50 protein-coding genes, 2 tRNA genes and 1 pseudogene (1 of these 53 running past the window's edge) are annotated in these 56,123 nt (G+C 59.8%); 31 read left to right on the top strand and 22 right to left on the bottom strand.

Features of this window, described 5'->3' with window-relative positions:
- Window positions 1-1,086, bottom strand: partial view of a C4-dicarboxylic acid transporter DauA gene (gene dauA, locus Q8R10_RS20580; protein ID WP_305655966.1) — the 5' portion only. Its footprint begins 639 nt before the window's first position; the window shows 1,086 of its 1,725 coding nt (coding positions 1-1,086); its start codon is at window positions 1,084-1,086; its stop codon lies beyond the left edge, outside the window.
- 241 nt (window positions 1,087-1,327) lie between these two features.
- Between dauA and Q8R10_RS20575 the strand changes: the two genes are divergently transcribed.
- From Q8R10_RS20575 to Q8R10_RS20560, 4 genes are all read left to right on the top strand, one after another.
- Complete coding sequence (locus Q8R10_RS20575; protein ID WP_305655965.1) at window positions 1,328-1,615, top strand: PA4642 family protein; 288 nt, start codon at window positions 1,328-1,330, stop codon at window positions 1,613-1,615.
- 7 nt (window positions 1,616-1,622) lie between these two features.
- Window positions 1,623-2,222 (top strand): hypothetical protein, encoded by a 600-nt coding sequence (locus tag Q8R10_RS20570; protein WP_371133379.1) that lies wholly within the window; start codon window positions 1,623-1,625, stop codon window positions 2,220-2,222.
- Between the two features lie 422 nt (window positions 2,223-2,644).
- The gene (gene mqo, locus Q8R10_RS20565; RefSeq protein ID WP_305655961.1) at window positions 2,645-4,147 is read left to right on the top strand and encodes a malate dehydrogenase (quinone); all 1,503 of its coding nucleotides are present in this window, start codon (window positions 2,645-2,647) and stop codon (window positions 4,145-4,147) included.
- A 304-nt stretch (window positions 4,148-4,451) separates the two neighbouring features.
- Complete coding sequence (locus Q8R10_RS20560; RefSeq protein ID WP_305655960.1) at window positions 4,452-5,036, top strand: YajG family lipoprotein; 585 nt, start codon at window positions 4,452-4,454, stop codon at window positions 5,034-5,036.
- Between the two features lie 306 nt (window positions 5,037-5,342).
- On the opposite strand, the gene Q8R10_RS20555 is transcribed toward Q8R10_RS20560, so the two are convergent.
- Window positions 5,343-6,227, bottom strand: a complete 885-nt coding sequence (locus tag Q8R10_RS20555) for a LysR substrate-binding domain-containing protein (protein WP_305655958.1) — start codon at window positions 6,225-6,227, stop codon at window positions 5,343-5,345.
- Window positions 6,228-6,391: 164 nt separating this feature from the next.
- On the opposite strand from Q8R10_RS20555, the pseudogene Q8R10_RS20550 reads away from it, so the two are divergent.
- From Q8R10_RS20550 to Q8R10_RS20535, 4 genes and pseudogenes are all read left to right on the top strand, one after another.
- A pseudogene (locus Q8R10_RS20550) lies at window positions 6,392-6,517 on the top strand (N-carbamoylputrescine amidase); the annotation flags it as partial.
- A 2-nt stretch (window positions 6,518-6,519) separates the two neighbouring features.
- Window positions 6,520-7,626: an extracellular solute-binding protein gene (locus tag Q8R10_RS20545; RefSeq protein WP_305655956.1), complete on the top strand. Its 1,107-nt coding sequence runs from the start codon at window positions 6,520-6,522 to the stop codon at window positions 7,624-7,626.
- A 162-nt stretch (window positions 7,627-7,788) separates the two neighbouring features.
- Window positions 7,789-8,913, top strand: a complete 1,125-nt coding sequence (locus Q8R10_RS20540) for an agmatine/peptidylarginine deiminase (protein ID WP_305655954.1) — start codon at window positions 7,789-7,791, stop codon at window positions 8,911-8,913.
- 59 nt (window positions 8,914-8,972) lie between these two features.
- Window positions 8,973-10,637 carry an amidohydrolase gene (locus tag Q8R10_RS20535; RefSeq protein WP_305655952.1) on the top strand — a complete coding sequence of 555 codons (1,665 nt, stop codon included), beginning with the start codon at window positions 8,973-8,975 and terminating at the stop codon, window positions 10,635-10,637.
- Between the two features lie 54 nt (window positions 10,638-10,691).
- On the opposite strand, the gene Q8R10_RS20530 is transcribed toward Q8R10_RS20535, so the two are convergent.
- Window positions 10,692-12,731 (bottom strand): diguanylate cyclase domain-containing protein, encoded by a 2,040-nt coding sequence (locus Q8R10_RS20530; RefSeq protein ID WP_305655950.1) that lies wholly within the window; start codon window positions 12,729-12,731, stop codon window positions 10,692-10,694.
- Between the two features lie 446 nt (window positions 12,732-13,177).
- Here Q8R10_RS20530 and Q8R10_RS20525 point away from each other — a divergent pair, with 446 nt between their 5' ends.
- The 3 genes from Q8R10_RS20525 to Q8R10_RS20515 all read left to right on the top strand — a co-directional run bounded on the left by Q8R10_RS20525 (window position 13,178) and on the right by Q8R10_RS20515 (window position 17,940).
- Window positions 13,178-15,424, top strand: a complete 2,247-nt coding sequence (locus tag Q8R10_RS20525) for a molybdopterin oxidoreductase family protein (RefSeq protein WP_305655949.1) — start codon at window positions 13,178-13,180, stop codon at window positions 15,422-15,424.
- An 18-nt stretch (window positions 15,425-15,442) separates the two neighbouring features.
- The gene (locus Q8R10_RS20520) at window positions 15,443-17,443 is read left to right on the top strand and encodes a DmsC/YnfH family molybdoenzyme membrane anchor subunit (RefSeq protein WP_305655947.1); all 2,001 of its coding nucleotides are present in this window, start codon (window positions 15,443-15,445) and stop codon (window positions 17,441-17,443) included.
- A 116-nt stretch (window positions 17,444-17,559) separates the two neighbouring features.
- Complete coding sequence (locus Q8R10_RS20515; RefSeq protein WP_305655946.1) at window positions 17,560-17,940, top strand: hypothetical protein; 381 nt, start codon at window positions 17,560-17,562, stop codon at window positions 17,938-17,940.
- A 129-nt stretch (window positions 17,941-18,069) separates the two neighbouring features.
- Here the strand turns inward: Q8R10_RS20515 and Q8R10_RS20510 are convergent, their stop codons facing one another.
- Window positions 18,070-21,543, bottom strand: a complete 3,474-nt coding sequence (locus tag Q8R10_RS20510; RefSeq protein ID WP_305655945.1) for a PAS domain-containing hybrid sensor histidine kinase/response regulator — start codon at window positions 21,541-21,543, stop codon at window positions 18,070-18,072.
- 210 nt (window positions 21,544-21,753) lie between these two features.
- On the opposite strand from Q8R10_RS20510, the gene Q8R10_RS20505 reads away from it, so the two are divergent.
- The 4 genes from Q8R10_RS20505 to Q8R10_RS20490 all read left to right on the top strand — a co-directional run bounded on the left by Q8R10_RS20505 (window position 21,754) and on the right by Q8R10_RS20490 (window position 25,394).
- Window positions 21,754-22,323 carry a GNAT family N-acetyltransferase gene (locus Q8R10_RS20505; RefSeq protein ID WP_305655944.1) on the top strand — a complete coding sequence of 190 codons (570 nt, stop codon included), beginning with the start codon at window positions 21,754-21,756 and terminating at the stop codon, window positions 22,321-22,323.
- 40 nt (window positions 22,324-22,363) lie between these two features.
- Window positions 22,364-23,071 (top strand): AzlC family ABC transporter permease, encoded by a 708-nt coding sequence (locus Q8R10_RS20500; protein ID WP_305655943.1) that lies wholly within the window; start codon window positions 22,364-22,366, stop codon window positions 23,069-23,071.
- Window positions 23,071-23,400 (top strand): AzlD domain-containing protein, encoded by a 330-nt coding sequence (locus tag Q8R10_RS20495; RefSeq protein WP_305655942.1) that lies wholly within the window; start codon window positions 23,071-23,073, stop codon window positions 23,398-23,400. Before Q8R10_RS20500 ends, Q8R10_RS20495 begins: the two co-directional genes overlap by 1 nt.
- A 119-nt stretch (window positions 23,401-23,519) precedes the next feature.
- Window positions 23,520-25,394: an MFS transporter gene (locus Q8R10_RS20490; protein WP_305655941.1), complete on the top strand. Its 1,875-nt coding sequence runs from the start codon at window positions 23,520-23,522 to the stop codon at window positions 25,392-25,394.
- 52 nt (window positions 25,395-25,446) lie between these two features.
- Here Q8R10_RS20490 and sugE read toward each other — a convergent pair whose 3' ends face one another.
- The gene (sugE, locus tag Q8R10_RS20485; protein WP_305655940.1) at window positions 25,447-25,761 is read right to left on the bottom strand and encodes a quaternary ammonium compound efflux SMR transporter SugE; all 315 of its coding nucleotides are present in this window, start codon (window positions 25,759-25,761) and stop codon (window positions 25,447-25,449) included.
- Between the two features lie 212 nt (window positions 25,762-25,973).
- Window positions 25,974-26,894: a recombination-associated protein RdgC gene (gene rdgC, locus Q8R10_RS20480; protein ID WP_305655939.1), complete on the bottom strand. Its 921-nt coding sequence runs from the start codon at window positions 26,892-26,894 to the stop codon at window positions 25,974-25,976.
- 160 nt (window positions 26,895-27,054) lie between these two features.
- On the opposite strand from rdgC, the gene Q8R10_RS20475 reads away from it, so the two are divergent.
- The 6 genes from Q8R10_RS20475 to Q8R10_RS20450 all read left to right on the top strand — a co-directional run bounded on the left by Q8R10_RS20475 (window position 27,055) and on the right by Q8R10_RS20450 (window position 29,852).
- A tRNA-Val gene (locus tag Q8R10_RS20475) sits at window positions 27,055-27,130 on the top strand.
- Window positions 27,131-27,148: 18 nt separating this feature from the next.
- Window positions 27,149-27,225: transfer RNA gene (locus Q8R10_RS20470), tRNA-Asp, on the top strand.
- A 221-nt stretch (window positions 27,226-27,446) separates the two neighbouring features.
- Window positions 27,447-28,148, top strand: coding sequence for an FKBP-type peptidyl-prolyl cis-trans isomerase (locus Q8R10_RS20465; RefSeq protein WP_305655938.1), 702 nt, complete (start codon window positions 27,447-27,449; stop codon window positions 28,146-28,148).
- Window positions 28,149-28,689: 541 nt separating this feature from the next.
- A complete protein-coding gene (locus Q8R10_RS20460; protein ID WP_305655937.1) occupies window positions 28,690-29,022 on the top strand; it encodes a helix-turn-helix domain-containing protein in 333 nt (110 codons plus the stop codon).
- A complete protein-coding gene (locus Q8R10_RS20455; RefSeq protein WP_305655936.1) occupies window positions 29,019-29,384 on the top strand; it encodes a hypothetical protein in 366 nt (121 codons plus the stop codon). Before Q8R10_RS20460 ends, Q8R10_RS20455 begins: the two co-directional genes overlap by 4 nt.
- Window positions 29,385-29,852 carry a sel1 repeat family protein gene (locus Q8R10_RS20450; protein ID WP_305655935.1) on the top strand — a complete coding sequence of 156 codons (468 nt, stop codon included), beginning with the start codon at window positions 29,385-29,387 and terminating at the stop codon, window positions 29,850-29,852.
- Here the strand turns inward: Q8R10_RS20450 and Q8R10_RS20445 are convergent.
- Together Q8R10_RS20445 and Q8R10_RS20440 are read right to left on the bottom strand one after the other, a co-directional pair.
- Complete coding sequence (locus Q8R10_RS20445) at window positions 29,819-31,609, bottom strand: bifunctional diguanylate cyclase/phosphodiesterase (protein WP_305655934.1); 1,791 nt, start codon at window positions 31,607-31,609, stop codon at window positions 29,819-29,821. The two genes, Q8R10_RS20450 and Q8R10_RS20445, sit on opposite strands and share 34 nt — an antisense overlap.
- Before the next feature lie 88 nt (window positions 31,610-31,697).
- Window positions 31,698-33,779, bottom strand: a complete 2,082-nt coding sequence (locus tag Q8R10_RS20440) for a carboxy terminal-processing peptidase (RefSeq protein ID WP_305655933.1) — start codon at window positions 33,777-33,779, stop codon at window positions 31,698-31,700.
- A 139-nt stretch (window positions 33,780-33,918) separates the two neighbouring features.
- Between Q8R10_RS20440 and Q8R10_RS20435 the strand changes: the two genes are divergently transcribed.
- The 3 genes from Q8R10_RS20435 (at window position 33,919) to ahpF (ending at window position 37,243) form a co-directional block, all read left to right on the top strand.
- Window positions 33,919-34,881, top strand: coding sequence for an NAD(P)H-quinone oxidoreductase (locus tag Q8R10_RS20435; protein ID WP_305655932.1), 963 nt, complete (start codon window positions 33,919-33,921; stop codon window positions 34,879-34,881).
- A gap of 122 nt (window positions 34,882-35,003) precedes the next feature.
- Entirely contained in the window at window positions 35,004-35,567 is a 564-nt protein-coding gene (ahpC, locus tag Q8R10_RS20430; RefSeq protein WP_305655931.1) for an alkyl hydroperoxide reductase subunit C, read from the top strand.
- Between the two features lie 122 nt (window positions 35,568-35,689).
- On the top strand, window positions 35,690-37,243 hold the full coding sequence (gene ahpF / locus Q8R10_RS20425) for an alkyl hydroperoxide reductase subunit F (RefSeq protein ID WP_305655930.1): 1,554 nt from the start codon (window positions 35,690-35,692) through the stop codon (window positions 37,241-37,243).
- A gap of 162 nt (window positions 37,244-37,405) precedes the next feature.
- Here ahpF and Q8R10_RS20420 read toward each other — a convergent pair whose 3' ends face one another.
- The 7 genes from Q8R10_RS20420 to Q8R10_RS20390 form a co-directional block, all read right to left on the bottom strand.
- Entirely contained in the window at window positions 37,406-38,167 is a 762-nt protein-coding gene (locus tag Q8R10_RS20420) for an ABC transporter permease (RefSeq protein ID WP_305655929.1), read from the bottom strand.
- Complete coding sequence (locus Q8R10_RS20415; RefSeq protein WP_305655928.1) at window positions 38,164-38,286, bottom strand: hypothetical protein; 123 nt, start codon at window positions 38,284-38,286, stop codon at window positions 38,164-38,166. Before Q8R10_RS20415 ends, Q8R10_RS20420 begins: the two co-directional genes overlap by 4 nt.
- Window positions 38,283-39,209, bottom strand: coding sequence for an ABC transporter ATP-binding protein (locus Q8R10_RS20410; protein WP_305655927.1), 927 nt, complete (start codon window positions 39,207-39,209; stop codon window positions 38,283-38,285). The genes Q8R10_RS20415 and Q8R10_RS20410 overlap by 4 nt, the downstream gene beginning before the upstream one ends.
- A 143-nt stretch (window positions 39,210-39,352) precedes the next feature.
- A complete protein-coding gene (locus Q8R10_RS20405) occupies window positions 39,353-39,973 on the bottom strand; it encodes a hypothetical protein (RefSeq protein ID WP_305655926.1) in 621 nt (206 codons plus the stop codon).
- A 258-nt stretch (window positions 39,974-40,231) separates the two neighbouring features.
- Window positions 40,232-40,795: a magnesium transporter gene (locus Q8R10_RS20400; RefSeq protein ID WP_305655925.1), complete on the bottom strand. Its 564-nt coding sequence runs from the start codon at window positions 40,793-40,795 to the stop codon at window positions 40,232-40,234.
- A gap of 217 nt (window positions 40,796-41,012) precedes the next feature.
- The gene (locus Q8R10_RS20395; protein WP_305655924.1) at window positions 41,013-41,369 is read right to left on the bottom strand and encodes an MmcQ/YjbR family DNA-binding protein; all 357 of its coding nucleotides are present in this window, start codon (window positions 41,367-41,369) and stop codon (window positions 41,013-41,015) included.
- Window positions 41,370-41,395: 26 nt separating this feature from the next.
- Complete coding sequence (locus tag Q8R10_RS20390) at window positions 41,396-41,857, bottom strand: VOC family protein (protein WP_305655923.1); 462 nt, start codon at window positions 41,855-41,857, stop codon at window positions 41,396-41,398.
- Between the two features lie 279 nt (window positions 41,858-42,136).
- Between Q8R10_RS20390 and Q8R10_RS20385 the strand changes: the two genes are divergently transcribed.
- A complete protein-coding gene (locus tag Q8R10_RS20385; RefSeq protein ID WP_305655922.1) occupies window positions 42,137-42,553 on the top strand; it encodes an HPF/RaiA family ribosome-associated protein in 417 nt (138 codons plus the stop codon).
- Between the two features lie 116 nt (window positions 42,554-42,669).
- Here the strand turns inward: Q8R10_RS20385 and Q8R10_RS20380 are convergent, their stop codons facing one another.
- The 3 genes from Q8R10_RS20380 to Q8R10_RS20370 all read right to left on the bottom strand — a co-directional run bounded on the left by Q8R10_RS20380 (window position 42,670) and on the right by Q8R10_RS20370 (window position 45,154).
- Window positions 42,670-42,951, bottom strand: coding sequence for a peptidylprolyl isomerase (locus tag Q8R10_RS20380; protein ID WP_305655921.1), 282 nt, complete (start codon window positions 42,949-42,951; stop codon window positions 42,670-42,672).
- A 163-nt stretch (window positions 42,952-43,114) separates the two neighbouring features.
- Window positions 43,115-44,824, bottom strand: coding sequence for an amidase (locus Q8R10_RS20375; protein WP_305655920.1), 1,710 nt, complete (start codon window positions 44,822-44,824; stop codon window positions 43,115-43,117).
- 144 nt (window positions 44,825-44,968) lie between these two features.
- Window positions 44,969-45,154, bottom strand: a complete 186-nt coding sequence (locus Q8R10_RS20370) for a hypothetical protein (protein ID WP_305655919.1) — start codon at window positions 45,152-45,154, stop codon at window positions 44,969-44,971.
- A gap of 167 nt (window positions 45,155-45,321) precedes the next feature.
- Here Q8R10_RS20370 and Q8R10_RS20365 point away from each other — a divergent pair, with 167 nt between their 5' ends.
- The gene (locus tag Q8R10_RS20365) at window positions 45,322-45,669 is read left to right on the top strand and encodes a hypothetical protein (RefSeq protein ID WP_305655918.1); all 348 of its coding nucleotides are present in this window, start codon (window positions 45,322-45,324) and stop codon (window positions 45,667-45,669) included.
- Between the two features lie 267 nt (window positions 45,670-45,936).
- Here Q8R10_RS20365 and Q8R10_RS20360 read toward each other — a convergent pair whose 3' ends face one another.
- Window positions 45,937-47,763 carry a long-chain-acyl-CoA synthetase gene (locus Q8R10_RS20360; protein WP_305655917.1) on the bottom strand — a complete coding sequence of 609 codons (1,827 nt, stop codon included), beginning with the start codon at window positions 47,761-47,763 and terminating at the stop codon, window positions 45,937-45,939.
- A 481-nt stretch (window positions 47,764-48,244) separates the two neighbouring features.
- On the opposite strand from Q8R10_RS20360, the gene Q8R10_RS20355 reads away from it, so the two are divergent.
- Window positions 48,245-48,961, top strand: coding sequence for an amidotransferase (locus tag Q8R10_RS20355; RefSeq protein ID WP_305655916.1), 717 nt, complete (start codon window positions 48,245-48,247; stop codon window positions 48,959-48,961).
- A gap of 221 nt (window positions 48,962-49,182) precedes the next feature.
- Here Q8R10_RS20355 and Q8R10_RS20350 read toward each other — a convergent pair whose 3' ends face one another.
- Window positions 49,183-50,154 carry a magnesium and cobalt transport protein CorA gene (locus Q8R10_RS20350; protein ID WP_305655914.1) on the bottom strand — a complete coding sequence of 324 codons (972 nt, stop codon included), beginning with the start codon at window positions 50,152-50,154 and terminating at the stop codon, window positions 49,183-49,185.
- 141 nt (window positions 50,155-50,295) lie between these two features.
- Between Q8R10_RS20350 and Q8R10_RS20345 the strand changes: the two genes are divergently transcribed.
- On the top strand, window positions 50,296-51,036 hold the full coding sequence (locus Q8R10_RS20345; RefSeq protein WP_305655912.1) for a ZIP family metal transporter: 741 nt from the start codon (window positions 50,296-50,298) through the stop codon (window positions 51,034-51,036).
- A gap of 76 nt (window positions 51,037-51,112) precedes the next feature.
- On the top strand, window positions 51,113-51,808 hold the full coding sequence (pyrF, locus tag Q8R10_RS20340) for an orotidine-5'-phosphate decarboxylase (RefSeq protein ID WP_305655911.1): 696 nt from the start codon (window positions 51,113-51,115) through the stop codon (window positions 51,806-51,808).
- Window positions 51,809-51,879: 71 nt separating this feature from the next.
- Here the strand turns inward: pyrF and Q8R10_RS20335 are convergent, their stop codons facing one another.
- Together Q8R10_RS20335 and Q8R10_RS20330 are read right to left on the bottom strand one after the other, a co-directional pair.
- Window positions 51,880-52,887 carry an NADP-dependent oxidoreductase gene (locus Q8R10_RS20335; RefSeq protein ID WP_305655910.1) on the bottom strand — a complete coding sequence of 336 codons (1,008 nt, stop codon included), beginning with the start codon at window positions 52,885-52,887 and terminating at the stop codon, window positions 51,880-51,882.
- 140 nt (window positions 52,888-53,027) lie between these two features.
- Window positions 53,028-53,930: a hypothetical protein gene (locus tag Q8R10_RS20330; protein WP_305655908.1), complete on the bottom strand. Its 903-nt coding sequence runs from the start codon at window positions 53,928-53,930 to the stop codon at window positions 53,028-53,030.
- A gap of 227 nt (window positions 53,931-54,157) precedes the next feature.
- On the opposite strand from Q8R10_RS20330, the gene Q8R10_RS20325 reads away from it, so the two are divergent.
- Window positions 54,158-54,919: an SDR family oxidoreductase gene (locus Q8R10_RS20325; RefSeq protein WP_305655907.1), complete on the top strand. Its 762-nt coding sequence runs from the start codon at window positions 54,158-54,160 to the stop codon at window positions 54,917-54,919.
- Between the two features lie 151 nt (window positions 54,920-55,070).
- Complete coding sequence (locus tag Q8R10_RS20320; RefSeq protein ID WP_305655905.1) at window positions 55,071-55,958, top strand: bile acid:sodium symporter family protein; 888 nt, start codon at window positions 55,071-55,073, stop codon at window positions 55,956-55,958.
- Window positions 55,959-56,123: the final 165 nt, after the last annotated feature.

Here is a 56,123-nt window from a genome sequence, read left to right as displayed (position 1 = left end):
CAGCAGTATCGCCACCAGCACCACGCCGGCATGGATGATCGCCGCCAGTGGCGAGAAGGCGCCGGCACGCACATTGGCGGCGCTGCGGGCGATGGCGGCGGTGGCGGTAATGCCGCCAAACAGTGGGGCGACCAAGTTGCCCAGGCCTTGGCCGATCAGCTCGGCATTCGGGTCATGTTTGCTGCCGGTCATGCCGTCGGCGACCACCGCGCAGAGCAGCGATTCAATCGCCCCGAGCATGGCGATGGCAAAGGCTGGTGCCAGCAGCTGGCGGATCAGCTCAAACGACAGTTGCAGCGGCTGACCATTGGCTGCCGGCAATTCCCAGGGCCAGGCAAAGCTCGGCAGAAACGGCGGGATGCCGGCATGCACAATGCCGTCGAGGCTGTAGCTGAAGCGCTCGCCGAGGGTCGCCAGCGGTATGCCGAAGTGCTCCAGGGTCAGTCCGGCAAAAGTGCCGACGGCCAATGCAGCCAAGTGGCCAGGCACCTTGGGTACCCAGCGCGGCCAGATCAGCAGCACCGCCAGGCTGATGGCGCCGACCAGGGCATCGCCTAAATGGGCGCTGGGTATGGCGCTCAGTAACACTTCGAGTTGCTGTAAATAATGCAGCGGCTGACTGCTTAACGTCAGGCCGAAAAGATCTTTAAATTGCAGGGTGGCAATCACCACACCGATGCCAGCGGTAAAACCGAGTGTCACCGGGTAGGGCACAAATTCGATCAGTCGCCCGGCCCGCGCCAGTCCCAGGGCGATCATAATCAGCCCGGCGAGCATGCTGCACAGCAGTAAGCCAGCCACCCCGTATTGCTGGGTGATCGGCAGCAAGATCACCACAAAGGCGGCGGTCGGCCCGGACACATTAAAGCGTGAGCCGCCAGTCAGGGCGATCAGCGGCGCCGCCACCAGCACGGTGTAGAGGCCGTATTGCGGCGCCACACCGACGGCAATTGCCAGGGCCATGGCCAGTGGAATGGCGATGATGCCGACCGTTAAGCCGGCGGCCAGATCACCGCGCAAGGCTTTCAATGAGTAACCGGCCTGCAGCGTTTGACGCCAGGCGGCGAACAGCGGAGGTAAGTGCATTGGGCGGCTCGGGTGCGCGGCTAATGACTGCAGTATAAGTCTGTGCAACTGGCTTGACCGTGGTTGTCGGGGGTTTTAGCGCACCGCAGCTGGTCATTTTGGCGGTATGGGTGCGCGTTATTGGGGCTTGGTACTCGCCCGCGCTTAATGTCGCGGTGCAGACCCGTGCGTGCGCGTTGAGCCTGGGCCGGCCCGTGGGTAAACTGTCGGCCTGGTAAAATTCGATGTAGTGGAGCGACTGATGCGTAAAGACAAGAAACAGGTAATTGGCGAAGAAATTGCTGATGAGCCGATTAAGCTGTTCCTGGCCGTTGAGCCGGCAGATGCCACACCGCCATCTTTGCACAAGCTGATCAAGGCTTACCGCGGCCTGCGGGTTGATGACTTCGAGCGCTTTGTCGGCTTCTTTGTCGCCGCTGGTTTTGACCTGAATGCCAGCGACGAGCAAGGCCGTGATTTTGTTGCCTTGATTGCCGATCAGCGTTTGGCCCAGCCATACATCGAGATCATCCAGGCCGCCCGTGCTTGAGTCTCAGCTGGTTCGCGGCGCGGCATGGTTGGCGCTGCTGAGCGCCAGCTTGCTCGGTGGTTGCAGCAGCCAGCCGCCCAAACAGCAAGAAGACCTGTGCCTGATCTTTGCAGAAAAACCCGAGTGGCATACGGTCGCCGAAGACGTCAGCAAGCGCTGGGGCACGCCGGCCTTTGTGCCTATGGCGATGATGTATCAAGAGTCGAGCTTTCGCGCCGATGCCCGTCCGCCGATGCGCTACTTCCTCGGCATCATTCCCTATGGCCGACCCAGCACCGCCTATGGCTATGCACAGGTAAAGGATGAGACCTGGGCCGATTATCAACGCGAGACCGGCAATAACTGGTCGAACCGCGATAATTTTGACGATGCCCTGGACTTCATGGGCTGGTACACCAGCAAAACCCAGAAGGTTAATGGCATCTCCAAATGGGATGCCTATAACCAGTATCTCAACTATCACGAGGGCTGGGGCGGCTTCAGCCGTGGCAGTCATCTGCAAAAAGCCTGGTTGCTGCCGGTGGCGCGCAAAGTTGATGAGCGCTCCAGGCGCTATTCGATGCAATACAAAGGTTGTAAAGACAGCCTCTCATCCGGCTGGTTTTAATAGCGAAAAACCCCAGGTTATGCGGCGAAAAGTCGCGGTTTAAGCGACCGTAAGGGGCTAGGCCGGCAAGAAAAAGATCAGCGGAAGCGGCTTGCGCAATTTTTGCGTTAAGCAATGCGTCATTAATGGTATCGTTCGCGCCGCAAAAATAACGCCCTTATAGGGGCCTGTTCTGTGCAGAAATGGCAGCGTTGGGAGATATCCTGATGAGTGTCAATGAGCTGTTGAGCTGAACCCAGTCGCTTGTTTGTCTCCGGTTGTGGGGCTGGTTGAGGTGCATGCAGGGGGCCATTAGTTATCTGGAAGTTACCTCTTCCTGGCTCTGAATACGTCTGGCGGGCAGTAATGATCAGTTGGTGCGGGCTCAACCAAGCGAGCCGCCCCGGCGGGATGCAGCAGATTTCGATTGTGGAGATGCGGTAATGGCGCAAAACGATAACCAGGCAGTAGATGTGGTGTTGGTTGGGGCCGGCATCATGAGCGCAACGCTCGCCGTGCTGCTCAAAGAGCTTGATCCGACGATCAAGCTGGAAGTTGTTGAGTTGATGGATGCGGGTGCTATCGAGAGTTCCAACCCATGGAACAACGCGGGCACCGGCCATGCTGGCTTGTGTGAGCTTAATTACACGCCGCAGGCTGCAGACGGTTCGGTCGAGATCAAAAAGGCCGTCAGCATCAATGCCATGTTCGAGGAGTCCAAGCAGTTTTGGGCCTACTTGATCGAAAAAGGCACCTTCGGCTCCGCGCAAAGTTTCATTAACCCAGTACCCCATCTCAGTTTCGTGCGTGGCCAGGAAGACATCGGTTTTCTCAAGTCGCGCTTTGCCCAGATGAGCAAGCACCATTGCTTCCATGGCATGGAATACACCGAAGACCGCGACACCCTGGCGCAGTGGATGCCACTGATGATGCCGGGCCGCGCCGCCGATGAACCGGTCGCGGCGACTCGCGCTCTGGGCGGCAGCGACGTCAACTTCGGCTCGCTGACCAACCAGTTGCTGCACTTTTTGTCTGAGCAAGATCACACCGACGTTAAGTACAGCAATAAAGTCGTGGGCCTGGAGCGTAACGACGCCGGTTGGCTGGTCAGCATCAAGGATCTGGTCGCTGGCAGCACCCGTAAAGTGCAGTCGCGCTTCGTCTTCCTCGGCGCTGGCGGCGCGGCCTTGCCGTTGCTGCAGATGTCCGGTATCCCGGAAGGCAAGGGCTTTGGCGGTTTCCCGGTGAGTGGCCAGTGGCTGCGTTGCGACAACCCCGAAGTGGTCAGCCAGCATCAGGCCAAGGTTTACAGCCAGGCCGATGTCGGCGCGCCGCCGATGTCGGTGCCGCACTTGGATACCCGCATGGTCGAGGGTAAAAAGTCCCTGCTGTTCGGGCCTTACGCCGGTTTTACCACCAAGTTCTTGAAGCATGGCTCGTTCCTCGATCTGCCGCTGTCGATCCGTCCGAGCAATATCTTGCCGATGCTGGCCGTGGCGCGCGACAACTTTGACCTGACCAAATATCTGATGGGCGAAGTGCTGCAGTCCCAAGACCAGCGCCTGGACGCTTTGCGCAAGTTCTACCCGAATGCCAAGGCCGAAGACTGGCGCTTGGAGACGGCCGGCCAGCGCGTGCAGATCATCAAGAAAGATGAAAAGAACGGCGGCATTCTGCAGTTCGGCACCGAGTTGGTGGCCTCCGCTGATGGCAGCCTGGCGGCCTTGCTGGGCGCCTCCCCAGGTGCTTCGGTGACGGTTTCGATCATGCTCGATCTGCTTGAGCGCTGCTTTCCTGAGCAGCTGCGCAGCGAGCAGTGGCAGTCGCGTTTGCGAGGTATCTTCAAGGCTACCGCGAAGACCCTGGAAACCGATGCCGAGCTATACCGCAGCGTGCAGGCGCAATCGGATCAGGTGTTGGGTCTGGGCCCGACCGCAGCAGCCTGAGCTTGATGCGTTGACTAAACCGCCCTTCGGGGCGGTTTTTGTTTTTGTGCTCGTTAGGTGTTGATGCCCATTAACCGTTGGGAAACCGGGCGTAGGATGTGGTGGAGCGCAGCGATACCCATCACGGGCTTGATCGCCGTCGATACTCGATGGGTATCGCAAGCTCAATCCATCCGACAAAGAGCTACTGCAGCTTGAGGGAACCTGGCGCCTAGGCGTCGGTCAAAAACTGCCGCTGCTGTAAGCGGCGCGGCGGCGTGGTTATACTGCCGCTTATTTGCCGCCCACCCTTGGAGAGATGAACATGCTGCATCGCCTGTTGTTCGGTTTGTTGGCTGTTAGCAGCCTGACCCTCGTTGGTTGCGTCCACAGTCCGCAACAACTTAGCCCGATCCCTGTGTTGAATACCCCGCTAACGGCGGTTGGTCATGGTCAGCCGGTGCAAGTGCGTTTGGTCGATGGGCGTAAGTCGCCTGTGTTGGGCACTCGTGGTGGCATGTACCCGGAAACCAGCACCATCAGCGTGGCCGGTCAGCAACTGATGCCCAAGCTGCAGGCGCAAGCCGAAGCGGCGGTGCGTTTGCTTGGCTTTACCCCGAGCAGCAATGCCTACAACGCGCCACAGCTGACCCTGACCCTGACCGATTTGAAGTATCAGTCGCCCAAGGAAGGTCTGTATGTGACTGAAGCAACTATCAACGCCAACTTCCGGGTTGACGCGCAAAACGCCACGCGTCGCTACAGCGGCCAATATGGCGCCTCGCTGAATCAACACTTTGGCATGGCACCGAACGAGCAAACCAACAACAAGCTGGTCAGCGAAGTGCTCAGCGATGCCCTGAGCCGCGCCTTTAAAGACCCGAGTATTGGCCAGTTATTGGCGCAGTAACGACCGACAGGTAAGCGCGCGTGTTTGGCTGAATAGCTGCTGCGCCACTCAGACAAAAACGCCCCGACTGGTTCGGGGCGTTTTTGTTTGGGCTTTTTGTGAGGGGCGTAGTCTTTTGTGAGAGGGTGTTGGCCTTGATGTTTGTGCTGTCGGCACTGGCCAATCGCGGATAAATCCGCTCCTACAAGGGGCGGCTAGCCGATGAAATTGCTGCAGGTGCCGGGCTTGCGTAGGAGCGGATTTATCCGCGATGAGTTTTGCGCCGTAGGGAAAAAACTGAATCAGCGTGCAGTTTGGAAACCGCGCCTATAAAGCGCTAGAACCCGGCGGATGCACATCCGCCAGTTGACTCTCCAGCCAGGCGCAAAAGTTGCGGGTCAGCGGGTTGTTTTCGCTGTCGTGATGCACCAACCAGGCCCAGCTCGGGCCGTCGATGCGTTGCTCGGTCAAGGGCTGCAAGAGGCCGTTGGCTTGCGCGGATTGGCTGAGCAATTGGCTGACCAGGGCGATGCCCAACCCACCGCAAGCGGCATCCAGCAACAGGCCGGGGTCGGAGAAGTTCAGGCCGTTGCTCTGTTGGCCGACATCGACGCCGGCCGCCACCGTCCAATGGCTCCAATCCATTTGCCGTTCGCCATGCAGGGTGCAGCGTTGCGCGGGCGGCTGTGTCAGCACGCTGGGGTGGCAGGCCGGAAACAGCTGGTCGCGATACAGCGGTTTAAAGCTGCAGTCGGCTTGCGCCGTGAGGTCGTCGCGCACCGCCAGGTCGATGGTCTGGCTGGCCATGTCGGGGGCTTCGTCACTGGTAAACAGCCACAGATCAACCTCGGGATGCAGCTGGCGAAAATCGCCCAGACGCGGCAGTAGCCAATGGCGGGCGAAGGCCGGGGTGGTGTTGAGGATCAGTTGATTGGGCTTGTGGTACTGATCCAGCCGGCGGATGCCCATGGCCAGTTGTTGCAGCAGTGCCTGGGTGGTGCTCAGCAGGTCATGGCCGGCATCGGTGAGGCTGACGCTGCGACCGTTACGCGCAAACAACGGCTGCTCCAGGTAGGCCTCGAGGCTGCGAATCTGCTGGCTGATGGCCGACTGGGTGAGGTGCAACTCATCGGCGGCCTTGTGGAAGCTGCCCAGGCGCGCGGCCGCTTCGAAGCCGCGCAGGGTGTTCAGCGGTGGCCAATGTTTGAGCATGTCTGATAAGCCTCGCTAATCATTTGTCGGCTAAATCTATCGTTTGTTGCGCCATTTTTACAGGCTTAGCATGGATGTCGTAGCCGCTCTGGCGGTTTTCAGTGAACACAATGACTTAACTGAAAGGCATTTGTCATGCAGCAGCAACTGGCGCGGCACGCACGGCGGCCATGCGCGACGAGCGCCTGAGCTGGGGCATCTACCGCGACCGTCGGCCGCAGATGTGCGGCCCATTGCTAACGCTGGACGGTAAAACCATTAACGCCCGCTGGAACACCCAAGGAATCTGACCATGCACGCTACCCACACGTTGTTGCTCTGTTCGTTGAGCCTGGCCATCAGCGCGGCCATGCCGGCGGCGCAGGCCGCTGAGGCAGAGAAAACCCTGCATCTGTACAACTGGGCCGATTATTTTGCCGAAGACACCATCGCCAAGTTCAGCGCCGAAACTGGCATCAAGGTGACCTACGACGTGATGGACAGCAGCGAGACCCTGGAGGCCAAGTTGCTGTCGGGTCACAGCGGTTACGACCTGATCTTCCCCGGCGACACCGTCAGTGAGCGTTTGATGCGTGCCGGCGCCTTGCAAACGCTGGATAAAACCAAGCTGCCGCTGTTGGTCGATATCGAGCCAGGCTTGCAGAAACTGCACGGCAACTACGTCAACGCCAGCAAGGCCACGGTGCCGTATACCTGGGGCACCATCGGCCTGACCTACAACGTCGAGATGATCAACCAGCGCATGGCCGATGCGCCGGTGCACAGCCTGGACATGCTGTTCAAGCCCGAGCTGGCCGCCAAGTTTAAAGATTGCGGTATTTCGCTGATCGACTCGCCGGATGAAGTCCTGGCCGTGGTGCTCAATTACCTCGGTCGGCCACCGCGCAGTGGCGAGCCCGAGGACTTGAAGGCCGCCGAAGAAACCCTGATGAAGTTGCGGCCCTTTGTGCGCAAGTTTCAGTCGCAACCGACCACCGAATTGGTCAATGGCGACCTGTGCCTCTCGCTCGGTTACAGCGGCGACATGACCCAGTCGCAACGCGCCGCCGAGTCTGCCGGGAAGAAAGTCAACTTCGGCTACCGCATCCCCAAAGAAGGCAGCACCGTGTGGATGGACACCATGGCGATTCCGCTGGACGCCAAGCACCCCGAGTACGCCTACGCCTTTATCAACTTCGTGATGCGTCCAGAGAACATGGCCGCCATCAGTAACTTCACCGGTTACCCGACTTCCAACGCCAAGGCCCGCGCCAGCGTCGACCCGTTGATGACTGGCAACCCGGATATCTACGTGGCCGACGCGACCTACGAGCGGCTGATTCCTGGGGTCGACATCCCACAAAAAACCATGCGCGCACGCATGCGTACCTGGACCAAGTTCAAGACCGCCGCCCAGTGATGACAAATCGGCCGCAGTCATGGCGGCCGACTCGCGGTGCGGATTTAGCCCAGCAATTGCTGCGCTAACAGAAGGAGCAGTACGCCAGTGACGGCGGGGCGGGGCGCCGAAGGTTCGGCGCTCTAAGGCAATGCAACTATAAAAAACAAGTGAGATAAACGCATGTCTACACGTCGTGGCTTTATTAAACAGCTGTCCGCCGTCGCCGGTCTTGGTGCCGTGGCCTCCATGGGCCTGGGTCTGAATGCCCCCAAGTTGCAGGCGGCCATCGCCGGCAGCTGGTACATGCCGGATGAGAACGAACTGCAGGAGCGGATCTTCCTGTCCTTTGGCGCCTCGTCATCGGTCTGGGCGGACTGGGCCACGCCGGTGAATAACTGCGTAGCGCTGCTGGCCAAAACCATCGCCAAGTACCAGCCGGTCACGGTGCTGTGCCGCGCCAACCAGCTATCGCTGGCCAAGAGCAAGTGTGGCACCAGCAATATCAAGTTCATCACAGTGGCGCTGGACGATATCTGGGCACGTGACTACGGCGGCTGCTTCGTGGTCGATGATCAGGGCGGCCGTGGCCTGGTGGACTTCAACTTCAGCGGTTGGGGCAATAAACAGGCCCACGCCAATGACACTAAAGTGGCCGATGAGCTGAGCTACCAGACCAATGCCACCTATATCAGCAGTCAGCTGACGGGTGAGGGCGGTGGCATCGAGATCGATGGTTTCGGCACGGCGATCATGACCGAGAGCTGCTGGGTCAACGACAACCGCAATCCGGGCATGAGCCGTGACCAGATAGAGGCCGAACTAAAGGCCAATCTGGGGCTGCGCAAGATCATCTGGTTACCGGGTATCAAGGGCAAGGACATCACCGACGCCCACGTCGACTTTTACGCGCGCTTCGCCTCTAAAGGTGTGGTGATCGCCAACCTCGACAACGACCCCAAGTCCTATGACTACGCGGTAACCCGCAAGCATCTGGAAATTCTCAAGGCCGCCACCGATGCCGATGGCAACAAGCTGCAGGTGTTCACCCTGCCGCCACCGCTGAAAGTGCGCAGCAACGTCTACACCAAGAACAACCCGGACTTTGCTCTTGGTTACATCAACTACCTGCCGATCAATGGCGCGGTATTAGTGCCGCAGTTTGGCGACGCCGCCGCCGACAAGTTTGCCAAGGATCTGCTGACCAAGCTGTATCCGGGCCGCGTGGTGGTACAGGTGAATATCGACCCGATCGCCGCCGGCGGTGGCGGTATCCACTGCGTGACCAAGAACATGCCGGCGGTTTGATGCTTAACTGGAAAAGGCCTGGCCATGCGGCCCGGCCTGCATTTTTTAGGAGAATGTTTATGCGCCTGCGCTTGTCGATTAGCGCTCTATTGCTGTTGGCCAGCGCCGCTGTATTGGCCGCCGAGCCAGGTACTAGGCTGCTGCATAACGGCAAAATCTACACGGTGAATGCCGCGCAGCCGTGGGCCAGCGCCATGGTTATCGACGAGGACGGCAGCATTGTCGCCATCGGTGATGACGAGGACGTGGCCGAGTACGTTGATGATGAAACCGAGAAGGTCGACCTCGAAGGCCGCCTGGCATTACCCGGTTTTCAGGATACCCACGCCCACGTGCTGGACGCCTCATCCGAGGCCCAGGGCGATTGCAAAGTCGAGGCGGCCGATGACGTGCCGCAGTGGCTGCAAGAGATCAAGGCCTGCAATGACAAAGATGATGGCGACTGGCTGCAGGGCTGGGGTTTCTCCCTGCATAGCCTGCTGGGCGAGAAGCAAACCCCGCGTGAACTGCTCGACAGCGTCATCAGCGACCGTCCGGTGGCGATCATGGAGGAGACTTCGCACTCCTATTGGCTCAACTCCAAAGCCCTGACGCTGGCTGGCATCGATGCCGATACCCCCGATCCGGTCGGTGGTGTGATCCTGCGCGACAAGGCGGGCGAGGCCACCGGCCTGCTGCTGGACAACGCCGGTGACCTGGCGTTGGATAAAGCCTTGCCGCCGTCCAAGGCGCTCGACGAGGTGTATTACCAGGCCGTATTGGCTGGCCAGGACGAGCTGGCGCAAAACGGCATCACCTCGGTGGCCGATGCCCGGGTGTTCTGGCGTCGCGGGCATATGCAGGCCTGGCAGAAAGCCGCGAAAAACGACGAGCTGAAGGCGCGTACCGCGTTGGGCCTGTGGGCCTACCCGACCCTGGATGACGACGAGCAGTTGGTCGATCTCAAGGCCATGTACGACGAAGGCAATAATGACAGCCTGCTGCGCGTCACCCAGATCAAGTTCTATGTCGACGGCATCATCCACAACACCACCGCACGGCTGCAAAAGCCTTATGCGCAAAGTCTGCCAGGGGTTGAGCCGAAAGGCCTGTACTACTTCAGCCCCGAGCGTCTCGAGCGCTACAGCCGCGAACTGGCCAAGGCCGGTTTTGATATGCATATCCATGCCATCGGCGACCAGGCCGTTAGCGATGCCCTGGACGCCATCGACGCCACCGACGGCCAGGGCCGTCACCGCATCACCCACGTTGAATTGGTGGATGACGTCGATATCCCGCGCTTTAAGCAGCTGAATGTGATCGCCGATTTCCAGCCGAGCCCGTACTTCACGGCGGCGGCGCTCAAGGAGGTCGAACCGGCAATCGGTGCTCGCGCTCACGGGATGCTGCCCATGCGTGAGCTGTATGACTCCGGCGCCCGCGTGACCTTGAGTTCCGACTGGGACGTAAACCCGCTGTCGCCCCTGGGCATCATGCAAAACGCCCTGAGCCTGGGCGAGCGCAGCCTGCCGAACCTGGCCGCCGCAGTTAAGGCCTACACCCTGGATGCCGCCTACACCCTGCGCCAAGAGCAGAGCACCGGCTCGCTGGAAGTCGGTAAACAGGCCGATCTGGTGGTGCTGGATCAGAACATCTTCGATTTGCCGACCCAACAAATCGGCAAAGCCAAGGTGCTCTGGACTCTGCTGGGTGGCGAAGAGGTGTATCGCGACAAGGCGTTCTAACAGGCCGTTGAAAAACTACTGCGCTCGGCCATGCTGCGTTGCTAGCAGCCGGACTTAGGCGCTACCGCTTTGCGCTTGCGTCCAGTTGCCGCGGCCGTGTTGCTTGGCCTTGTACATGGCCAGGTCGGCGGCTTTGACCAGTTCGGCGACGCTACTGCCATGCTCCGGTGCCCAGGCCAGACCAATGCTGGCGCCGGTGCGTAAGGGCGTCTCCTGGTACAGAAAAGGGTGGCTCAGCGCCTGCAGAATCTTCTCGGCAATCCGCTCGGCATCGGCGCCGCTGTGCAGGTTGCTGAGGATTATGGTGAACTCGTCACCGCCCAGGCGTGCCACCAGATCATCGGCGCGCACCTGGGCCCGCAGCCGCTCGGCCACCTGGCACAGCAGCCAGTCGCCGGCGGCGTGGCCGTGGGTGTCGTTGACTGCCTTGAAGTGATCCAGGTCGATAAACAGCAAGCCGACCATGCCGGCGTCGCCACGCACTTGAGCGAGGTGTTGCATCAGGGCGATTTCAAACATCGAGCGATTGGCCAGGCCGGTTAAACCGTCGATTTCCGCCCGTTGCCGCAGATCCTGCTCGCGCAGGTTCTGAAAGTGGGTGCACAGCGCGCGTTCGATCAAGCGGGTCGCGGCCAGCAGAAAATCGCGCTCGTCCGGTTCGCACAGGGCTTGCGGGTCATGGGCTTCGACGCACAGGGCGGCCAGGTGTGAATCGACGTGAAAGGGCAGGATCAGACCATGGTGCTGCGGGCTGGCAAATTGGCATTGCAGCAGGTTCGGCAGGCCGCTTTCGCGTTGTGTCAGGGCGTTACTGAGCTGCTCGCTGGTCATGCCAATGGCGGCGTCGGCTGAGGCGCGCAAGCAATCGAAGCTCTGCCCGTCGTGGGCCGCAAGCCACAGGCTCCAGGCATCCAATGAGGCGCCGGTGGTCAGGGAGCCGGCCATGATGGCGAATAGCGCTGTGGTATCACCATGCAACACCGAGTCGTCGGTGGCGATGCGTACCAGCAGGGCATTGAGTTCGCGCTGGCGTTCACTGGCGCTACGACGCTGCTCGAAGGCCAGATCCAGGTCGTCGAGCATGACGTTGACCGCGCGGGCGACCTGGCTGATTTCGTCATTACCCTGGGTCTCCAGACGTTTATGGCTGGCGCTATTGTTGCCGATGGTGGCCAGGCCCCGGCTCAGACGCGTCAGACGTTTGAGGGCGGTGCGGTGAATGGCCAGGAAGGTGGCGCTGACGAATGCCAGCAAGGCCACAAAGGTAAAGCTCAGCAACTGTCTGGCAGTGGCTAGGCCTTCGTGATAGATGTCGCGCGGCATGCTCACTTGTATCAGCAGGGCTGGCGTGCCGATCAGGTCGTTAAACAGGGAGTAGGACGAGGCCGTGTCGGGATCGTCGCTTTGCAGCCACAGCGGTTGCCGGGCCAGGGCCGCCAGTACCTCGGGGGCGATGGTCGCGCTGCCGGGGCCTTGCAGGAGACTAAAGTGCAGGTTCAGTTTGGTCCGCTTGGCCAAGTTGTCGATGACGCCTCGGTCGAGGTACCTGAACATCACCAGTGTGCCTAAAGGTGGAAGTTCGCCGTTGCTATCGGTGATGGGGCTGCTGACTAACGCTAGCGCACGGCCCTGAACCGTGAGAATGCCTTGCTGGCGAGCATCTGCCGGCAGGCTGGCGAGGTTGGCGGCGATGCGCTGCAGCAATTCGCTGGACGGTTGCGTGGGCTTGTTGCTGGTGCTGTCGAGGTTGAGTTGAGTCTGCAGTTGCTGGTGGCGGTCAAACAGCAGAATGCCGTCGATCTGCAGGTTGATGAGGGTGCCTGGGGTTAAATTAGCGGCAATATAGTCTGGGTTATGGTCCTGCATGAACTGGTAGGTGTCGTCCCAGCCGCTGTAGTCAATGCCTATGCGGCTGAGGGTGTCGAGTTCGTTGTTAATCGCTTCGAGCAGGCGCTGATGGTTCTGCTCTTGTTGCGCCCGCTCCAGGACGGCGAAACGACCGAGCACCTGGGAGTGGATGGCCCAAGCGAAAGCCCCGATCAAGATCAGCATCGGCACCACCAGAATCAGGGCAATCTTACTATTAAGACGCAAGCTAATGGGCTCCTGTCGTGCGCGCAGATATGTACACAATAGAGCATAGAAGAGTCGCTCAATACAGCGCTCCTTGTGCGGGTGATTGGATGAAAACCGGCGAGTCCCTGCACATGCAGAACACATGCAGATGTTTTGGCCGTGCAGTTAGGCTGCGACTTGCACCATTGGCGGGCGTGCGTGCTGCGTTTTGGCGCGTTGCGCCCTGCATCGACAGCCTGCACCTGGCGGTTAGGTCGTTTAAATCGGCGCTTGTCGGTGGCGAATTGTCCCTGGTCAAGGCGCCAGCGGCTGCTCTGTGCCGGCGCTCCGGCTGCTGTTGCTGCGGCTTTAAGCGAAGCGGCGCGATTTTTGCTGATTAGCACTCAGCCCTGCGTCCGGTGCGGTACTGACCGCCTGCGCAAAATCTCGCAACGCTGCCCAGACAGCGGTCAGTAGGACATTCCATGATCTTTGGTCGCACACACCGTAAGCCGATTGCCATCCCCGTGAAAACCGTTAAAGAGTGGAAATACACTACCTGCAACTACTGCTCGACTGGCTGCGCCATCGAGCTGGGGTTGGGCGAGGACGGCCGCATCGTCACCAGCCGTGGCCATGCCGGCGCCGACGTTAATCGCGGCAAGCTGTGCATCAAGGGCCTGCTGGAGCACGAGCTGTTCGAGTCACCGGGGCGCGGCACGGTGCCGCTTGCGCGCGATAAGGCCCACCTGCCATTTCAGCCGACCAGCTGGGACAGCGCACTGGACACCACCGCGGCCAAGATCAAGGAAATCCAAGAGAAATACGGCCGCGATGCCTTCGCCGTGGTCTCCACCGGCCAGCTGCTGACCGAGGAGTTTTACACCCTCGGCAAACTGGTGCGTGGGCAAATCGGCACCAACAACTACGACGGTAATACCACCCTGTGCATGGCCTCGGCGGTGTCCGGTTACAAGCGCTCGTTCGGCTCGGATGGTCCGCCCGGTTGCTACGACGATTTCGAGCACACCCATTGTTTGATGGCGTTCGGCTCCAACCTGCCCGAGCAGCACCCGATCATCTACTGGCGCCTGAAAGAGGCGCTGGAGAAACGCAGCTTCCCGCTGATAGTGGTCGATCCACGGGTGACCATGCTGGCGCAATTTGCCGACATCCATCTGCCGATCACCCCGGGCACCGACTGCGTGCTGATCAACGCCATGCTCTACGTGATCTTCGATGAAGGCCTGCAAGACGACGCCTACATCGCCGCGCACACCAACGGCATCGACGAGTTGCGCGCCCTGGTGGCCGACTACAACCCCAAGACCGCCCAGCATGTGTGCGGCATCGACGAAGACCGCATCCGCACCGTGGCGCGCATCTACGCCAAGGCGCCGACCGCCATGAGCATCTGGACCATGGGCATCAACCAGTCAACTCACGGCTCGGATGGCGTGGTCAATATCAACAACCTCAATCTGGTCACCGGCAATATCGGTATTCCCGGCGGCACCAGTTTGTCGATCACCGGCCAGTGCAACGCCATGGGCACCCGCGAGTGGTCCTCCTGCTCGGGCCTGCCGGGCTACCGCGCGCTGGAAAAGGAAAAAGACCGCAACACAGTGGCGGATTTCTGGGGCATAGATCCGAGCTTCTTCCCGGCCAAACGCGGCCTGGCGCAGACCGACATCTTCCCGGCCATCGAGACCGGCGAGATCAAGGGCATGTGGCTGGTGGCGACCAATCCCATGACCTCCATGGCCAACCAGCCACGGATTCGCAAGGCCATGGAGAAACTGGAATTCTTGGTGGTGCAGGACGTCTATTCGGACGTAGAAACCACCCAGTACGCCCATGTGTATTTCCCCGCCGCCGTGTGGGCCGAGAAGGAGGGTTGCCACACCAACACCGAGCGGCGGGTCAACCTGACCCGCAACGTGCTGCCGCCCTTTGCCGACTCCAAACCGGACTTCTGGATCTTCAATCAGATGGCCAAGCGCTTCAGCGAGCGGAATAAAATCCACTTCCCCGAGACCGCCGAAGGCGCGTTCGAGGAGATGCGCGAGTTGTCCAAGGGCAAGGGCCGCACCCTGGATATTTCCGGCATGAGCTACGACCGCATCGAGGCGGCGCGCGGTATCCAATGGCCCTACAGTGAGGCCCAGGCGCAGCTAGATGAGGCCGCCATAGGCCCGGTGCTGAGTTTTGATATGCAGCGTCGTCAGGACTTTATCGGTGCGCGCCGCTTGTACACCGATGGGCATTTCCAGACCGACGATGGCCGCGCCAAGCTGATTCCGGTGCGCTTCTTCAACAACAACGAATGCCCAGACACTGAGTACCCGTTCTGGCTCAACTCCGGGCGGGTGGTCGAGCATTTCCACACCCGTACCCGTACCGGCAAGATCGGCAACTGCAACAAGTTCAGCCCCACCCCCTATATGGAGATGAACCCGGACGCCGCCGAGGCGCTGGGCATCGAGCACCAGAGCTATGTGCGGCTGGTCAGCCGGCGCGGCGATGCGGTGGTGATGGTGCAGCTGACCCAGCGGGTCGGTCGCGACATGTTGTTCGTGCCTTTCCACTTTCACGACTGCGTTAACCGCCTGACCTTGGGCCTGCTCGATCCCCATTCACGCCAGCCAGCGTTCAAGCAAAACGCCGTGCGCGTGGAGCCGATTGACCAGCAAGAAGCGGCGCGTTTAAACCTCGAACGCCGCGCGTTCTGACCGGCCGGGAGCCAGACTATGTTGACTAAAGATTCCGAAAACAGCCCCGCCGGTAACTGCGCCGAGCAGTGGCACAGCCCGATTCAGTTCGTCCCTGCCGCCGACAACAGCAGCGACGCGAGCATCTGGGAAGTGCGCACCGAGGAGCAGCCCTATGCTTTCCTCAGCGATAAAGAGATTGCCGACAGCAACCGCTACGGCCAGAAGATCGACCTGCTGGACTTGACCGAGCACAAGCTGCCGCTCGGTCGTTCGCTGTTTATCAACGAGAACCCGGCGGTCGGTAGCAACCCCAATCGCAACAAGCAGCATGGGTTCTTCTTCACCGCCGACAACTGCATCGGTTGCCACGCCTGTGAGGCGGCCTGCAGCGAGAAAAACAACAACCCGCCGCACCTGGCGTTTCGCTCCGTGGGTTATGTCGAGGGCGGCAGCTACCCTGACTACAAGCGCATGAACATCTCCATGGCCTGCAACCATTGCGACGATCCGGTCTGCCTGAAAGGCTGCCCGACCCGCGCCTACACCAAACACGTCGAATACGGCGCGGTGCTACAAGACCCGGAAACCTGTTTCGGTTGCGGCTACTGCACCTGGGTCTGCCCCTACAACGCGCCGCAACTGGACCCGGTCAAAGGCCAAGTGTCCAAGTGCAATATGTGTGTGGACCGTTTGGAAGTGGGCCTCAAGCCGGCCTGCGTGTCGGCCTGCGTCGGCAACGCGTTGGACTTTGGCGTGATCGAAAACATCCCGGCCAACCGCGAGCAGGCCCGGGTGGAAATCCCCGGCTTCCCGTCGCCGGAAATTACCCAGCCGAATATCCGCTTCCAGCAGATCAAACAACTGCCGGACGAGATGACCCGCACCGACTCCATGCCGGTCAAGTATCACAAAGACGCCAAGGGCCGTTATCGCCCGGCCATCGACCAGAAGCAGGGCAAGGCCAAGCACTGGAATTTGGCGCGGCTAAGCTCGAAAGAAAACCCGCTGGTGCTCTTTACCCTGGCCACCCAAGCGGCGGCGGGGGCCTTTGCCCTGGCGTTTCTCGGTGCGCAACTGGGCCTGCTGGAGTTTCTGCGGTTCAGCCAGTCGCTGCTCTATGTGCCGCTGGCCGGCCTGTGCTTCTTGATGGTGGCGTTCGGCTTGTTTATGTCGACCATGCACCTGGGCAAACCCAAGCGCTTCTACCGCGGCTTCAACAACCTGCGCCATTCGCCGGTATCCCGGGAGGGCTTGGGTATCGCCATCTTTATGGCGACGCTGGGCCTGCATATCCTGTTCAGCCTGCCGGCCAATGGCCTGTTTCAAACGGTGTTAAGCGCGCTGTTTGGCACTGAGATCGCCAGCCTGATTGCGCCGGCCACCAGCGCCAGCTTGGCCACTGTGTTTGGCGCCCTGGCGGTGCCGTCCAGCCTGATCGGCCTGTACTACATGAACCGCTGCTACCGGATCAAGGCGCGGCCGTTCTGGAACCACTGGCAGGTCGGCACCGCGTTCTTCGGCAGCATGCTGTCGCTGGGGGCCTTGGTTAGCGCCTTGGTGATGATCCCAACGCTGGCCCTGCTGGGCGAAAGCTATCAGGTGGCGCTGCTGGTCAGCGCCGGCGTGCTGTGCCTCGGCCTGGCGGTCGAGGCCATCGGCCACTGGGCGCATGCCCGCGCCATGGGCAGTGTCGAGAACGAAGGTGGTGCTTCGTACTACATCCAGAGCACCACCTTCGGCAAAACCTTTATCCTGCGCAATGTGCTGCTGGGCCTCAACCTGCTGCTGGCCAGCGGTTTGCTCGCCAGCTTGTTGCTGCTGGATAACGCCGGGCTGTTTAGTCTGCTGGGCTGGGCTTTGGTCGGCGGCGTGTTGGTGTTAACCAGTCTGGTCAGTCGCGCACTGTTTTATGTGCTGGTGATCCCAACCACCATGCCCGGCGCCTTCTTCTGGAAGAACAAAGGCTTCGAACAGCACGCCCGCGACATCGGCCTGGCCAATATGCCGCAAGTCGGCGTGGCGCAGCTGCGGCATTGATTGACAGTCACCTGTCTATCGATTGAACGGGTGGGCGCTGCGTAATCCGCCGGCGCGGCCTGTCTGCTGGTGGGCAACGCTTCGCGGTTGCCCACCCTACGCTTTGGAATTTGACCATGCAGTTAGAAGACTTACTGGGTAAAACCTGCGTCATCGGCCTGAGCTACTTCGGCCTGGAGGGCGAGCTGCTCAAGCAAAGCCAATGCTGCGGCACCGTCAGTTCGGTGGATAAGGAACTGGGCATCTCGGTGCAGTTGCAGCACAGCGACCCGGCTGTGCTGCAGCCGATCTTTATCCTGCCGCCCAATCTGGACGCCTGGTTTCGCGCCGCCCCCGGCCATTACCGGCATGCCGAGAGCGGCATGGACATGCTTAACCCCGAATTCCTGGTGACCTGGGACATCCACCGCACCCAAGGCAACGCCGCCGAAGGCCAGCACGAATGGTGGGAGTGGGTAGCCAACACGACTGCCCCGCAGGTGGGCAGCGGCGCGTAGGGCAAGTCGTCGCAAGCAGTACACCGGCCGCTGTGGTCGCTGGCGGAGTACTCACCGCGCCTTGGCGAGCTGTTCGCTATGCTCCTGGGGTCAGGTCTGCCCAGCAGCTGGCCGACTATTTTTTGCGTATTAACCCAGATGCAAATGCCGGCTGATCAGGGCGCGCAGGGCGGCGGGTTTGATCGGTTTGCTCAGGTAGTCGAGGCCGGCGGCATGCACGGCGGCGATCAGCTCCGGGCGGCCGTCGGCGCTGATCACCACGCCCGGTACCGGCGCTTCCATCCGGGTGCGCAGCCAGGCCATCAGCTCGGTGCCGGTGTCGCCGTCATCCAGGTGGTAGTCGACCAGCGCCAGTTGCGGGCGCACGTTTTCGTCCAGCAAATGCTCGCACTCCAGCCGGTTGCGCGCCGTCCAGACCTGGCAGCCCCAGCGCGACAGCAGGCTGTGCATGCCGCTGAGAATGCTGTCTTCGTTATCGATGCAGAGCACCTGGCTGCCGCTGGGTAATTGGCCGAGGGCCGGGGCGATTGGTTTGCTCTGGATTTGTGGCGCGCGCACCAGCGGCACGCTGACGCTGAACACGCTGCCCTTGCCCGGCCAGGAGCGCACCTGCAGTGGATGCTCGAGCACTTTGCACAGTCGGTCGGCGATGGCCAGGCCCAGGCCCAGGCCTTTTTCGGCGCGGGTCTGGTGGCTGTCGAGGCGTTTGAACTCTTCGAAAATCACCAGGCGTTTGTCTTCCGGGATGCCTGGGCCTTGGTCCCAGACTTCCAGTCGCAACCAGTCGCCCTCGCGGCGGGCACCGAGCAAAACGCGGCCCTGGGCATAGCGAAAGGCATTGGTGAGAAAATTTTGCAGCACGCGGCGCAGCAGCTTGCTGTCGCTGTCGATCCAGGCCTGGCTGTTGTGCAGGTGAAAATCCATGCCCTGTTGTTGCGCCAGGGCTTTGAATTCGCCGCCCAAGGTGGCGAACAGGTTGGCCAGCGGGAAGGCTTTGCGTTCGGCAATCACCTGGCCGCTTTCCAAGCGGGAAATATCCAGCAGGTCGCCGATCAGGTCTTCGGCCGAGCGCAACGAGCTGTCCAGCTGGCGCACCAGTTCCTGGGCATCGCGGGGCAGTTTTTCGGTCTGGTGAGAGAGCGCGGCGGAGAACAGTCGGGCGGCATTCAAGGGTTGCATCAGGTCGTGACTGACGGCGGCGAGAAAGCGGCTTTTCGACTGGTTGGCGGCCTCGGCGATGCCCTTGGCTTCGCCGAGCGCTTGATTGAGTGTCGAGAGTTCTTCGGTGCGTTGTTCGACCCGTTGTTCCAGGCCTTCGTTGGCGGCAATCAGCGCCTGTTCGGCTTGGCGAAACGCGGTGATGTCGGTGAAGCTCATGACGAAGCCGCCGCCCGGCATCGGGTTGCCGATCAGTTCAATCACCCGGCCATTGGCAAACTGTCGCTCGGAGCTGTGGGCATTGCCTTGGCGCATCCAGTTCAGGCGTTTTTCGATGTGTGCCTCGGTATCGCCAGTGCCGAACAATCCGCGCTCGGCGTTGAAACGGATGATGTCGGCAATCGGCCGGCCGATCCGCACCAGCCCGTCGGGATAGTCGAACAGCTGCAGATAGCGCTGGTTCCAGGCCACCAAGCGCAGGGCTTGGTCGACCACGCTGATGCCCTGGGTGATGTTTTCAATTGCGCCTTGCAGCAGCGCGCGGTTGAACTGCAGCACTTGCGAGGCTTCGCCGACGATGCGCACCACGTCTTCGACCTGCATCTCGCGGCCTTCGATGGCGGCCTTGACCACCACGCGGGTCGAGGAGGCGCCGAGCACCCCGGCTAGCAAGCGTTCGGTGTGGGCGATCCACTCGCTGTTGGCCGGTTGCGTGGGGTTGAATTCGCGGCCTTGGCGCTGGGCAAAACGCAGAAAACTTTGCTGCGCGCGCTCCTCACCGACAAAACGGCCGGCCAGCAGCAGCAGGTCTTGCAGTTGCACCGCCAGCAGGGTGCGGTTGCTCGGGCGCAGGCTGCTGTCCTGGCCGATAAAACGGCTGGCCTGCCAGTGCTCGGAGACCCGGGTGCGCGACAGCATGGACACCACGGCAAACACCAACCAGTTGCCGGCCAGGGCCAGCACCACGCCCTGGGTCAGCGGGTCGATGGGCAGTCCGAGGGCGTTGCTGGTCAATCCTTCCAAACCTGGAAACTGCCCCAGGGACCAGCTGAGGCCGCGGGCCACCTGGGGCAGTACCAGGGTGTAAAACCACAGCAGCGCGCCGACCGCTAAACCCGCAAATACCCCGCGACGGTTCGCGGGCTTCCAGTACAGGGCGCCGAGCATCGCCGGTGCCAGCTGGGTGACGGCGGCGAAGGCGATCTGGCCGATGGTGGCCAGGCTGGTGGTGGAGCCCAGCAGCCGGTAGCAGACATAGGCCAGCAGCAGAATTACTAGGATGCTGATGCGTCGCACGCTGAGCATCCAGTAGCGAAACACCTCAAACGGCCGCTCGGCGTTTTGCCGGCGCAGCAGCCAGGGCAGCAGCATGTCGTTGGAAACCATGGTCGAGAGGGCCACGCTGGCGACAATCACCATGCCGGTGGCGGCCGAAGCGCCGCCGATAAAGGCCAGCAACGCCAGCCAGGGGTGGGCTTGGGCCAGCGGCAGGCTAATCACAAAAGAGTCGGCCACCACGCCTGCGGGCAGCAAGAGTTTGCCGGCCAGGGCAATCGGCACCACAAACAAACCGGCCAATACCAGGTAGCCGGGGAACACCCAGCGCGCCAAGCGCAGGTCTTGCGGTTCGGTGTTTTCCACCACGCTGACGTGAAACTGCCGGGGCAGGCAGATGATCGCCATCATCGCCACAAAAGTTTGCACCAGCATCGATGGCCAGTTCACCTGTTCTTGCCAAAAGGCTTCTAGCTGCGGCGCGGCTTGGGCCTGGGCCAGCAAGTCGGCGGCGCCGTCATACAGGCCGTAGGTGACGAAAATGCCTACGGCGATAAAGGCCAGCAGCTTGACCAAGGATTCGAAGGCAATCGCCAGCACCATGCCGCGGTGATGCTCGGTGGCATCCAGGCTGCGGGTGCCGAACAGGATGGTGAACAGCGCCAGCGTCAGGGTCACGATCAGCGCGGTGTCCTGGGCATGCACGCCACCGGCATCGGCCTCGCCGCCGAGCATCAGGTTGACGCCCAGCACTATGGCTTTGAGTTGCAGGGCGATATAGGGCAGCACGCCGACCAGGCAGATCAGCGCCACTGCCACCGCCAGCGACTGCGATTTGCCATAGCGGGCGGCGATAAAGTCGGCAATCGAGGTGATGTTCTCCTGCTTGCTGATCATCAGCATCTTTTGCAGCATCCAGGGCGCGAACAGCATCAGCAGGATTGGTCCCAGGTAAATCGGCAGAAACGCCCACAGCTGCCCGGCGGCCTGTCCGACCGCACCAAAGAAGGTCCAGCTGCTGCAATACACCGCCAGCGACAGGCTGTAGACCCAGGCGCGAACCTTGGGCGGCAGCGGCGTGCGGCGTCGGTCGCCATAAAAGGCGATGGCGAACAACAGTGCCATATAGGCCAGGGCGACAACGGCAATCAGGCCGATGGACAGCGTCATGCAAACTCCAATGGCAGCGGACGACTCGGGCAACATTCGCGCGGCTGCTGGGCCTGCGTGAATCAGTTGGTTAATTGTGCCCAAGTCTCGCACGTCAGCCGCCGTCCGTCAGGGGCGACCAAGGTCGCATGCCTTGAGTCACCTGCCTGGCCCTGTTAGCGTGGCCGCCCGCGGCGATTCTGGCCGCAGTTGATATAACGGAGTTTGGCGATGTTGCTACTACAGCCAACCACCTTGCAGCGCGGTGCTTTGCGGCTTGCTCCGCTACATGAAGCCGATATTGCCGAGTTGTTGTCCTTGGCCGAAGCCAACCGTGAACAACTGACTTATATGAATGGTCCGTTGCGCCCCGACTGGTATCGCCAGGCGTTGCTCGAGCAGCGTGAACTGCGGGCGCTGGTGTTCAGTGTGCGGCTGGGCGATAGCCTGGTGGGTACCACGCGTTTTGCAGGCTTCAATCCGCTGCTGCCGGCAGCGGAAATCGGCTGGACCTGGCTCGATCAGGCGCAGCATGCGAGCGGCCTGAACAGCATGATCAAATACTTGATGCTGCGGCATGCCTTCGAAGAATGGCAGCTGGTGCGCGTGCAGTTGCAAACCGCGCAGAGCAACCTGCGCTCACAACGGGCCATCGAGAAACTCGGCGCCCAGCCTGAGGGTTTGCTGCGTAACCATCGGCGCCTGGCCGACGGACGTTTGGATGCGAGCCTGCTGTACAGCATTACCGACCAAGACTGGCCGCAGGTCAAACAACAGCTGCAAGCGCGCTTCGGTGCTTGAAGTGGCCGGAATAAAGCCGCGCGGCGTTCAAGGAAAGCCTATGTCCCGTCAATCCGAGTTTCTGCAAGCCGCCCGCGACATGTTGCCCTTGCTGGTCGGGGCCATGCCGTTTGGCATTATTTTCGGCGCGTTGGCCGCCAGTGCCGGCTTGTCGGCGGGGCAAACCCTGGGCATGTCGCTGCTGGTGTTTGCCGGTTCCGCGCAATTTATCGTGATTTCCCTGCTCGGCACCGGTGCGGGCGCGGCGGTGTTGTTGCTCACCACCTTGGTGGTCAACCTGCGTCACGCCCTCTATAGCGCCACCTTGCAGCCGTTTGTGCGGCACTTGCCGGCGCGCTGGCGAGTGCCTTTGGCGTTTTGGCTGACCGACGAAGCCTTCGCGGTGGTGCAACACCGTTATGCGCAGGCCGACAGCTCGCCGTACAAACATTGGTATTTTTTCGGTGCGGCGCTGGCGATGTACCTGAACTGGCAGCTGTGCACCTTGATTGGCGTGCTGTTTGGCCAATCGGTACCGGACCTGGCCACCTGGGGGTTGGATTTCGCCATGCTGGCGACCTTTATCGGCGTGGTGGTGCCGATGCTGCGCAATCGCCCGCAAGTGGCGGCCGCGCTGGTGGCTGGGGCTGTGGCGCTGGCCTGTCATGGCTTGCCTTACAAGCTGGGTTTGTTGGCGGCGGCCGCCAGTGGGATTGCCGTGGGTTTGCTGCTGGAACGCCATGCCGCTTGGGCGCAGGAGCTTGCCTGATGTCGAGCTGGAACCTGATTCTGGCCATGGCGGCGATCACCTTCGCGATCCGCTATAGCCTGTTTGCCTTCCCGCATTTGCGCTTCCCCTTGCTGGTGCGTCAAGGCCTGCATTACGTGCCGAGCGCGGTACTGAGCGCGATTGTCATCCCCGGGATGTTTATGCCGGATGGCCAACATTTTGATTTGGCGCTGGATAACGCCTATCTGCTTGCCGGATTGGCGACCATCCTGATTGCGGCCTTGACCCGGCATTTGCTGGCCACCATCGGTGGCGGTCTGCTGATATTTTTTCTGTTGCGCGGGCTGTTGGGGCAATTACCCTTGTAACTGAGGCCGACTTTGTCGCAATAACCGGACAAAATCGGCCAAGACTGTGGCTTTTGCCCCAAGGGATGCGATCCAATAACTGACGGCCAGCTTGGTCTTAAAACAGGTATCAAGGGACTATGACCACTCACTCGCAATTCGCCCTGTTGGGTAAGAAACGCTTCTTGCCGTTTTTCCTCACGCAGCTGTGCGGCGCGTTTAACGACAATATTTTCAAGCAGTCGTTGATTCTCGCCATCCTTTATAAACTCAGCTTGAGCGCCGACCGGGCCTTGCTGGTCAATCTGTGTGCCTTGCTGTTTATTCTGCCGTTTTTGCTGTTTTCCGCCCTCGGCGGCCAGTTTGGCGAGAAGTTCGCCAAGGACGCCTTGATCCGTGCGATCAAGCTGGCCGAGATCGTCATCATGCTGGTGGGCGCCAGCGGCTTTTTGCTGAATAACTTGCCGCTGATGTTTATCGCGCTGTTTGCCATGGGTACCCATTCGGCGATTTTTGGCCCGGTGAAGTACTCGATTCTGCCGCAAGCCCTGCACGACGATGAGCTGGTGGGTGGCAATGGCCTGGTGGAGATGGGCACCTTCTTGGCCATCCTGGCCGGCACCATCGGCGCCGGCATCATGCTGTCGAGCAGCCATTACGCTAACTGGGTGGCAGTCGCGATTGTGTTGGTGGCCTGCGTCGGTTACCTGGCCAGTCGCGGTATTCCACGGGCCCATGCGGCGTTGCCAGAGCTGAAACTGGACTGGAATATCTTCCGCCAGTCGTGGGCAATCATGCGTCTGGGTTTGCAACAGCAGACGCCATCGGTGTCGCGCTCGTTGGTGGGGAATTCGTGGTTCTGGTTTCTCGGTGCGGTCTATCTGACCCAGATCCCGGCTTACGCCAAAGAGTTGCTGCATGGCGACGAGGGCGTGGTGACGCTGATTCTGGCGGTGTTCTCGGTGGGCATCGCCACCGGTTCGATGCTCTGCGAGCGGCTGTCGGGCGGCAAGGTGGAGATCGGTCTGGTGCCCTTTGGTTCCTTGGGCCTGACGGTGTTCGGCATCTTGCTCTGGTGGCATTCCGGCGGCTTTATTCAGGGCGCTGAACCCCATAGCTGGTTGGCGGTACTGAGTGAGCCGCAGGCCTGGCTGATTCTCGGCGACATCTTCGGCATAGGTTTGTTTGGTGGTTTTTACATAGTGCCGCTGTATGCGTTGATCCAGGCGCGCACCGCCGAGCACGAGCGGGCGCGGGTAATCGCGGCGAATAACATCCTCAACTCGTTGTTTATGGTGGTCTCGGCGCTGGTTTCCATCCTGTTTCTCAGCGTCGCCGGTTTCTCCATCCCGGAGTTGTTCCTGGTGGTGTCGCTGATGAACATCGCGGTGAACAGCTACATCTTCAAGATAGTTCCCGAGTTCAGCATGAGGTTCATGATCTGGCTGCTCAGCCACTCCATGTACCGGGTGGAGCACCGCGGGCTGGCGCAGATTCCCGATGAGGGCGCGGCGCTGTTGGTCTGCAATCATGTGTCCTTTGTCGATGCCTTGCTGATCGGCGGGGCGGTGCGGCGGCCGATCCGCTTTGTCATGTATTACAAGATCTACAACCTGCCGGTGCTGAACTTTATCTTCCGCACCGCCGGCACTGTGCCGATTGCCGGGCGCAACGAAGACCTGCTGATCTACGACGCTGCGTTCAAGAAAATTGCCGAGTATTTGCAGGCCGGCGAGTTGGTCTGCCTGTTCCCCGAGGGCAAGCTGACCACCGATGGCGAGCTGAATGAGTTCAAGTCGGGAGTCGAGCGGGTGCTGGCGGAAAACCCGGTGCCGGTGATTCCCATGGCGCTGCAAGGTTTGTGGGGCAGTTTCTTCAGCCGCGACCCGGGCAAGGGTCTGTTTCGCCGGCTGTGGTCGCGGGTGACCCTGGTCGCCGGCCAGCCGTTGGCGGCCAACACCGACCGGCAAACGCTGCAGGCCGAAGTGGGCGCCTTGCGCGGCGCGATTCGCTAATCAGGCCTGTCTGCACAAACCGGTCGAATAACCGGCTTGTGCAGAATTTTGCTCAGTGGCTGAGCTTTAGTCCGAGCAAGCCACAGACGATCAGCGCAACGCTGAGCAGACGAATCAGTGCCATGGACTCGCCAAACAGCAAGATCCCGGCGATCACCGTGCCCACAGCTCCAATCCCGGTCCAGACCGCATAGGCCGTGCCCAGCGGTAATTCCTTCATCGCCAGGCCTAGCAAACCGAGGCTGATCAGCATCGCTGCGACCGTTAGGGCGGTGGGTAGCGGGCGGGTAAAACCCTCGGTGTATTTCAGGCCGACGGCCCAGCAGACTTCAAACAGACCGGCGAAAAACAGAATTATCCAAGCCATGATGACCTCCAGTGCAGCTTTAAGACTGGGGTCGTCCCCGGATGATGAGCCAGTGAGGGGCAAGGTCGTCCTTGCGCTGTGCGTTATTTTGCACATATACAGGCGCAGGGCAAGCTGCGCGGGCGAATGCGCAGTGTTGCTCTGTATCGGGATTTTTCAGGGGCTAGCTATATAAGCCGGCGCTGCCTAGTTGGCGGCGCCGGCGGGCGGGCTTAAATGCCCTGCGGGATCTCTTCGCCGCCGAGGGCTTCGAACAGCTGCGGCAAGAACTCGCCGAAGGTCAGCATCATCAGGGTGAAGCTGGCGTCCTGCTGGCCCAGTGCATCGTCGCCGCCATCTTGCTCGGCCTGGTCTTGCAGCAGGTCTTCAAAGCGCAGGCGCTTGATGATGGTCTTGTCGTCCAGCACGAAAGACAGTTTGTCCTGCCAGGCCAGCGATAATTGGGTGACCTGCTTGCCGGCGCTGAGGTGCAACTGAATCTCTTCGCTGGTCAGGTCCTGGCGTTTGCAGCGAATGATGCCGCCGTCTTCCTGGGTGTCGCGTAGTTCGCATTCGTCGAGCACGGTGAAGTGGTCGGCGGCCTTCTGGGTCTTGACCCATTCGGTCAGGGTCGCGGTCGGTGCGACTTTGACAGTCAGTGGCCGCACTGGCAGCGAGCCGATGGCTTCGCGCAGGGTCGAGAGCAGGTCTTCGGCGCGTTTCGGGCTGGCGGCGTTGACCAAGATCAGACCGAGCTTCGGTGCGATGGCCGCGAAGGTGGCCGAGCGGCGGATAAAGGCGCGGGGCAAGAAGGCCTGGATGATGTCGTCTTTCAGCTGGTCGCGCTCCTTCTTATAGACCTTGCGCATTTGCTCGGCTTCGATCTCCTCGACCTTCTCCTTTAAGGCATCGCGCACCACGCTGCCGGGCAGGATGCGGTCTTCTTTACGGGCGGCAATCAACATGAAGTCCTGGCTGACGTGAACCAGGGGCGCGTCTTCACCTTTGCCGAACGGTGCGATAAAGCCATAAGTGCTCAGTTCTTGGCTGGCGCAGGGGCGGGCGGGCTTGGCGGCCAGTGCAGTTTCCAGTGCTTGCGCATCGAAGGGCAGATCTTGGGTGAGGCGATAGACGAGCAGGTTACGAAACCACATGACGGGTGCATCTCCATTTAGTGCAAAGCGGGCATTATTCCCTCCTCGGCCGTCGTTGGCTAATAGCGCGCTAAGTCTTTGCTGCATCGATTAAATTTTTTAACTTAAGGCTTGCCAGAATTAAATAAGCAGCCTAGAATGCGCGCACTTCGAAAGTGAAGGGTGATTAGCTCAGCTGGGAGAGCAGCTGCCTTACAAGCAGCGGGTCGGCGGTTCGATCCCGTCATCACCCACCATTACTTTTGGTGTTACGCGCAGCGGTAGTTCAGTCGGTTAGAATACCGGCCTGTCACGCCGGGGGTCGCGGGTTCGAGTCCCGTCCGCTGCGCCATTTTTTATCTTCGCTTCAAATCGTTACGTCTGTTACTACCTCGCAACACCTCTTGTATCGCGATAAATTCTAAATTCAAAACAAAATTCAAAAAAATTCTAAGTCTCTGAACTATTCAGCATTTTTTCGTTCTGATGGCCGGTAGCCAGTGATAAAGGTCGCCTGTTAAGCTCGCGCCTTCAATTTGCTTTGCCCATCTAGCGCACGAACAAGGAATCCACATGAAACAATTAGCGACGGTAGCTCTGTTAGGTCTAGTTCTCGCAGGCTGCGACTCGCAGACTAAAGTTGAGCTGACTACCCCTGCGCAGAAAGCCTCTTACGGCATCGGCCTGAACATGGGCAAAAGCCTGGCTCAGGAAGGCATGGATGATTTGGATTCAAAAGCTGTTGCCCAAGGCATCGAAGACGCTATCGGCAAGAAAGAGCAAAAACTGAAAGACGAAGAGCTGGTTGAAGCCTTTGCTGCTTTGCAAAAACGTGCCGAAGCGCGCGTGACTGCCATGAATGAAGAAGCTGGCAAGGCTGGCAAGAAGTTCCTCGAAGACAACGCCAAGCGTGAAGGCGTGATCACCACCACTTCCGGTCTGCAATATGAAGTGGTGACCAAAGCCGAAGGCGCACAGCCAAAAGCCACTGACGTGGTGAGCGTTCACTACGAAGGCCGCCTGACTGACGGTAAAGTGTTCGACAGCTCGATCAAGCGCGGCAGCCCGATTGACTTGCCAGTTAGCGGTGTGATCCCTGGTTGGGTTGAAGCTCTGCAACTGATGCACGTTGGCGAGAAAGTTAAGTTGTACATTCCAAGCGAGCTGGCCTACGGCGCACAGAGCCCAAGCCCAGAAATTCCAGCTAACTCGGTGCTGGTATTTGACCTGGAATTGCTCTCGATCAAAGACCCTGCGGCACAAGCTTCTAAGTAAGCTTTTTGCTGACAACACAACGCCCCGCCCTTGCGGGGCGTTGTGCGTTGTGGCGGTTAGAAAAGTAGTTTTTACCTTGACAGTGCTGCGCTTGTCCGGCTTCAAGAGGTGTAAGTGTTACGCTTATGCACAATCACTGGGGCGCTCTGCAGAGTTTCTGTCAAAACCCTGACTTGATTTTTTTGGCTTTTTAACTTATTGATTTTGTTGATTTTTTTATTCTGTCTAAAAAATGTCCGATCTATCTTAGGGCCCGGTGGCGCGGGCCTTTGCTGCTTGTCGAACAAATCCATCCACAAGGTTATCCACAGCTTTTGTGGGTAACCACAAGCAACCCGGTTAGCACGCAGGTTCCAGCTGTTTGTGAGCCTAATGGCGGCCTATCCGGATTGTTACCGTTGTGGGTTGGGCGACTAAACTGAGTTAGTTGCGCTCGGCTTGGCGCGCAGTTGCCCGCCACTGGCTGCAGTGCTCCTGTTAAGATGGCGACTGACAAGGAGAGTGCTGACGCAGTTAGCACTGCTTTCCATGGAGTCTTAAAATGAATGTGCAAATAATCAGCCGTGAGGGGGAGCCGGAATATGCGGTTCTGCCTTGGGCGCAATACCAAGCCCTGTTAAAAGCCGCTGGTTTGACCAGCAAAGCTGCGCCGCCAAGCGCCGCAGCAACGACGCCAGCACAACGCGCCGAACTCAGCCAAATGCGTGCCTTGCGTGAAGGTTTAAACCTTTCGCTTGAACAGCTCGCGCGCTCGGTGGGCATCAGTCCGCATTATCTTGAGCAAATCGAAAACGGCCAGCGTGAGGCCGGCGAACCGGTGTTACGGCCACTGGCACGGGCATTGGGAATTGCCGGCTGGAGCACCGAGTCGTGAGTGTCAGCATCAGTCGTCAGCATTGGCAGGCATTGTTGCTGGAGTTGGCCGGCGCCCAACGGCAACGCCATCTGCTGACCTATCGCGCGCTGATCGAGCGTTTGCAGTTGCCCACACCAGCCATGCAGACGCTGGCCGCCGCCCTTGAGCATCTGGCCGGGCTGGATGCGCGGGCGGACAGGCCCCTGCGCAGTGCGCTGGTGATCAGTCAGGGTGCCAGTCGCTTGCCACGCACGGGCTTCTTTGAATGTGTGAGTTTGCTGGAACGTTTCAGCGGTCCGGCGGATGGCGTCGCCGCAGCCTCGTGGCATGCGGCTGAAGTGGCGCGGGTGTTTGAGTTCAGCTACCCCGAGGAGCTGTAGATGTTTGGCTCTGTGCGTGCCCAGGTGGGTTATCGAGTGGCGCGGCGCTTGTTTCATTGGGCCTGGTTGGTTAAGCAGCCGCGTGCCTGGGACTGGATGCAGGGGCAGTTTGCGCGCATGGCCGCCCGTGGTGATGTCGACGTGCAAAGCTTTTATGGGCATTTACTGTTGTTTCGCGGTCAGGGCCTAAGCGCGCGGCAAGAAGGTTTGCGTTTATTGCAACTGGCCGCTACGGCCGGGGATGGTAAGGCGGCTTATCAGGTGGGTGTGGTCAGTTTGGCTGGCGATCTACAGCAGCCAGCCGATGCCGGTGTGGCCGCAGCTTGGTGGATCAAGGCTGCTGCTGTGGGCCATCCGTTGGCGGCGCGGCGCTTGGCTGGGTTATACGCGCAGGGCGGCGTTGGCTTGGCGGCTGATCCACAGCAGGCGACCCTCTACGAGGCGCGGGCGACCGAATTGGGACTCTGATCCAGCACAGTTTGCGTGTCCAAAATATGCAAGCTGTAGCCCGGTACCGCTTTGGCGTGATGCTTGGCCTGGGAGGCCATCTCCGCCAGCTGGCTGGCATCCAAATGCGCGCAGGCCTCTGGGCGCAAATGCACCACCCCCAACGACAACGACAGCAGTGGGAAGTCCTGCTGCTGGCCTTGTCGGTTGTTGCTGCTAAAACCTCCCGCTTGCAGGTGTTCGGGGCGATAGAAGCGTCGGCACTGGCCTTGAAAGTCTTCTTGCAGGCAATTGAGACGTTTGCGCCAGTCCTCGGAACCCAGTACCAGCAGAAAGTCATCACCGCCAATGTGCCCGACAAAATCACAGCTCGGGTCTATCCGCGCGCTTAAGCATTGCGCCAAACAGAGCAGCACCTCATCACCTTTGGCGTAGCCGTAGATATCGTTGAAGGGTTTGAAATTGTCGATATCGACATAGCAAATCATCGCTTCGCGGGCCTGCTGCAACAGGCGCGTGAGGCATTGCTGGATCGGCACATTGCCGGGCAGCAGGGTCAATGGATTGGCGTAGCGGGCTTGCTGAATTTTCAGCTCGGTGATCAGTTTCAGTACGTCGATGACCCGACCCAGGCCCAGGTACAAACCGTCCTGGGTGATGATGAAATCTTCCTCGATGCGTTGCCGGGCGCGACTGGTTAATAGTCGGCTGACTTGCTGCAACGACTGGTTCTGCTCAACCACTAAAAAGTCATCACTCATCAGCCGGCTGATGGGTTTACGGGCAAACAGGTCGGTGGCAAAGGGCTTTAGTAGGGCGCTGGCGAGTGAGTTGCGGTGCACTATGCCAATCGGTTGTTGCTGTTCATTGAGTACCGCTAATGAGTTTAAGTTGGCCTGCGCGCGGAACACTTCGAGCACTTGAGCGATCAGTGCATCGTCATTGACGGCCACCTGTCGGTTTAGCAGGGCACTGAGGTCGCAGGCGTCCTCGGTTAAATGCGCGGCGCTGGTATCAAGCTTGGGCAGCAGGGCGTGAATGTCGCTGCTGGGCTGATCCTGCGGGCGACTAAACAAATAACCCTGCAGCAAATCGACGCCCATGTCGGCGAGCACCGCCAGCTCTTCGGGCAACTCGATGCCTTCGGCAATCACCTGAGCCCGTGAGGCGCTGGCCATTTTCAGGATAGAACCGACAAACTCGCGTTTGACCGGATCGAGGTGAATGCCGTCGATAAAGTGCCGGTCAATTTTGACGTAGTCAGGGCGCAGTTCCGACCATAAACGCAAACTCGAATAACCAGCGCCAAGGTCGTCCAGAGCAATCGAAAAACCCATCGAGCGATAGTGATGCAGCGCCGTGTGCAGCAGGCTGAAGTCTTCGATGGGGGCTTGCTCGGTGAGTTCAATCACCACCTGACTCGGTGCTATGCCGTAGGTTTGCAGCAGTTGCAGGGTGCGACCCGGCTGATGCTCGGGCTCGAGCAAGGTCTCTGGGGAGATATTCAAAAACAACATGCCGGGCAGTTGCAGTTCGCTGAAACGCCGACAGGCGCTTTGCCGGCTGACCACTTCTAGCTCGCTCAGGCGAGCGTTTTGCCGGGCCACGGCAAACAGCGGAACGGGCGAATGCAACGGGCTGTTGGAGGGGCCGCGAGTCAGGGCTTCATAGCCCAGAATGCGCCGCTCAGACAGCGAGATAATAGGCTGGAACAGCGTGTGCAAATTGCGCTGAGCAAGGATCTGGGTCAAGGCGCTCAACTGTTCGATGGTGGTCATGATGGTCTCTGTCAGAAATGCAAAAGGCCGGTATCGCTACCGGCCTTTGTATTTCACGACAGTTTCGTGACGATCTGATGACTGGCGCTTACTGCTTGGCGACCGCCGGGCGCAAACCCAGGTAGTCGAGCAGAATCAGCCCGGTTTCGCTGAGGTAGGCATCATCCTCGGGCTTGGTCTTGGGCTCTTCCACCGGCGTTGCGTCTTCGTCGACTTTTTTCAGCTCCTTCAATTGCTCCTCACCCTTGGCTTTACGCCGGGTGTTTTCCATCGCCAACTGCTTGCCTTCGATGTCGGCATGCTGCGCGCGGCGGGTGGTTTCGTTGAGACTGACGGTGGTTTCGTGCATCAGTTGTTGCGCCAGCGCCAGGCTGTCACGGGTAAACACGAAGTCTGGAGCCTTGGCGGTGCGGGCCTCGTGGCGGGATTTGAGTTCAGCCAGGAACGGCTTGAACGGATCCACCTCGGGCTTGATCGCCGGGCGGATGCTGTCCCACGGCATGGCGGCGGGCAGGGCGCTTTCGCCAATTTGCTTGGTGTCGACAATGGCCGGGTATTCGATATCCGGCAGCACGCCTTGGTGCTGGGTGCTTTGCCCAGAGACGCGATAGAACTTGGCCAAGGTCAGTTTCAGCTCGCCATGATTGAGTGGCTGAATGGTTTGCACCGTGCCTTTGCCGAAGGTTTGCCCGCCGATAATCAGTGCGCGGTGGTAGTCCTGCATGGCGCCGGCAAAGATTTCCGAGGCCGAGGCCGAAAGCCGATTGACCAACACTGCCAGCGGCCCACTGTAGAAAATGCCGGGGTTTTCATCGGCCAGTACATCGACCCGGCCGTCGCTGTTGCGCACCAGTACGGTGGGGCCTTGGTCGATAAACAGGCCGGTCAGTTCGGTGGCTTCTTGTAACGAGCCGCCGCCGTTATTGCGCAGGTCGAGCACCACGCCGTCGACTTTCTCTTCTTGCAGCTCGGTCAACAGACGCTTCACGTCACGGGTGGTGCTGGTGTACTCGGGGTCACCGGCACGGAAGGCTTTAAAGTCGAGATAAAAGGCCGGCAGTTCAATCACGCCCAGCTTGTAATCGCGGCCTTCGTGCTGCAATTTCAGCACGGATTTTTTCGCCGCTTGCTCTTCCAGTTTCACCGCTTCACGGGTGATGGCCACCACCTTGGTGGTTTGATCGCTCGGCGCGTTGCTGGCGGGAATAACGTCCAGGCGTACGACTGAACCTTTGGGTCCGCGGATCAGCTTGACCACTTCATCGAGGCGCCAGCCGATTACATCGACCATCTCGCCATTGCCCTGGGCGACGCCCACAATCTTGTCCGCCGGAACGATTTGCTTGCTCTTGTCGGCAGGGCCGGCTGGCACCAGGCGCACGACCTTGACGTAGTCGTTGTCGTTTTGCAGCACGGCGCCTATGCCTTCCAGCGACAGGCTCATATTGATATCGAACGCCTCGGCGTTATCCGGCGACAGGTAGCTGGTATGCGGGTCGTAGGTCTCGGCAAAGGCGTTCATATAGGCCTGGAAAATGTCTTCGCCACGGGTTTGCTTGAGCCGCGAGACCTGATTTTTGTAGCGTTTGACCAACAGTTCTTGAATGGCCTTTGGCTCTTTGCCGGCGATCTTCAGGCGCAACACTTCATCTTTCAGGCGCTTGCGCCAGAGCTCATCCAGCTCTGCGCTGTTTTTGGCCCAGGGGGATTTTTCCCGGTCAATCAGCAGGCTTTCATCGACGTTAAAGTCCAGCTTGTCGGTGCCTTGCTCAAGTTGCGCGAGGGCAAAATCCAGGCGTTCTTTGAGACGATCAAGGTGGCGTTTGTAGATGGCAAAGCCTGGATCGAGGTCGCCGCCCTTGAGCAGTTCATCGAACTGGCTGCCCCACTGGTCGAATTCGGCAATGTCGGCGGCGGTGAAATAGCTGCGCGAGGGGTCGAGCAGCTTGAGATAGCCCTGGTAAATCTTGATCGAACGCTCGTCATTCAAGGGTGGCTTGTTGTAATGGTGGCGTTTAAGCAACTCGACCATATTCAAACTGGCGATCACTTGCTCGCGCTCAGGCTGCAGCGTATCCCAACTGTTCTGTGGGCTAACGGCTGCCAGCAGCGGCAACGGCGCTAGACTCAGCAGGAAGGCGAGGGCAGTGCCGGGAAGGAAATGCTTCATGCTGATTCGACTCGAAGGCAAGTGATGACGCATATTAGGTCGTCTTTGGCGGGCTCGGTTCCATTGGCAACCGGCTAAATAATGCAATAAACCCGACAATTGCAGATCGGGTTCAGTTGAAACTAACTATGGAGGCAGCATGCAGGCTTTGCAAGGCGTCGAAGGTGGTGTGCAGTGGGTGCAACGGCCGAATCCTGACTGCGATGTTGGGCAAATTCGGATTCAAGTCGCGGCAGCCGGACTTAATCGGGCCGACCTGCTACAGCGCGCCGGATTGTATCCGCCACCGCCGGGGGCGAGCGACATTATGGGGCTGGAATGTGCCGGAGTCGTCACTGAAGTCGGCGCGGGCAGCGCTTGGCAAGTCGGTGATCGGGTCTGCGCGTTGCTGGCCGGCGGTGGCATGGCGGAAGAAGTGGTGGTGGATGCCGGCCATGCCTTGCCGGTGCCCGATGGTTTGTCCTTGCTGGAAGCGGCCGCCTTGCCTGAGGTATACGCCACGGCCTGGCTGAACCTCTACCAGTTAGCCGGGCTGCGCCCTGGCGAGAAGGTGTTGGTGCATGCCGGCGCCAGTGGCGTGGGTTCGGCGGCTATTCAGCTGTGCAAGGCCTTGGGTAACCCGTGCTGGGTCAGCGTCGGCTCGCCTGAGCGCTTGGCTTATTGCGTCGCCCTCGGCGCTCAAGGCGGTGTGGTGCGTACCGAAGGGCTGGATGCCTTGCGTGATTTTGCCCCTTTCGATGTGATTCTCGATCCGGTTGGCGCCAGCTACGCCCAGAGCAACCTGCAACTGTTGGCGGTGGATGGCCGCTGGGTGCTGATTGGCTTGATGGGCGGGCGCGAGGTGCAGTTTGATCTCGGTATGCTGCTGGTCAAACGGGTGCAATTGCTCGGCTCCACCCTGCGCAACCGCGATGAACTGTTCAAGGCCGATCTGTTGCGCGATTTGCGCCAACACGTGTGGCCGCTGTTCAGCGAGGGTCGGCTCAAGCCGCAGTTGGAGAAAGTCTTTGCCGCCAAGGATGTGGAAGCCGCTTTTGCGGCGCTGGCGAGCAATCAGGTGAATGGCAAGTTGGTCCTGAGTATTAACGATAGTCTGACTTGATCAATGCTCGAAGCTACGATTGGCTTAGTCAATCGTAGCCATGGGTTCAATCAATAAGCTTTAGCGCAACGCCACCTCTATGATCTTTCTCGTCAACTACTTATCCCCACGAGGAAGCACCCATGTCGCTGATCAACACTCAAGTCCAGCCGTTCAAAGCCAACGCTTTCCACAACGGCAAGTTTATCGAAGTCACCGAGCAGAGCCTGCAAGGTCAGTGGTCGGTGCTGATCTTCATGCCGGCTGCCTTCACCTTCAACTGCCCGACTGAAATTGAAGACGCGGCCAACAACTACGCCGAGTTTCAGAAGGCCGGTACCGAGGTGTACATCGTCACCACCGACACCCACTTCTCGCACAAGGTTTGGCACGAGACTTCCCCAGCGGTAGGCAAAGCCAAGTTCCCGCTGATCGGTGACCCGACCCACACCCTGACCAACGCCTTCGGCGTGCATATCCCGGAAGAAGGCCTGGCCCTGCGTGGCACCTTCCTGATCAACCCGCAAGGCGTGATCAAGACCGTGGAAATCCACTCCAACGAAATCGCCCGTGATGTGTCGGAAACCCTGCGCAAGCTGAAAGCTGCCCAGTACACCGCCGCTCACCCAGGTGAAGTGTGCCCAGCCAAGTGGAAAGAAGGTGAAGCCACGCTGGCGCCGTCGTTGGACTTGGTTGGCAAAATCTAAATACGACTCACAAAGTCGTCATGCGCTGCGGGGTCGTCAACCGACTCCGCACTGCCCGAATGCCTGGGCGTGATCCGTCTGGGCATTTTTGTCTCTGAATTTCGTAAAAAGGGGTACTGATCATGTTGGATGCCAATCTTAAAACCCAGTTGAAGGCCTACCTCGAAAAGGTCACCCAGCCGTTCGAGATCGTCGCGTCCCTCGATGACAGCGATAAATCCCGCGAACTGAGTGGCCTGCTGCACGATATCGTCAGTCTGACCGACAAAATTACCCTGCGTGAAGATGGTAGCGATGCGCGCCAGCCGTCCTTCGCGTTGAACCGCCCCAACGGCGCTATTAGCCTGCGTTTCGCCGGCCTGCCGATGGGCCACGAGTTCACCTCGCTGGTACTGGCGCTGCTGCAAGTGGGCGGTCACCCCTCCAAGCTGGCTCAGGATGTGATCTCACAAATTCAGAACCTCGAAGGCGAATTCAACTTCGAGACCTATTTCTCGCTGTCTTGCCAGAATTGCCCGGACGTAGTCCAGGTGCTGAACTTGATGGCCGTGCTGAATCCCAATATCCGTCACGTGGCCATCGACGGCGCGCTGTTCCAAGCCGAAGTCGAGTCACGGCAGATCATGTCGGTGCCGAGCATCTACCTGAACGGCGAACTGTTCGGCCAGGGCCGTATGGAAGTCGAGCAGATTCTCGCCAAGATCGACACCGGCGCCAGTAGCCGTGACGCCGAGAAGCTCAACGCCAAGGCCGCCTTCGACGTACTGGTGATCGGTGGTGGCCCGGCCGGTGCTGCGGCGGCCATCTACGCCGCACGTAAAGGCATTCGCACCGGCGTCGCCGCCGAGCGTTTCGGCGGCCAGGTGCTCGACACCATGGCGATCGAGAACTTTATCTCGGTGCAAGAAACCGAAGGGCCGAAGCTGGCCCGTGCGCTGGAAGAACACGTTAAGCAGTACGACGTCGACATCATGAATCTGCAGCGCGCCAGCGCCTTGATTCCCGCCAGTCATGCCGGTGGCCTGCATGAAGTGAAGTTTGAAAGTGGTGCGACGCTGAAAGCCAAGACCCTGATCCTCTCCACAGGCGCGCGCTGGAGGGAAATGAACGTACCCGGCGAGCAGCAGTACCGTGGCAAAGGTGTGGCTTACTGCCCGCATTGCGATGGCCCGCTGTTCAAGGGCAAGCGGGTGGCGGTGATCGGCGGTGGCAACTCTGGCGTGGAAGCGGCCATCGACTTGGCCGGCATAGTCGCGCACGTCACCCTGATCGAGTTCGATAGCCAGTTGCGTGCCGATGCCGTATTGCAGAACAAGCTCAACAGCCTGAGCAATGTGACCATCATCAAGAGCGCCCTGACCACCGAGGTCAAAGGCGACGGGCAGAAGGTTAATGCCCTGGTGTACCAGGATCGCCACAGCGACGAGCTGCATACTGTGGTGTTGGAGGGCATCTTCGTGCAGATCGGTCTGTTGCCTAACAGCGATTGGCTGAAAGGCGTGGTGGAGCTGACCCCGCGTGGCGAGATCATCGTCGACGCCAAGGGCGGCACCAATATCCCCGGCATCTTCGCCGCCGGCGATGTGACCACAGTGCCCTACAAGCAGATCGTCATCGCCGTCGGTGAAGGCGCCAAGGCGGCGTTGAGCGCCTTCGATCACCTGATCCGCAGCTGATCGATGTTGCATAAAAAACGCCCCGGCAGTTGCCGGGGCGTTTTTGTTTGTCTGCAGAACCGTAGGATGGGTTGAGCTTGCGATACCCATCGAATATCCAACGGCGATCAAACCCATGATGGGTATCGCTGCGCTCCACCACATCCTACGGCCGGCTGCGGGCTAATTCTTCAGTCGGTAACCAGTGCGAAACATCCAGGTCACCATCAGCAGGCAGAGCAGCAGAAAGCCGGCAATCATGCCCAGGCTCATGCCGACATGCACGTCGGCGATGCCGTAGAAGCTCCAGCGAAAGGCGTTGATCAGGTACACCACCGGGTTGAACAGGGTGATGGTCTGCCACAGCGGCGGCAGCATGCTGATGGAGTAAAAACTGCCACCGAGGAAGGCCAGCGGCGTGACGATCAGCGCCGGCACCACCTGCAGCTTCTCCCAGCCATCGGCCCAGATGCCGACGATAAAGCCGAACAGGCTAAAGGTCACTGCCGTCAGCAGCATCAACAGCAGCATCCACAGCGGATGGGCGATCTCGAAGCTGACGAACAGCCGCGCGGTGAGCAAAATTACCAAGCCCAGAATCACCGACTTGGTGGCCGCCGCGCCGACGTAGCCGACGACTATTTCTAGCGGCGAAATCGGCGCCGACAGCACCTCGTAGATAGTCCCGGAGTAGCGCGGCATATAGATGCCGAAGGCGGCGTTGGAGATGCTCTCGGTGAGCATCGCCAGCATGATCAGCCCCGGCACGATAAAGGCGCCGTAACTGATGCCCTGCACTTCGGTCATGCTCGAACCGATGGCCGAGCCGAACACCACAAAATACAGCGAGGTGGAAATCACCGGGGTGGCGATGCTCTGCAGCAGGGTGCGCCAGGTGCGGGCCAGCTCGAACAAATAGATGGCGCGAATCGCATGGAGGTTCACGGGCGGCTCCTGAGCGGGTTGACGAAGATATCTTCCGGGGAGCTTTCGCTGGGGTTGCCGGCCAAATCGCGCGGCAATTCGTCGAACAGATAAATAGCGCGGATCGCATGGATATTCACGGGCGGCTCCTGAGCAGGTTGACGAAGATATCTTCCAGGGAGCTTTCGCTGGACTTCAAATCCTTGAATTCGATGCCGTTCGCGGCCAAATCGCCCAGCAGTTCGGCAATCCCGGTCTGCTCGCGCTGGCCGTCGAAGTTGAACACCAACTCATGGCCATCATCGGCCAACTCCAGGGCGTAAGGCGCCAGGGCGACGGGAATCAAACTCAGCGGCTGCTTGAGTTGCAACGTCAGCTGCTTCTTGCCGAGGCGCTGCATCAGCACCTGTTTGTCTTCGACCAGAATGATCTCGCCCTTGCTGATCACCCCGATGCGGTCGGCCATTTCTTCGGCCTCCTCGATGTAGTGGGTGGTGAGGATGATGGTCACTCCGCGCTCGCGCAGGCGCCGCACCATGGCCCACATGTCGCGGCGCAATTCGACGTCGACGCCGGCGGTGGGCTCATCCAAAAACAACACCGAAGGCTCATGGGACAACGCCTTGGCGATCATCACCCGGCGCTTCATGCCGCCGGACAATTCAAAAATCTTCGCGTCTTTTTTGTCCCACAGCGACAGGTCGCGCAGCACCTGCTCCAGGTAGGCCGGGTTGGGCGCCTTGCCGAACAGGCCGCGGCTGAACTTAAGGGTGGCCCAGACGGTTTCGAACACATCGTTGAACAGCTCTTGCGGCACCAGGCCGATCTGCCCACGGGAGGCGCGGTAGTCGCGCACTATGTCGTAGCCGCCAACCTGCACGGTGCCGCTGCCGGGATTGACGATGCCGCAGACGATGCTGATCAGGGTGGTCTTGCCGGCGCCATTGGGACCGAGCAGGGCAAAGATCTCGCCTTTGCGGATATCCAGATTGATATTGCGCAAGGCCGGGTGGCCGCTGGCGTAGGTTTTACTCAGCTGTTGAATCGAAATAACCGGGGCCACGGGCGCTCCAGAGGATGATGGAGGGGATGGGGCAGAGTAACAGTTTGCCTGCGGGCGGGGAGTGGGGCGCGTGGGTTGCGGGGCGAAAGCCGGCGCTAAAACTGGGTCGATCCAGCCGCCCTAGGCAGCTGGATCGGCGCGCATTAATTGCTGCGCGGGCTGGAGTAGGCGCGGATATCGCCGAACGGCGAGCTGCTCATGTCGACCTTGACCAGCATCAGCGGCGAGTTATTGATCCACGCATCATCAATCACTATGGTGCGGCCTACGTCATCGTTATCGGCGGCCACCAGCAGGTAGTAGGTGCCATTTTCGGCAGCTTCGCCATCCCAGCTCAGGGTGATCTGGCCGAGCACCGTCGACACGCGCGAAGGCTTCTTGGCGATCACTGCGCCGTTGGCATCCAGTAGCAGCGCCCGGGGTTTAACCGCCAGTTTGTTAAAGCCCATGCAGGGGCTGTGGCAGATCGAGTTGACGTTAAGGGTGTAACGCTCGCCTTTTTTCAACTCGAGGGAGAACATCCGGTAATTGGAAATCGAGCTGCCAAAAGACATCCGAGGCTCGTTGGCGCTGATCGGCCAGTTTGGCGTCAGCAGGCCGGTATTCACCGGCAGCGGGATCGCCTGGGTATTGTGGATGGCTTCCAGTGTATTGCTGGCGACCGGGCTACTGCCGGTGCGGACCAACTGCTCGTACAACGATTGCTGGTTAGCCGCGCAGGCGCCCAGCAGCAAGCAGGCGGCCAAGATAATGAACTTATGCAAGGTGAAACTCCTGAGTGACAACGTCCCTGTGTGCGTCAGGCTTGGCAGCCTGGCGATGAGCAATTCTAACTGGTTAGCGACTGGGCGAGGGTGATCAATAGCTCAGCTCGCTGGTTTTTGCTGTTGCTTGGCGTGTTCCAGGGCTCTTGGCGCACGCCCAAGCACTGCCCGCTAGTCGCAAGCACAGGGCGATCAGCCGCCACGCCGCCGGTCTGGGGCGGCGTGTTGCAACACGCTGGCGCGCAATCTGGGTGCCGGTTAGAGGCCGCCCAGGGTGCGTTTCAGTTGATGCAGCTTCTGTTGCGAGGTGAGCAGCCACTCGGGCACTGCTTTGCCGGTCCCGGCCATTTGCAAGTTTGGATGGCGACTCAGCACGTGGCCCAGCTGTGCTTCTTGGGTTGCTTTTACATCGACGAAGAACAGGTGTTTGCCCTCGTGCAAGCTCTGCTCAAATTGGCGAAACGACTGGTTGGACTTTTGGATTCCCAGCAGGCCGCCTTCCCAGGTGGCAAAGCCCATCAGCACGACGGCTAAAAAGATAAAGGGCAGCCAGCCGGTGGTGGTTTCGGTCAGCCCGAAGGCGTAGGACAGGCACAAGACCACCAACGCCAAGACGAAGCCGATCATCACCCCGGCGCCTCCCGAGCGAATCAGGTCTTGCTTCATCACCGAAGGCACATCATGCAGGTGGTGCTGGGCGACCTCGGCATCGTTTTCACTGAGTACATGAATCTGCTCGGTGCTGATGCCGCTGGCTTCCAGTTCCTTCTCAACGCTTTCCAGCTCGTCCAGGTTGTCACTTATGTAGTAGTGCCGGTTCATGGCACACCTCCCATCGGTTAGCCGCGGAGCCCCCGCCCCCGTGGGTGAGATCCCTGACAGCTCGCGGTGAAGACACCGCAATCGGCAGGACCGTGACCCGCCATGGGTCTGGCTTAAGTTTAGCACTGGCACCCAATTTGGCTGCGCCCTTCATCTGCTGACGGCCACTGTATCCAGCCCAGGCGTGTAGAACCCAGTAAAAGCTGCGGCGAATCGGTTAGGGGCGCAGCTCGGCCTGCCTTTTTTTGCTTAAGGCCGTGAAGGCCTGCTGGTAGGATCCGTGGATCAGCTCCTTGAGGTAATCGGGGTCTACCGAGGCCAGGTTGACGATGCTGATCCAATGAAAACGGTGCATATACCTGGCCGGTTTTATACCGGCTTGATCGGTGAGTTCGATAAAGCGTGTTGGGCTTACCCGCAGGCTAAAACGCCATTGTTCCGGTTCGCTGGTTTTGAAGTAAGCAAAGCGTTTTTCATCCAACTGGAACTGCAAAATATTGGCCGGCGGGCCAAAATTTGTCTCGCTGGCGCCGGGCAGCAATCGGCAATAATTAATGCATTCTTGGGTATTCATTGGTGTACTGCTCGCAGGTTAAAGATTCACGTTGGGCTGTTTTCCGTCTGACTTGGCGGCCAGTGGTCATGGCGCTCGCGGCGCTCTTGCCGGTAGTTGCTGACCTCTAGGCGGATGCCGTCGGGGTCGCAAAAATGCGTGGCGCAGTAGTCGGGCGCGTATTGTGGATACAGCTGTGCGGGGCTGGCGGCAATGCCGGCGCCGCGCAATTGCTCGGCCACGGCATGCACATCGGCGATCGACTCGACCCGCAAGCAAAAGTGCTGCAGCCCTGGCGCGTATGGGTCGTGGTTGCCAGCGCTGGTGGCCGGGCGCAGCACAAAGCCGAAGTGCCGGTTGAAATACTGAATATGCGCAGCCCCGGCGAGGCTGAAGCGGCTTTTGCGAAAGCCCAAGGTATTGATCAGCAGCTGATCATAAAAAGCCTCGGAAAGCGGCAGGTCGCTAACGCTGATGTACAGATGATCTATGCCAGTCACTTCAACCACTGTGGAACTCCTTTTAGGCATGGCTGCCGCTGGCGATTGCCGCGCGCCAAGCGATCCTAGCACTCGTGTGGCGCCTGCGCCGGTACTGCACCAGAACGCTGCGGAGCGCCAGGCAAGCCGGCTCGGCGGCCGCTTGCGTCGGTTGACCCATATCAGTGAAGAGTGTTTCGGATTGCAACAAAAGGCTTAAGACATTAGCCAGCGTGCGCAAGGATGGCGTAGGCTGAAGTTGTCGCACCAAATACGCGACGCTATTCGCGAACAGAAGAAGGAAAGCTTATGCAAATCCAAGTTCATAGCGATAACCACATCGAAGGCAGTGCCCGGCTTACAGAGTGGGTCAGTGAAACAGTTACCAGTAAGCTTGATCGCTTCGAAGAGGATCTGACCCGGGTGATCGTGCACCTTAGTGACGAGAACGGTATCAAAGCTGGCAGCCACGACAAGCGTTGCCAAATCGAGGCGCGGCCTAAAGGGCAGCAGCCGATTTCGGTTACCCACAAAGCCGAGTTATTGGAGTTTGCAGTAGAAGGGGCGATTGAAAAACTCAATCACGCCTTGAGTCATCAGTTCGGCAAGCTGCGTAACAAACGTGCGCAGGCCCCGCTGCTTGAGGGGGAGGTTGCGTCCGTTGAGGTACAGGACGCCCTGTTAGAGGAAGATTTCCTCGCTGACGAGCAAGTGCGTAGCGCATAACACCGCGCCCAAAAAAAGCCGCAGGAGGGAAGACCCCGCTGCGGCTTTTTTGTGCGCCGGATTTAACCTGCGTCAGCTGATTGGCAAGTGCTCACGCAGTGCGTGGCGCGGGCACATCAGTCTTGGCGGCTGGTAACTTCCAGCAGGTGAAAACCGAATTGGGTTTTCACTGGGCCTTGCACCACGTTGATCGGCGCGCTGAACACCACCGTGTCGAATTCTTTAACCATCTGGCCTGGGCCGAACGAGCCGAGGCTGCCGCCGTCACGGCTGGATGGGCAGGTGGAGTTGTCTTTAGCCACTTGGGCGAAATCAGCACCGCCTTCGATAGCGGCTTTCAGTTCGTTGCACTTAGCTTCGCTGGCAACCAGGATGTGACGGGCAGTGGCTTTGGCCATGGGGGTGACTCCTTTTAAATAAGGCGTAAAGCCTACCGGAATTGCTCGGCTATTTAAACGCCAGGTCGTCACTGGGACGTGACGCGCAGGTAGGCTTGGCGGGTTTGTTGGAATGCTAGATTGGGATTGACGCGGGTAGCGCGCCAATCCCGCCGTGTTTATTTTAGTCGCGCGGCAATGCTGGGGTGCGTGGCGGGATCAAGCGCTTCGTCCCGGTCGCTTCAAACGCCGCCGCCAAACGCAGCAGAGCCGAGTCGTCGTAGGCGCGGCCGGCAAACGTCAGGCCAACGGGCATGCCGATGTCCGCCATAACGCCCATCGGCACGGTAACCGTTGGGACCCCCAAATGGCGGATGGCCAAATTACCGTTGGCGACCCAGATACCGTTACTCCAGGCGATATCCGCCGCCGCCGAATCCACATCGGCATTGGCCGGCCCTACGTCGGCTACCGTCGGGAAGATCACCGCGTCCAGTCTGAGCCGGTCCATCCAGTCCTCGAGATCGATTTTGCGCGTCTGCTCAAGCCCGCGCAGTCCGTCAGCCAGCGTGCTGATCTGGTCCCATGGGGTAATGCCGCGTTCGGCCATCCGCACATACTCATCCATGCCCGCGACGAGGTCGCCCTCTCGGTTGGCTATGGTCCCCGGGTCGTGGGGAAAAATCAGCGGCCCATCGACATCGACCAGACGGTTCAACTTAGGATCGCCGTTGGCCTGCAGGAAATCATCGAAGGCCCAGGCGCTCAGGTCCCACAGTTCATGGTGGAGGAATTCTTTGCTAACCAAACCGCGGGTAAACACCGTCGGCGCGCCGGGACGATCACCCTCGCAATTCGACACCAGCGGGAAATCCACCTCGATAACGTCGGCATCGGCCGCTTCAAGCGCCTGCCGGGCCTGTTGCCAGAGACCGATCACCGAGGGGCGGGTGTGAATGCGCTGCCCGGTCGGGCCGCCGATGCCAGGCGCTTCGCTGGTGCCCGCTTCGGGGTCGGCGTTGATGTACATGCGCGGCACGCCGAAGCGCTTGCCCGCCAGTGCCGCAGGCTTTGCCGCGAGTTCCAGGTAGGAGGCGGGCCGCAACGAGGCAACGCTTGGCATCGGCACCCAGGGTTGTAGCCGCCACAAATCGCCGCGAGTGTCGGGATCTTCCGCCACCACCACGTCGAGTACTTCGAGCAGATCCGCCATGGTGCGGGCATAAGGCACCACCACATCCATGGTCGGCGTTAACGGCCAGTTGCCGCGCACCGAGATCACCCCGCGCGACGGCGTGTAGGCGCAGAGGCCGTTGTTCGAGGCCGGCCCGCGTCCGCTCGACCAGGTTTCTTCCGCCAGGCCGAAGGCTGCAAAACTGGCCGCGGTTGCCGTGCCCGCACCGTTGGATGAGCCCGAGGCGAAGGGCGCAGTGAGATAGGCCGCGTTGTACGGGCTCTCCGCACGGCCATAGACGCCGCGCTGCATGCCGCCGTTGGCCATCGGCGGCATATTGGTCTTGCCCAGGCAGATGGCCCCCGCGCCGCGCAGCCGTTCGATGGTGAAGGCATCGCGATAAGCCAGCAAATCTTTGAATGCCGGGCTGCCGGAGGCCGCAGTCAGGCCCTTAACCAGGTAACTGTCTTTGGCCGTGTAGGGGATGCCATCCAGTGGGCCGAGGGTTTCGCCGCGCGCGCGACGGGCGTCGGACGCCTGCGCCTCGTTGAGCGCCTCGGGATTGCTCACCACGAGCGCGTTGAGGGCGGTGGCGGTGTCGGCGCCGTTATAGGCAGCGATGCGGGCGAGATAGGCCTGCACCAGTTCAACCGCTGTGGTGCGACCGGCCTGCAGCGCAGCGCGCAGTTCGGCAATGGAAACCTCGGTTACCTCGATCATGCTGTCACCGCTGGCTGTTGTTGCAAGCTGGGCTCAGGGACGGCATTGCGCTGAAAATGGCTGCTCATATCGATCCTCGTTGTGCTCTGTGATGAAGCGCCCTTGGCTTCGCCGCTGCATCTGAAATTAGCAGATGAGCTGCATTTATACAGTGCTGGCGGTGGTCAGGGCTTGCTCTTTGATGACTTTATAGCGGATAAATATCTGTAAATATAGAGCATTAACAACATCTGGTAGAGTTTTGTGAATATTTTGCAGATAAATATCTGCAATTATTTTGATGCTAGCGACCAGCAAATACAGCGCTAGATCGGCGGAAAATACCCGCACATTCAAATCCAGGAGGGCGATTGCTGTTGCTGCAGCCGCTCCGAGGCCCGCACGGTGGGCGACTCGGGCTAATCCGCGGTCAAGGGATCAAGGGGCGGTATGCGTTGTCCAAGATTAGGCGTGATGGGTGTGAGACCGCCCGGGCGTCCACTTCAGGAGGTTTCAGCATGAATACCTTAAACATTGAAGGCTGGTGCAAAACCGGCGCCGACGAACAATCCACCCCCATGGGTTTTATCAATTTTCACGTCAGTGAAGCCGATCATTTGCGTCTAGAGCAGGCTGAAGTGCAGTTGCAGACGGCTGAGACGCCGGAGGTCATGGTCGCTGCCGATATGAGCACTCTGGATTTGATCACTCCGCAGGAATGTGGCCCTTTAACCGATTGCCAGTACCGGGTGTTTTTGAGCTCAGTCTCAACCGAGCCGCGCGGCCAATTTCATTTGGTCGGCCATCGGGCCAGCGACGGCAGTTTGGTTTATACCAATGCGGTGATGGTTGATCAGCTGGGTTAGTTATCCCGGATTATTGCTCGATATATAGCCCGCGTTGTGAGCCACATGGGTGTGGGAAATGCGCCAAGCCGTAAGGAACGGCTGCTGTCTGCGCGGATATACACACCGTACTCGTCGCAGGCAGTACAGCATCTACTCGTCGGCGCGCCACATGGCGGACTGTTCGCTGCGCTCCTGAGTCTGTACGCCCCTCCACGGTTTTGTCTTCAACACCTGAGTCATCGGCGTTAACCCGCGGGCGCCATTGCGGCGCCCGGGTTGCTGCGATCAAAAGCGATAGCTGGCGGTTTGGATCTTTCCGTAGGTAAGGCTGCACACCGGTTCAAAACTATCGCTGCCGGGCAGGCGCACCAGCAGTGGGTCCTGGGTTTGCGCCGGGTCGTAGGCCACCTGCTTGAGGTCGGTCTTCTTGTATTTGAAGGTGCCGGTGGTTTCCACCTCGGTCAGCAGGCGAATAAACAGCGGCGCGGCATAGGCGGGCATCTCCTGATCCAGATACTGCGCCAAGGCCTGCGGGTCTAGTTGTGCGCCGGCGCTCAGGCGCAGCGCGGCCATGCCGCAGCGGCCGTTGGTTTCCGGGATTTCCACGCCATAGACCACCGCATCCTCAACGCCTGGGAAGGCGCCCAGCAGGCTTTCGACTTCGGTGGTGGAGACGTTCTCGCCCTTCCAACGGAAGGTATCGCCCAGGCGGTCGACAAACTGCGCGTGCTTGCAGCCGATATTGCGCATTAGGTCGCCGGTGTTGTACCAGGCGTCGCCTTTCTTGAACACGTTACGCAGGATCGCCGCCTCGCTCTTGGCAGGATCCGTGTAGCCATCGAAGGGCCATTTCTTGCTGATTTCGCTGATCAATAAACCGGGTTGGCCTTGGCTGGTTTTTTCTAAAAAGCCCTTGGCATTGCGCACCGGCCGGTCGTTGTCCAGGTCGTAGCCGACTATGGCAAAAGTCGCCGGTGAGTAGCCGACGGTGTTGTCAAAATTGAACACATTGGTGAAGCCGATATTGCCCTCGCTGGAGGCGTAAAACTCGGTAATACGCTGCACCTCGAAGCGGGTTTTGAACTCGTTCCAGATCGAGGGGCGCAAGCCGTTGCCGATCATGCAGGTCAGGCTGTTATTTTTTTCCTCGGGGCATACCGGTTGATTGAGCAGGTAACGGCACAGTTCGCCGATATAGCCAAAACAGGTGGCGTTGTAATAGGCCACGTCCTTCCAAAAGGCGCTGGCGGAGAACTTGCGCCGCACCGCCAGGGCCGCGCCGCCGGCCAGTGCCGAGCCCCAGCTAACGGTCACGGCGTTGCTGTGATAAAGCGGCAGGGTCAGGTACAGCACGTCGGTGTTCTGCAGCGCCAGGCCGGCATGGCCGAAACCGCCATAGGCCTTGATCCACTTGCCGTGGCTGGTGATCGAGGCCTTGGGCATGCCGGTGGTGCCGGAGGTGTAGATGTAGAAACAGGGGTCTTTGAGCCTGACCTGCTGGCTGTCCGGCAGATTGACCTCGCTTTGGCCGACCGTGCGTTGGGCCAGATTAACCCAGCCACTCGGCGCGCTACCGGCGTCTTGCAGGGTGTCGCGGTCGGCCAGCCAGTAGCAGGGCCGCTCGGCGCCCTGTACGTCGCCGCGAACCTCGGTAAAGGCTTCGACCAGCTCCTCGCCAATCGCAAAAAAGGCCGGCTTGGCCAGATTCAGGCTGTGGGTCAGCACCTTGCCGCGCTGGGTGGTGTTGAGCAGCGCGCCGACCGCGCCGAGCTTGGCCAGCGCCGCCAGCAGTGCCAGTTGCTCCAGGCGGTTTTCCAACATCACCGCCACTACAGAGCCGTGCTTGACGCCATCGGCCTTGAGGGCCCAAGCGAGGCGATTGGCCCAGGCATTGAACTGGCGATAGTTGAGGTTGCGGGTTTCATCCATCACCGCCGGGCGCTCCGGATGCAATTGGCTGGTGCGCTCCAGCGCCCAAGCCAGGGACAGGGTTTTTTCGCGGTTACGAATGCCAGCGTAATACAAGCCGCGCAACATCCGTGGCACACGGCTGAAGTTGACGGGCAGACGGGCTAGAAAACGGGCAGGGGAAATCAGATCGGCTTGGGTCATGGCTCTCGCGCTTGTGGTTATTGTTCGGGGAAACAGGCAGTGTGAAAACGTAGCGAGCGAAGGTTAGGCAAGGCAAAAACAGGCGAGGACGCGGAGTTTACGAGTTGTAAATGAGCAGTACTCGTTGCACTCGCCCTCCGGGCCGCGCTACAGCGCGTTAGCGCCAAGGCGCTTTCCGAGCCTGTTTTTAACGCTGCATAACCGAGCGCAGTAGTTTTCACGCTGCCTGAAAATGCGCCAGTGGCGAATTTAGAACAAAAGCCGCTGCCGGGGCTATGACCTTGTTGCAGGCGGCCGTGGGCAAATGGGCAAATTCTGCGTTGAATCGCGGGGGTAAAGTTGTAGTGCCTGGGTCATTTGGACGGCGATAAAAGGTCAGGCTAATTGCGCCTTTTGCCCGCCGAGAGGTTTTCATAAATGCCTATCTGTGTTAAAAAAAACAAACACTTTACCTTGTCATTCACTGCTTCAGGAAACCTGCATGCCACTGCGTATTTGCATCCTTGAGACCGATAATATTCACCCCGATTTGGTTGGCCAATTTCAGGGTTATGGTCGGATGTTTCAGCGTTTATTCGCCCGTCAGCCGATCGCGGCCGAGTTTGAGGTGTTCAATGTAGTTGCCGGCCAATACCCGGACGATCAACAGCACTACGACGCTTATCTGATCACCGGCAGCAAGGCCGACTCCTTCGGCAGCGATCCCTGGATTGCAACCCTGCGGGTGTTTTTGCTGAAGCGTTATCAACTGGGCGACAAGCTGATGGGTGTGTGTTTTGGTCATCAGTTACTGGCCTTGTTGTTGGGTGGTAAAACCGAACGGGCCATTCAGGGCTGGGGCGTTGGCGTGCACCACTATGAAATCAGTGAGCAGCCGGCCTGGATGCAGCCGAGCACCGAGCGTTTGGCCATGCTGATCAGCCACCAAGATCAGGTCACCGTGGCCCCGGATAACGCCACCATTCTGGCCAGCAGCGAGTTCTGCCCGATTGGCGCTTATTGCATTGGCGATCAGGTGTTGTGCTTCCAGGGTCACCCGGAGTTTGACCACGATTACTCGCGCTCGGTGCTGGAAATCCGCCAGGATATGTACGGCCAGCAGGTGTACAAGCGCGGTCTCACCAGCCTGCAGCATGAGCAGCAAGGCCAGATGGTGGCCGAGTGGATGATGCGTTTTGTCGAGCAGGGCAAGCGTTAAGCTTTGTCCCAGTTACCTGTTGCACACAGCTTTTGTGGGTTAGTGGCGCAGGACAAGGTTTGAAAACCCACTGTTCAATGTGTGCGCCACGTAACCCACCATGGCGCTCGACCGGCAAACCGCATGGTGGGTTACGCGGCGCCCGGCTTGCGCGGTGATGCAAGCAACCACCGTCCGCGCCGCTAACCCACCCTACGCATTGCCCTCAAATTGGTCGGTAACTACAGCCAGCCCAGACGTTTGAAGTTGGCGAATAACGTGCAGCAGCCCACGCCGATAACGCCCAGTACGCCGAAGTAGCCGTAGTGCCAGGTCAGCTCCGGCATATTCTGAAAGTTCATCCCGTAGATGCCGGCAACCGCCGTTGGGAAGGCCAGAATGGCCGCCCAGGCGGCGAATTTGCGTTGCACCACGCTCTGTCGTGATGACTCGAGCAGCAAGCCGATTTCGATGGTTTGGCTGGCGATGTCGCGCAGTACGGTCAAGTCTTCCAGCAGGCGGTTGACGTGAATCGCCACGTCGCGAAAGTACGGCCGCATATGTTTGTCGATAAAGGGAAACGACAGGCTTTGCAGCTCTTGGCAGACCTCTGCCAGCGGGGCGACGTGGCGGTGCAGGCGCAGCAAGTCGCGGCGCAGGCCGTGGATACGCTCGATGTCGCCCTGGTTAAGGGATTGGCCGAGGACGTTTTGTTCCAGTTTGTCTATCTCACTGTGAATCAGCTCGGTGACCGGCCGATAGGTTTCCACCACGAAGTTGAGCAGCGCGTAGAGCACAAAGTCTTCGCCGTTGGCCAGCAGCAGCGGCTTGGCTTCACAGCTTTGGCGCACGTGGGAGTAGGGCGATGAGTCGCCGTAACGGGCGCTGATGATGTAGCCGGTGCCGGCAAAAATGTGGGTTTCGATAAACTCCAGTTTGCCGTCGACCCGCAGTGGCGCGTAGAGCACCATAAACAGCGCATCGCCAAAGGTTTCCAGTTTCGGCCGGCTGTGCTGCCCCAGAGCGTCGCTGATGGCCAGGTCATGCAGGTTAAATTGCCGCTGCAGGCTGGCCAGCTCTTCGCTGTTGGGCTGCTGCAGACCAATCCAGACAAAGTGCTCGGGCTTGGCGGCCCACGCGGCGCCTTCATCCAAGTTAATGTCGGCGACCTTTTTACCTTCGGCGTAAACCGCTGCAGCTACTACTCGTCCCATCTGCGTATCCAATCCTTGCTGGTGAAAATCAGTCGGTGCAAAAACTCAGCTTAACCCATCGCAGACCAGGTTTTTCACGGCAATAAGCAAGCAGCCCGGCGTCTGAGCCGGTAGCCTTGCTGCTTTTTAGGGGGAGCCTGCATGTCGTTGGCGATTGTTTTACAGGCCGGGCTTTGGGCTTGGCTGGCCGCCAGCAGCTTGTTGGTGGGGGCTTTGATTGGTTTTTACTGGAGTCTGCCACGCAAGGTGGTGGCCACCGTCATGGCCTATGGCAGTGGCGTGCTGATTGCCGCGCTGTGTTTTGAGCAGATCCCCGAAGCCCAGCGCCTCGGCGGTATTTGGCCGACCTTGGGCGGTTTGCTGGCCGGTGGGGTGGTTTTTGTCGCGGCCAATGAATGGCTTGAGCACCAGGAGCGTAAGCATCGCAGCAAGTCGTCGGGCAAGGCGCCAGTGGTGGGTTTGCTGATTGCCGCCGGGGCATTTCTGGATGGTATTCCAGAATCCTTGGGCCTGGGTCTGGGCTTGCTCGGTGGCGGCAATGTCAGCTTGGTGATGATGATTGCGATCCTGCTGGCCAACTTGCCGGAAGGTTTGGCCAGCGCCGCCGGGCTTAAGGCCGAGGGTCGCAGCGCCGCCTATGTGTTCAGCGTTTGGGGGGTGATTGTGCTGCTCTCCGGGGTGGCGGCCATGCTCGGGCCGTTGTTGATGGCCGATCTGTCACCGCTGTGGTTGTCGTTTGCGCTGGGTTTCTCGGCCGGTGCGGTGCTGTGCATGCTGGTCGATACGCTGATTCCCGAAGCCTTTGCCGAGACCCATGCCTTCACTGGGTTAATCACCCTGGCCGGTTTTATGACCGCTTTTGCCGTGAGCAATTTGCTTTAAAACTGCGCCGCCTATAGGTCGGCAGCCCCGCTCAAGCGGTACAATGCGCGCGTTTTGATTAGCCAGAGAAGCCGCCATGTCCTGCCAGAGTCCCATCATCGTCGCCCTCGATTTCCCCACCGCTGACGCTGCCTTGGCGTTGGCGGCTCAGCTCGACCCACGCCAGTGCCGGCTCAAAGTCGGCAAAGAACTGTTCACCCGCTGCGGGCCGTCGATAGTCGAGGCCTTGCAGGCGCAGGGTTTTGAAGTGTTTCTCGATTTGAAATTCCATGACATTCCCAACACCACCGCCATGGCGGTAAAAGCGGCGGCCGAGTTGGGCGTATGGATGGTCAATGTGCACTGCAGCGGTGGCCTGCGGATGATGGCCGCCTGTCGCGAAACCCTGGAGCAACTCAGCGGGCCCAAACCCTTGCTGATCGGCGTGACCGTGCTGACCAGCATGGAGCGTGAGGACCTGGCCGGTATTGGTCTGGATATCGAGCCGCAGGCGCAGGTGCTGCGTCTGGCCGGTTTGGCTCAGCAGGCCGGTTTGGATGGTTTGGTCTGCTCGGCCCAGGAGGCCAGCGCCCTGAAAGCCGCGCATCCGCAGTTGCAGTTGGTGACGCCGGGGATTCGTCCGGCCGGCAGTGCCCAGGATGATCAGCGGCGGATTCTGACCCCGGCGCAGGCCTTGCAGGCAGGCTCCGATTACCTGGTCATAGGTCGGCCGATCAGCCAAGCCGCCAACCCGCAGCAAGCCTTGGCGGCAGTGCTGGCAGAGTTGGGTTAAACGCAGAAGTTCAAGCGTAGGGTGGGTTAGCCGCGTAGCGGCGTAACCCACCATTGTTGGCGCCCGCCGGTTTATTCGACCTTCAACACCAGCTTGCCGAAGTTCTCGCCGCTGAACAGTTTCAGCAGGGTTTCTGGGAAGGTTTCCAGGCCGACCACTATGTCTTCGCGACTCTTGATCTTGCCGCTGGCCAGCCAGCCGCCCATCTCTGCGGCGGCCTCGGCAAAGCGCGGGGCGTAGGTCATCACCACCATGCCTTCCATGCGGGCGCTGTTGACCAGCAAGTTTAGGTAGTTGGCCGGGCCTTTAACCGCTTGTTTGTTGTTGTACTGGCTGATGGCGCCGCAGATGATCACCCGCGCCTTGAAGGCCAGGCGGGTCAGCACCGCATCGAGAATGTCGCCACCGACGTTGTCGAAATACACATCCACGCCTTTCGGGCATTCACGCTTGAGGCCGGCGACCACGTCTTCGTTTTTGTAGTCGATCACACCGTCAAAACCCAGTTCGTCGATCAGCGATTTGCACTTCTCGGCGCCGCCGGCAATGCCAATCACCCGGCAGCCTTTGAGCTTGGCGATTTGCCCGGCAATGCTGCCGACCGCACCGGCCGCGCCGGAGATCACCACGGTTTCGCCCGCTTTCGGCTGGCCGACATCGAGCAGCGCGAAGTAGGCGGTCATGCCGGTCATGCCGAGCGCCGACAGGTACAGCGGCAACGGCGCACGGCTTGGATCGATCTTATAGAAGCCCTTGGGTTCGCCGAGAAAGTAATCCTGCACGCCGAGTGCGCCATTAACGTAGTCACCCACGGCAAAGCCCGGATTTTGCGAGGCGATTACCTTGCCGACGCCGAGGGCGCGCATCACTTCACCCAAACCGACTGGCGGGATATAGGACTTGGCGTCGTTCATCCAGCCGCGCATGGCCGGGTCCAGCGACAGGTATTCATTTTTGACCAGAATTTGCCCCGGCCCCGGTTCGCCGAGAACGGTTTCGACATAGCTGAAGGTTTCCCGGCTGGGTAGGCCTTGCGGGCGTTGGGCGAGTAAGAATTGACGGTTGTGATGGACACTCATGGCAGGCACTCATGGCTGGTAACGCTGATGGGTAGCCTTCTTTGATAGCCCCGAATCGGCCTGCGGGCAAGTTTTGCCGCGTCGCGAAATACCGCGAGATCTATTTAACTGATAAAGCTTGAGCGGCTGGCTAAGCGTGATCATTGCACGCTCGCGTTGAAGTCCGGTCCGCTACATGGGCCCTGCAGGCAGCCGGCTTCGATCCAGCCGATGGTCACGTTCAGTGGGTTATGCACCGCCAATATGTCGCTGTTTTTGTCCATGCGGACCAGCAGCCATTGCACGCCTTGGGCGTCCTGATACTGCTGCAACTGCTGCAGGCTTGCGCCGGGCAGGTAGCGGCGGCTGATATTGCCGAACATGGCCGTGCCGAAGTTATCACTCCAGCCTTGGTTGTACGCGTCTTGACGCTCTGGCGAGGTACGTAAGGTGACGCCGCCCTTGGCGGCTAATTGACCGCTGACGGGGGTTGTTAGGTCCGGCAGTTGCAGGCTCACCGGTACCTGGTCGCGAGCCTGTGGGGGCTTGCGCTCACCCATGGCGTAGCTCTCTATGGGGTCGCCGCAACAACCAGCCCGATAGTCGACAAACTGTGCTTTCGGTTGCAGCTGAATAAATAGCAATTCACTCGGACTGCGGCTCACTTGCCCGGAGAACCAGCCATTTGCTGCGCCGTACCAAATCAGGCTCAGGGCGCCTTCACGGCATTGCGCGGTGCCGCTGTAGAGCAGGTCAGGTGCGCCATCGGCATTCAGGTCGGCTTGGTAAAAGTGTTCAGTGGAGTTTTGCTCGTACAGCGCGCGGGTGATGAAGGAGCAATCCGGCGACTCCTCGGGTGAGTCTGCCGGCAGCTGCTCCAGATAATGCTTGCGCAGCAACCATTTGATCTCGTCGAAGCGTGCCTGGCTGGGCGCCGGTAGCTTGGCAACCGGCAGCCAGTGCGCCGCCTGTGGATATAACACTAGGGCCAATTGCGCGGGGTCGGCCGCCCGGCAGTTAAGGCTGCAGAGTAATAACACCAAGGTGCAAAGCAGACGTGGCATGGCGATCATCCGTGAGGGCGCGAGAGGCCAGCACCTTAGGCGCAAATCTGCCGCCGGACAATGCTTGGCGCGGCTGTTCTGGTGGGCGTTGCCGCCGCTGCGGCTCGCTACGCTTGGCTTATCAGCGTTTTGCATAGGCTGCCAACCGGGGGTTTGATAGTGCTGCCTCGCTGCTTGCGCACTGGCTAGACTGCTGGCGGTTAATCACTCCCGCAGAGGACAGTTAAATGAGCATGAGTTTCTCCGGCCAGGTTGCTCTGGTCACCGGCGCCGCTGCCGGTATTGGTCGCGCCACCGCCCAGGCTTTTGCTGCCGAGGGGCTGAATGTAGTGGTTGCGGATGTTGACGCCGCAGGCGGCGAGGGCACGGCCGAGTTGATCCGTCAGGCCGGTGGTGAGGCCACGTTCGTGCGTTGCGATGTCACTAAAGACGCCGATGTGCAGGCGCTGATGGCCGCGACAGTGGCGGCTTACGGGCGGCTGGATTACGCCTTTAACAATGCCGGCATCGAGATCGAAAAGGGCAAGCTCAACGAAGGCACTGAGGCCGAGTTCGACGCCATCATGGGCGTCAACGTCAAGGGTGTCTGGCTGTGCATGAAGTACCAGTTGCCGTTGCTGCTGGCCCAGGGTGGCGGCGCTATCGTCAATACCGCCTCGATCGCAGGCTTAGGCGCCGCGCCGAAGATGAGCATCTACAGCGCCTCCAAACACGCGGTGATCGGCCTGACCAAGTCGGCGGCCATCGAGTTTGCCAAGAAGAAGATTCGCGTCAACGCCATCTGCCCGGCCGTGATAGACACCGACATGTTCCGCCGCGCCTATGAAGCCGACCCGAAGAAGGGCGAATTCGTTGCCTCCATGCACCCGGTTGGGCGCATCGGCCGGGTCGAGGAAATTGCCGCGGCGGTGATGTACCTGTGCTGCGATGGCGCGGCCTTCACCACCGGCCAAGCGCTGGCGATTGATGGCGGTGTCACCGCGATGTAATGGCGACATCCGCATACTAAGGCGCTATACAGACTTTCTGTATGGCGCCTTTTTTATGGCGAATAGATATCGGCTTGGCCGGCAGAGTCACTGGTGGAGATGCTCGCAGCCCGGCACAATCGCTGCAGTCTAAATAAAGGAAATAACCACAATGACCGCCGATCCCCTGTTAATTATTTTTCTTCCGGTAGCGCTGGGCATCATCATGCTCGGCCTGGGGTTGTCGCTGAGTCTGGCCGACTTTGCCCGGGTGGTGCAGTTCCCCAAGCCGGTGCTGGTGGGGCTGGTTTGCCAGCTGCTGTTGCTGCCGGTGATCTGCTTTTTTATCGCCACCGGCTTTGGTTTGGCGCCGGCCTTGGCGGTCGGCTTGATGCTGTTGGCGGCCTCGCCAGGGGGCACCAGCGCCAACCTGTACAGCCACTTGGCCCATGGCGATGTGGCGCTGAATATCACCCTGACGGCGGTGAATTCGGTGATCGCGATCCTGACCATGCCGCTGATCGTTAACCTGTCGCTCAATCACTTTATGGCCGCCGATCAGGCCATCCCGCTGCAGTTCGCCAAGGTCGTGCAGGTGTTTGCCATAGTGCTGGGGCCGGTGGCCATTGGCATGTTGATCAAGCGTCAGTTGCCGGGCTTTGCCGCACGCATGGACAAACCGGTGAAGATTCTTTCCGGTCTGTTTTTGCTGCTGATCATAGTGCTGGCCATCGCCAAGGACTGGAACACAGTGGTCGAATACGCCCCGCAAGTCGGCTTGGCGGCGCTGGTGTTTAACCTGGTCAGCTTGGCGGTCGGTTACTGGGTACCGCGCTTGCTGAAACTCAGCCTGCGCCAGTCAATCGCCATCGGCATGGAGATCGGCATCCACAACGGCACCCTGGCGATTGCCTTGGCGCTGAGCCCGGCGCTGCTGAACAACCCGACCATGGCGATTCCCGCTGCGCTCTACGGTTTCATCATGTTCTTTACCGCCGGTGTATTTGGTTGGCTGGTCAATCGTGTGCATGGCCGCGAGCTGGCGCTCAGTCCGGCTTGATGTCCCGGTTAACTGTTGTGCGCCGCTTTTGTAGATACTCTGTTGGAGGTCAAGCTTTCACTTGGTGAATGCTGCTGAACAGTTTGCTGGAATCAAAGCGCTCGCCCTGCTGGATGCAGGCCCAAACGCCGGTCAGATACTTGCGCATCACTGCGCACAAGGCTT

The organism is Pseudomonas sp., from assembly GCF_030698175.1.
In the GTDB taxonomy this organism is placed as follows: Bacteria; Pseudomonadota; Gammaproteobacteria; order Pseudomonadales; family Pseudomonadaceae; genus Aquipseudomonas.
The sequence above is the reverse complement of the archived record's forward strand: the minus strand, read 5'-3'. Positions and strand labels throughout refer to the sequence as shown.

What these genes read in the sequence shown, in the direction of transcription:
- Q8R10_RS20575 (WP_305655965.1), top strand. Translation starts at nt 1,328, where the DNA reads ATGCGTAAAGACAAGAAACAGGTAATTGGCGAAGAAATTGCTGATGAG.
- mqo (WP_305655961.1), top strand. Translation starts at nt 2,645, where the DNA reads ATGGCGCAAAACGATAACCAGGCAGTAGATGTGGTGTTGGTTGGGGCC.
- Q8R10_RS20560 (WP_305655960.1), top strand. Translation starts at nt 4,452, where the DNA reads ATGCTGCATCGCCTGTTGTTCGGTTTGTTGGCTGTTAGCAGCCTGACC.
- Q8R10_RS20555 (WP_305655958.1), bottom strand. Translation starts at nt 6,227, where the DNA reads ATGCTCAAACATTGGCCACCGCTGAACACCCTGCGCGGCTTCGAAGCG.
- Q8R10_RS20545 (WP_305655956.1), top strand. Translation starts at nt 6,520, where the DNA reads ATGCACGCTACCCACACGTTGTTGCTCTGTTCGTTGAGCCTGGCCATC.
- Q8R10_RS20540 (WP_305655954.1), top strand. Translation starts at nt 7,789, where the DNA reads ATGTCTACACGTCGTGGCTTTATTAAACAGCTGTCCGCCGTCGCCGGT.
- Q8R10_RS20535 (WP_305655952.1), top strand. Translation starts at nt 8,973, where the DNA reads ATGCGCCTGCGCTTGTCGATTAGCGCTCTATTGCTGTTGGCCAGCGCC.
- Q8R10_RS20525 (WP_305655949.1), top strand. Translation starts at nt 13,178, where the DNA reads ATGATCTTTGGTCGCACACACCGTAAGCCGATTGCCATCCCCGTGAAA.
- Q8R10_RS20520 (WP_305655947.1), top strand. Translation starts at nt 15,443, where the DNA reads ATGTTGACTAAAGATTCCGAAAACAGCCCCGCCGGTAACTGCGCCGAG.
- Q8R10_RS20515 (WP_305655946.1), top strand. Translation starts at nt 17,560, where the DNA reads ATGCAGTTAGAAGACTTACTGGGTAAAACCTGCGTCATCGGCCTGAGC.
- Q8R10_RS20510 (WP_305655945.1), bottom strand. Translation starts at nt 21,543, where the DNA reads ATGACGCTGTCCATCGGCCTGATTGCCGTTGTCGCCCTGGCCTATATG.
- Q8R10_RS20505 (WP_305655944.1), top strand. Translation starts at nt 21,754, where the DNA reads ATGTTGCTACTACAGCCAACCACCTTGCAGCGCGGTGCTTTGCGGCTT.
- Q8R10_RS20500 (WP_305655943.1), top strand. Translation starts at nt 22,364, where the DNA reads ATGTCCCGTCAATCCGAGTTTCTGCAAGCCGCCCGCGACATGTTGCCC.
- Q8R10_RS20495 (WP_305655942.1), top strand. Translation starts at nt 23,071, where the DNA reads ATGTCGAGCTGGAACCTGATTCTGGCCATGGCGGCGATCACCTTCGCG.
- Q8R10_RS20490 (WP_305655941.1), top strand. Translation starts at nt 23,520, where the DNA reads ATGACCACTCACTCGCAATTCGCCCTGTTGGGTAAGAAACGCTTCTTG.
- sugE (WP_305655940.1), bottom strand. Translation starts at nt 25,761, where the DNA reads ATGGCTTGGATAATTCTGTTTTTCGCCGGTCTGTTTGAAGTCTGCTGG.
- rdgC (WP_305655939.1), bottom strand. Translation starts at nt 26,894, where the DNA reads ATGTGGTTTCGTAACCTGCTCGTCTATCGCCTCACCCAAGATCTGCCC.
- Q8R10_RS20465 (WP_305655938.1), top strand. Translation starts at nt 27,447, where the DNA reads ATGAAACAATTAGCGACGGTAGCTCTGTTAGGTCTAGTTCTCGCAGGC.
- Q8R10_RS20460 (WP_305655937.1), top strand. Translation starts at nt 28,690, where the DNA reads ATGAATGTGCAAATAATCAGCCGTGAGGGGGAGCCGGAATATGCGGTT.
- Q8R10_RS20450 (WP_305655935.1), top strand. Translation starts at nt 29,385, where the DNA reads ATGTTTGGCTCTGTGCGTGCCCAGGTGGGTTATCGAGTGGCGCGGCGC.
- Q8R10_RS20445 (WP_305655934.1), bottom strand. Translation starts at nt 31,609, where the DNA reads ATGACCACCATCGAACAGTTGAGCGCCTTGACCCAGATCCTTGCTCAG.
- Q8R10_RS20440 (WP_305655933.1), bottom strand. Translation starts at nt 33,779, where the DNA reads ATGAAGCATTTCCTTCCCGGCACTGCCCTCGCCTTCCTGCTGAGTCTA.
- Q8R10_RS20435 (WP_305655932.1), top strand. Translation starts at nt 33,919, where the DNA reads ATGCAGGCTTTGCAAGGCGTCGAAGGTGGTGTGCAGTGGGTGCAACGG.
- ahpC (WP_305655931.1), top strand. Translation starts at nt 35,004, where the DNA reads ATGTCGCTGATCAACACTCAAGTCCAGCCGTTCAAAGCCAACGCTTTC.
- ahpF (WP_305655930.1), top strand. Translation starts at nt 35,690, where the DNA reads ATGTTGGATGCCAATCTTAAAACCCAGTTGAAGGCCTACCTCGAAAAG.
- Q8R10_RS20400 (WP_305655925.1), bottom strand. Translation starts at nt 40,795, where the DNA reads ATGAACCGGCACTACTACATAAGTGACAACCTGGACGAGCTGGAAAGC.
- Q8R10_RS20395 (WP_305655924.1), bottom strand. Translation starts at nt 41,369, where the DNA reads ATGAATACCCAAGAATGCATTAATTATTGCCGATTGCTGCCCGGCGCC.
- Q8R10_RS20385 (WP_305655922.1), top strand. Translation starts at nt 42,137, where the DNA reads ATGCAAATCCAAGTTCATAGCGATAACCACATCGAAGGCAGTGCCCGG.
- Q8R10_RS20380 (WP_305655921.1), bottom strand. Translation starts at nt 42,951, where the DNA reads ATGGCCAAAGCCACTGCCCGTCACATCCTGGTTGCCAGCGAAGCTAAG.
- Q8R10_RS20375 (WP_305655920.1), bottom strand. Translation starts at nt 44,824, where the DNA reads ATGATCGAGGTAACCGAGGTTTCCATTGCCGAACTGCGCGCTGCGCTG.
- Q8R10_RS20365 (WP_305655918.1), top strand. Translation starts at nt 45,322, where the DNA reads ATGAATACCTTAAACATTGAAGGCTGGTGCAAAACCGGCGCCGACGAA.
- Q8R10_RS20360 (WP_305655917.1), bottom strand. Translation starts at nt 47,763, where the DNA reads ATGACCCAAGCCGATCTGATTTCCCCTGCCCGTTTTCTAGCCCGTCTG.
- Q8R10_RS20355 (WP_305655916.1), top strand. Translation starts at nt 48,245, where the DNA reads ATGCCACTGCGTATTTGCATCCTTGAGACCGATAATATTCACCCCGAT.
- Q8R10_RS20350 (WP_305655914.1), bottom strand. Translation starts at nt 50,154, where the DNA reads ATGGGACGAGTAGTAGCTGCAGCGGTTTACGCCGAAGGTAAAAAGGTC.
- Q8R10_RS20345 (WP_305655912.1), top strand. Translation starts at nt 50,296, where the DNA reads ATGTCGTTGGCGATTGTTTTACAGGCCGGGCTTTGGGCTTGGCTGGCC.
- pyrF (WP_305655911.1), top strand. Translation starts at nt 51,113, where the DNA reads ATGTCCTGCCAGAGTCCCATCATCGTCGCCCTCGATTTCCCCACCGCT.
- Q8R10_RS20335 (WP_305655910.1), bottom strand. Translation starts at nt 52,887, where the DNA reads ATGAGTGTCCATCACAACCGTCAATTCTTACTCGCCCAACGCCCGCAA.
- Q8R10_RS20330 (WP_305655908.1), bottom strand. Translation starts at nt 53,930, where the DNA reads ATGCCACGTCTGCTTTGCACCTTGGTGTTATTACTCTGCAGCCTTAAC.
- Q8R10_RS20325 (WP_305655907.1), top strand. Translation starts at nt 54,158, where the DNA reads ATGAGCATGAGTTTCTCCGGCCAGGTTGCTCTGGTCACCGGCGCCGCT.
- Q8R10_RS20320 (WP_305655905.1), top strand. Translation starts at nt 55,071, where the DNA reads ATGACCGCCGATCCCCTGTTAATTATTTTTCTTCCGGTAGCGCTGGGC.